The organism is Gordonia sp. LUNF6, from assembly GCF_047041125.1.
Taxonomy (GTDB): Bacteria; Actinomycetota; Actinomycetes; order Mycobacteriales; family Mycobacteriaceae; genus Gordonia; species Gordonia sihwensis.
This window is the reverse complement of the sequence record NZ_CP178181.1, coordinates 1,423,029-1,480,699: the sequence shown is the minus strand read 5'-3', so window position 1 is coordinate 1,480,699 and position 57,671 is coordinate 1,423,029. Positions and strand designations below refer to the sequence as shown.

47 protein-coding genes and 2 tRNA genes (2 of these 49 cut by a window edge) are annotated in these 57,671 nt (G+C 69.0%); 28 read left to right on the top strand and 21 right to left on the bottom strand.

Translation table 11 applies throughout. The features are described 5' to 3' along the window. The 6 genes in view from nuoI to nuoN are tightly spaced (at most 16 nt apart) and all read left to right on the top strand, a layout consistent with a single transcriptional unit that may run on beyond the window. Positions 1-112: the 3' end of an NADH-quinone oxidoreductase subunit NuoI gene (gene nuoI, locus ACK8HH_RS06900; RefSeq protein WP_006896572.1), read on the top strand. The gene continues 407 nt to the left of window position 1, outside the view; 112 of the gene's 519 nt are visible here — the last part of the coding sequence; its start codon lies off the left edge, out of view; its stop codon occupies positions 110-112. Continuing rightward, entirely contained in the window at positions 109-900 is a 792-nt protein-coding gene (locus ACK8HH_RS06895) for an NADH-quinone oxidoreductase subunit J (RefSeq protein ID WP_062367591.1), read from the top strand. The genes nuoI and ACK8HH_RS06895 overlap by 4 nt, the downstream gene beginning before the upstream one ends. A gap of 16 nt (positions 901-916) precedes the next feature. Continuing rightward, complete coding sequence (nuoK, locus tag ACK8HH_RS06890) at positions 917-1,216, top strand: NADH-quinone oxidoreductase subunit NuoK (protein ID WP_006896570.1); 300 nt, start codon at positions 917-919, stop codon at positions 1,214-1,216. 4 nt (positions 1,217-1,220) lie between these two features. Continuing rightward, a complete protein-coding gene (gene nuoL / locus ACK8HH_RS06885) occupies positions 1,221-3,122 on the top strand; it encodes an NADH-quinone oxidoreductase subunit L (RefSeq protein WP_278126996.1) in 1,902 nt (633 codons plus the stop codon). Then, complete coding sequence (locus ACK8HH_RS06880; protein WP_412475644.1) at positions 3,119-4,708, top strand: NADH-quinone oxidoreductase subunit M; 1,590 nt, start codon at positions 3,119-3,121, stop codon at positions 4,706-4,708. The genes nuoL and ACK8HH_RS06880 overlap by 4 nt, the downstream gene beginning before the upstream one ends. After that, a complete protein-coding gene (gene nuoN, locus ACK8HH_RS06875; protein WP_278126992.1) occupies positions 4,705-6,369 on the top strand; it encodes an NADH-quinone oxidoreductase subunit NuoN in 1,665 nt (554 codons plus the stop codon). The genes ACK8HH_RS06880 and nuoN overlap by 4 nt, the downstream gene beginning before the upstream one ends. Here the strand turns inward: nuoN and ACK8HH_RS06870 are convergent. The 5 genes from ACK8HH_RS06870 to ACK8HH_RS06850 all read right to left on the bottom strand — a co-directional run bounded on the left by ACK8HH_RS06870 (position 6,325) and on the right by ACK8HH_RS06850 (position 9,509). Then, positions 6,325-6,855: an NUDIX hydrolase gene (locus ACK8HH_RS06870; protein WP_278126990.1), complete on the bottom strand. Its 531-nt coding sequence runs from the start codon at positions 6,853-6,855 to the stop codon at positions 6,325-6,327. The two genes, nuoN and ACK8HH_RS06870, sit on opposite strands and share 45 nt — an antisense overlap. Before the next feature lie 10 nt (positions 6,856-6,865). Beyond that, a complete protein-coding gene (locus ACK8HH_RS06865) occupies positions 6,866-7,174 on the bottom strand; it encodes a 4a-hydroxytetrahydrobiopterin dehydratase (RefSeq protein ID WP_278126989.1) in 309 nt (102 codons plus the stop codon). 3 nt (positions 7,175-7,177) lie between these two features. Next, positions 7,178-8,122, bottom strand: coding sequence for an esterase/lipase family protein (locus ACK8HH_RS06860; protein ID WP_375002194.1), 945 nt, complete (start codon positions 8,120-8,122; stop codon positions 7,178-7,180). A gap of 4 nt (positions 8,123-8,126) precedes the next feature. Next, positions 8,127-8,675, bottom strand: a complete 549-nt coding sequence (locus ACK8HH_RS06855) for a GNAT family N-acetyltransferase (RefSeq protein ID WP_062367587.1) — start codon at positions 8,673-8,675, stop codon at positions 8,127-8,129. 66 nt (positions 8,676-8,741) lie between these two features. Next, positions 8,742-9,509: a crotonase/enoyl-CoA hydratase family protein gene (locus ACK8HH_RS06850; RefSeq protein ID WP_278126986.1), complete on the bottom strand. Its 768-nt coding sequence runs from the start codon at positions 9,507-9,509 to the stop codon at positions 8,742-8,744. 82 nt (positions 9,510-9,591) lie between these two features. Here ACK8HH_RS06850 and ACK8HH_RS06845 point away from each other — a divergent pair, with 82 nt between their 5' ends. The 3 genes from ACK8HH_RS06845 to ACK8HH_RS06835 all read left to right on the top strand — a co-directional run bounded on the left by ACK8HH_RS06845 (position 9,592) and on the right by ACK8HH_RS06835 (position 12,713). Then, the gene (locus ACK8HH_RS06845) at positions 9,592-10,800 is read left to right on the top strand and encodes an acetyl-CoA C-acetyltransferase (RefSeq protein ID WP_278126985.1); all 1,209 of its coding nucleotides are present in this window, start codon (positions 9,592-9,594) and stop codon (positions 10,798-10,800) included. 122 nt (positions 10,801-10,922) lie between these two features. Continuing rightward, entirely contained in the window at positions 10,923-11,891 is a 969-nt protein-coding gene (locus tag ACK8HH_RS06840) for an acyl-CoA thioesterase (protein WP_278126983.1), read from the top strand. A gap of 54 nt (positions 11,892-11,945) precedes the next feature. After that, complete coding sequence (locus tag ACK8HH_RS06835; RefSeq protein WP_278126982.1) at positions 11,946-12,713, top strand: YggS family pyridoxal phosphate-dependent enzyme; 768 nt, start codon at positions 11,946-11,948, stop codon at positions 12,711-12,713. Positions 12,714-12,732: 19 nt separating this feature from the next. Here ACK8HH_RS06835 and ACK8HH_RS06830 read toward each other — a convergent pair whose 3' ends face one another. After that, complete coding sequence (locus ACK8HH_RS06830) at positions 12,733-13,509, bottom strand: IclR family transcriptional regulator (RefSeq protein WP_278126980.1); 777 nt, start codon at positions 13,507-13,509, stop codon at positions 12,733-12,735. 159 nt (positions 13,510-13,668) lie between these two features. Here ACK8HH_RS06830 and ACK8HH_RS06825 point away from each other — a divergent pair, with 159 nt between their 5' ends. After that, positions 13,669-14,949, top strand: coding sequence for a DUF6986 family protein (locus ACK8HH_RS06825; RefSeq protein ID WP_278126978.1), 1,281 nt, complete (start codon positions 13,669-13,671; stop codon positions 14,947-14,949). A gap of 30 nt (positions 14,950-14,979) precedes the next feature. After that, entirely contained in the window at positions 14,980-15,804 is an 825-nt protein-coding gene (locus ACK8HH_RS06820; RefSeq protein ID WP_278126977.1) for a bifunctional allantoicase/(S)-ureidoglycine aminohydrolase, read from the top strand. An 89-nt stretch (positions 15,805-15,893) separates the two neighbouring features. Here ACK8HH_RS06820 and ACK8HH_RS06815 read toward each other — a convergent pair whose 3' ends face one another. Both ACK8HH_RS06815 and ACK8HH_RS06810 read right to left on the bottom strand, forming a co-directional pair. After that, a complete protein-coding gene (locus ACK8HH_RS06815; RefSeq protein ID WP_006896555.1) occupies positions 15,894-16,616 on the bottom strand; it encodes an aspartate/glutamate racemase family protein in 723 nt (240 codons plus the stop codon). A 47-nt stretch (positions 16,617-16,663) separates the two neighbouring features. Continuing rightward, positions 16,664-18,217: an NCS1 family nucleobase:cation symporter-1 gene (locus ACK8HH_RS06810; RefSeq protein WP_278126974.1), complete on the bottom strand. Its 1,554-nt coding sequence runs from the start codon at positions 18,215-18,217 to the stop codon at positions 16,664-16,666. Positions 18,218-18,462: 245 nt separating this feature from the next. Here ACK8HH_RS06810 and allB point away from each other — a divergent pair, with 245 nt between their 5' ends. Further along, the gene (allB, locus tag ACK8HH_RS06805) at positions 18,463-19,854 is read left to right on the top strand and encodes an allantoinase AllB (protein ID WP_039867516.1); all 1,392 of its coding nucleotides are present in this window, start codon (positions 18,463-18,465) and stop codon (positions 19,852-19,854) included. 213 nt (positions 19,855-20,067) lie between these two features. Then, on the top strand, positions 20,068-20,778 hold the full coding sequence (locus ACK8HH_RS06800; protein WP_278126972.1) for a DUF4352 domain-containing protein: 711 nt from the start codon (positions 20,068-20,070) through the stop codon (positions 20,776-20,778). A 4-nt stretch (positions 20,779-20,782) separates the two neighbouring features. On the opposite strand, the gene ACK8HH_RS06795 is transcribed toward ACK8HH_RS06800, so the two are convergent. Genes ACK8HH_RS06795 through ACK8HH_RS06785 form a run of 3 tightly spaced genes read right to left on the bottom strand, consistent with a single transcriptional unit; the run spans position 20,783 to position 26,002 of the window. Further along, the gene (locus ACK8HH_RS06795; RefSeq protein WP_372452529.1) at positions 20,783-22,234 is read right to left on the bottom strand and encodes a wax ester/triacylglycerol synthase domain-containing protein; all 1,452 of its coding nucleotides are present in this window, start codon (positions 22,232-22,234) and stop codon (positions 20,783-20,785) included. After that, positions 22,224-23,732: an HAD-IB family hydrolase gene (locus ACK8HH_RS06790; RefSeq protein ID WP_006896550.1), complete on the bottom strand. Its 1,509-nt coding sequence runs from the start codon at positions 23,730-23,732 to the stop codon at positions 22,224-22,226. Before ACK8HH_RS06790 ends, ACK8HH_RS06795 begins: the two co-directional genes overlap by 11 nt. Then, positions 23,729-26,002, bottom strand: coding sequence for a glycerol-3-phosphate 1-O-acyltransferase (locus tag ACK8HH_RS06785; protein WP_006896549.1), 2,274 nt, complete (start codon positions 26,000-26,002; stop codon positions 23,729-23,731). Before ACK8HH_RS06785 ends, ACK8HH_RS06790 begins: the two co-directional genes overlap by 4 nt. 170 nt (positions 26,003-26,172) lie before the next feature. On the opposite strand from ACK8HH_RS06785, the gene ACK8HH_RS06780 reads away from it, so the two are divergent. Then, positions 26,173-27,513, top strand: a complete 1,341-nt coding sequence (locus ACK8HH_RS06780; RefSeq protein WP_006896548.1) for an MFS transporter — start codon at positions 26,173-26,175, stop codon at positions 27,511-27,513. Then, complete coding sequence (locus tag ACK8HH_RS06775; protein ID WP_062367577.1) at positions 27,510-29,024, top strand: pyridoxal phosphate-dependent decarboxylase family protein; 1,515 nt, start codon at positions 27,510-27,512, stop codon at positions 29,022-29,024. The genes ACK8HH_RS06780 and ACK8HH_RS06775 overlap by 4 nt, the downstream gene beginning before the upstream one ends. Here the strand turns inward: ACK8HH_RS06775 and ACK8HH_RS06770 are convergent. The 3 genes from ACK8HH_RS06770 to ACK8HH_RS06760 form a co-directional block, all read right to left on the bottom strand. Further along, complete coding sequence (locus ACK8HH_RS06770) at positions 29,005-30,147, bottom strand: acyl-CoA dehydrogenase family protein (protein ID WP_006896546.1); 1,143 nt, start codon at positions 30,145-30,147, stop codon at positions 29,005-29,007. The genes ACK8HH_RS06775 and ACK8HH_RS06770 overlap by 20 nt on opposite strands. A gap of 228 nt (positions 30,148-30,375) precedes the next feature. Next, positions 30,376-31,584: a L,D-transpeptidase gene (locus ACK8HH_RS06765; RefSeq protein ID WP_006896545.1), complete on the bottom strand. Its 1,209-nt coding sequence runs from the start codon at positions 31,582-31,584 to the stop codon at positions 30,376-30,378. 171 nt (positions 31,585-31,755) lie between these two features. Beyond that, complete coding sequence (locus ACK8HH_RS06760) at positions 31,756-33,051, bottom strand: NAD(P)/FAD-dependent oxidoreductase (RefSeq protein ID WP_278126968.1); 1,296 nt, start codon at positions 33,049-33,051, stop codon at positions 31,756-31,758. Between the two features lie 133 nt (positions 33,052-33,184). Here ACK8HH_RS06760 and ACK8HH_RS06755 point away from each other — a divergent pair, with 133 nt between their 5' ends. Next, on the top strand, positions 33,185-34,051 hold the full coding sequence (locus ACK8HH_RS06755) for a LysR family transcriptional regulator (protein ID WP_006896543.1): 867 nt from the start codon (positions 33,185-33,187) through the stop codon (positions 34,049-34,051). 71 nt (positions 34,052-34,122) lie between these two features. Here ACK8HH_RS06755 and ACK8HH_RS06750 read toward each other — a convergent pair. Together ACK8HH_RS06750 and ACK8HH_RS06745 are read right to left on the bottom strand one after the other, a co-directional pair. Further along, positions 34,123-34,195: transfer RNA gene (locus ACK8HH_RS06750), tRNA-Lys, on the bottom strand. Between the two features lie 139 nt (positions 34,196-34,334). After that, a complete protein-coding gene (locus ACK8HH_RS06745; protein ID WP_006896542.1) occupies positions 34,335-34,556 on the bottom strand; it encodes a DUF3618 domain-containing protein in 222 nt (73 codons plus the stop codon). Positions 34,557-34,668: 112 nt separating this feature from the next. On the opposite strand from ACK8HH_RS06745, the gene bcp reads away from it, so the two are divergent. Both bcp and ACK8HH_RS06735 read left to right on the top strand, forming a co-directional pair. Beyond that, entirely contained in the window at positions 34,669-35,142 is a 474-nt protein-coding gene (gene bcp, locus ACK8HH_RS06740; protein WP_045538928.1) for a thioredoxin-dependent thiol peroxidase, read from the top strand. 19 nt (positions 35,143-35,161) lie between these two features. Continuing rightward, positions 35,162-35,812 carry a TetR family transcriptional regulator gene (locus ACK8HH_RS06735; RefSeq protein ID WP_006896540.1) on the top strand — a complete coding sequence of 217 codons (651 nt, stop codon included), beginning with the start codon at positions 35,162-35,164 and terminating at the stop codon, positions 35,810-35,812. Here the strand turns inward: ACK8HH_RS06735 and ACK8HH_RS06730 are convergent. Together ACK8HH_RS06730 and ACK8HH_RS06725 are read right to left on the bottom strand one after the other, a co-directional pair. Beyond that, positions 35,809-36,210, bottom strand: coding sequence for a holo-ACP synthase (locus ACK8HH_RS06730; RefSeq protein WP_062367943.1), 402 nt, complete (start codon positions 36,208-36,210; stop codon positions 35,809-35,811). The genes ACK8HH_RS06735 and ACK8HH_RS06730 overlap by 4 nt on opposite strands. Continuing rightward, positions 36,207-45,458, bottom strand: coding sequence for a type I polyketide synthase (locus tag ACK8HH_RS06725; RefSeq protein WP_062367944.1), 9,252 nt, complete (start codon positions 45,456-45,458; stop codon positions 36,207-36,209). Before ACK8HH_RS06725 ends, ACK8HH_RS06730 begins: the two co-directional genes overlap by 4 nt. A gap of 331 nt (positions 45,459-45,789) precedes the next feature. Between ACK8HH_RS06725 and ACK8HH_RS06720 the strand changes: the two genes are divergently transcribed. The 4 genes from ACK8HH_RS06720 to ACK8HH_RS06705 all read left to right on the top strand — a co-directional run bounded on the left by ACK8HH_RS06720 (position 45,790) and on the right by ACK8HH_RS06705 (position 48,273). Further along, a complete protein-coding gene (locus tag ACK8HH_RS06720; protein WP_045536681.1) occupies positions 45,790-46,587 on the top strand; it encodes an LppX_LprAFG lipoprotein in 798 nt (265 codons plus the stop codon). Between the two features lie 28 nt (positions 46,588-46,615). Next, a complete protein-coding gene (locus ACK8HH_RS06715) occupies positions 46,616-47,020 on the top strand; it encodes a DUF4189 domain-containing protein (protein ID WP_082083846.1) in 405 nt (134 codons plus the stop codon). A gap of 81 nt (positions 47,021-47,101) precedes the next feature. Next, on the top strand, positions 47,102-47,527 hold the full coding sequence (locus tag ACK8HH_RS06710; RefSeq protein WP_006896535.1) for an HIT family protein: 426 nt from the start codon (positions 47,102-47,104) through the stop codon (positions 47,525-47,527). Beyond that, on the top strand, positions 47,524-48,273 hold the full coding sequence (locus ACK8HH_RS06705) for an SIR2 family NAD-dependent protein deacylase (RefSeq protein ID WP_062367945.1): 750 nt from the start codon (positions 47,524-47,526) through the stop codon (positions 48,271-48,273). The genes ACK8HH_RS06710 and ACK8HH_RS06705 overlap by 4 nt, the downstream gene beginning before the upstream one ends. A 305-nt stretch (positions 48,274-48,578) precedes the next feature. Here ACK8HH_RS06705 and ACK8HH_RS06700 read toward each other — a convergent pair whose 3' ends face one another. After that, positions 48,579-50,369, bottom strand: a complete 1,791-nt coding sequence (locus tag ACK8HH_RS06700; RefSeq protein WP_412475643.1) for a DEAD/DEAH box helicase — start codon at positions 50,367-50,369, stop codon at positions 48,579-48,581. A 141-nt stretch (positions 50,370-50,510) separates the two neighbouring features. On the opposite strand from ACK8HH_RS06700, the gene ACK8HH_RS06695 reads away from it, so the two are divergent. Together ACK8HH_RS06695 and ACK8HH_RS06690 are read left to right on the top strand one after the other, a co-directional pair. After that, a complete protein-coding gene (locus tag ACK8HH_RS06695) occupies positions 50,511-52,298 on the top strand; it encodes an AMP-dependent synthetase/ligase (protein ID WP_412475642.1) in 1,788 nt (595 codons plus the stop codon). Between the two features lie 170 nt (positions 52,299-52,468). After that, positions 52,469-53,701 (top strand): trans-sulfuration enzyme family protein, encoded by a 1,233-nt coding sequence (locus ACK8HH_RS06690; RefSeq protein WP_045536760.1) that lies wholly within the window; start codon positions 52,469-52,471, stop codon positions 53,699-53,701. Here ACK8HH_RS06690 and ACK8HH_RS06685 read toward each other — a convergent pair. Further along, positions 53,698-54,219: a TetR/AcrR family transcriptional regulator gene (locus ACK8HH_RS06685; RefSeq protein WP_412475641.1), complete on the bottom strand. Its 522-nt coding sequence runs from the start codon at positions 54,217-54,219 to the stop codon at positions 53,698-53,700. The two genes, ACK8HH_RS06690 and ACK8HH_RS06685, sit on opposite strands and share 4 nt — an antisense overlap. A 63-nt stretch (positions 54,220-54,282) precedes the next feature. Between ACK8HH_RS06685 and ACK8HH_RS06680 the strand changes: the two genes are divergently transcribed. Together ACK8HH_RS06680 and ACK8HH_RS06675 are read left to right on the top strand one after the other, a co-directional pair. Then, positions 54,283-54,933 carry a lysophospholipid acyltransferase family protein gene (locus ACK8HH_RS06680; protein ID WP_006898240.1) on the top strand — a complete coding sequence of 217 codons (651 nt, stop codon included), beginning with the start codon at positions 54,283-54,285 and terminating at the stop codon, positions 54,931-54,933. Positions 54,934-54,936: 3 nt separating this feature from the next. Then, positions 54,937-55,551, top strand: coding sequence for a LysE family translocator (locus ACK8HH_RS06675; protein ID WP_006898239.1), 615 nt, complete (start codon positions 54,937-54,939; stop codon positions 55,549-55,551). 31 nt (positions 55,552-55,582) lie between these two features. On the opposite strand, the gene ACK8HH_RS06670 is transcribed toward ACK8HH_RS06675, so the two are convergent. After that, the gene (locus ACK8HH_RS06670) at positions 55,583-57,085 is read right to left on the bottom strand and encodes a methyltransferase (protein WP_412475640.1); all 1,503 of its coding nucleotides are present in this window, start codon (positions 57,083-57,085) and stop codon (positions 55,583-55,585) included. Positions 57,086-57,117: 32 nt separating this feature from the next. On the opposite strand from ACK8HH_RS06670, the gene ACK8HH_RS06665 reads away from it, so the two are divergent. Both ACK8HH_RS06665 and ACK8HH_RS06660 read left to right on the top strand, forming a co-directional pair. Then, positions 57,118-57,205 (top strand) — tRNA-Leu (locus ACK8HH_RS06665). Between the two features lie 163 nt (positions 57,206-57,368). Further along, on the top strand, positions 57,369-57,671 hold the beginning of the coding sequence (locus ACK8HH_RS06660; protein WP_006898237.1) for a hypothetical protein. 399 nt of this gene lie beyond the right edge of the window; only the first 303 of its 702 coding nucleotides appear in the window; the start codon lies at positions 57,369-57,371; its stop codon lies beyond the right edge, outside the window.

Here is a 57,671-nt window from a genome sequence, read left to right as displayed (position 1 = left end):
GGACCAGCTGCTGGCTCCGATGGAACCGGGGATGAGGCCCACGCCGCACCCGATGGCCGAGGGAACCCGCGCGGAGAACTACTATCGCGGCGACGTGGGGCCCGACGCATGACGTCGATGCTGGCCGAGGAACTCGTCCGTACCTCCGGCACCGAGGCCGTCACCTTCTGGGTGCTCGGCGCGGTGGTGGTGATCGGGGCGCTCGGGGTGGTGCTGAGTCCCAAAGCCGTCTATTCGGCCGTCTTCCTCGCGATGACCATGATCGTGCTGGCGGTCTTCTACGTGATGCAGGGCGCTCTCTTCCTCGGTGTGGTGCAGGTGGTGGTCTACACCGGCGCGGTGATGATGCTGTTCCTGTTCGTGCTGATGCTGATCGGAATCGACTCCTCGGAGTCGCTGGTGGAGACCATCCGGGGCCAGCGATTCGCGGCCGCGGGGCTCGGCCTGGGCTTCGCCGTTCTGCTGATCGCCGCGATCGGCACCGCCTCGCTGGCGACCTTCGCCGGCGCCCCCGATCACAGCCACTCCGCCGCGCCCGGCGGCGGCAACGAGAACATCCGCGCGCTCGCCGAACTGATCTTCGGCCGCTATCTGTGGGCCTTCGAGCTCACCGGCGCACTCCTGATCACCGCCACCCTCGGAGCGATGGTCCTGGCGCACCGCGAGCGCTTCGGTCCGCGCCGCGGGCAGCGCGAGCGGTCGGTGGAGCGCTTCAAGAACGGCGGTCACGTCACACCGCTGCCTCCGCCCGGCGTGTACGCGCGGCACAACGCCGTCGACGTTCCGGCGCGCGAGCCGGACGGATCGCCGTCGAAGCTGTCGGTGAACGCGACGATCACCGCGCGGGAGATCGACGCCGCGCGGGAGGCGGAGTCCGATCCGGCGCTGGAGGACCGATGACGTTGGAGGAACGCCGATGAACCCGGCCAACTACCTGTATCTCTCGGCGCTGCTGTTCGCGATCGGCGCCTCGGGCGTCCTGCTTCGACGCAACGCGATCGTGGTGTTCATGTGCATCGAGTTGATGCTCAATGCGGGCAACCTCTCGTTCGTCACCTTCGCCCGCATGCACGGCAGCCTCGACGGTCAGGTGATCGCCTTCTTCACGATGGTCGTCGCCGCCGCCGAGGTGGTGGTGGGACTGGCGATCATCATGATGATCTTCCGTACCCGCAGGTCGGCCTCGGTCGACGACGCCGACCTGTTGAGGCGGTGAACCGATGAGCCACGATCTCACCAGCGCCCTGCTCTGGCTGATCCCCGGACTGCCCGCCCTCGGCGCGGCCGTCCTGCTGATCGCCGGCCGCCGCACCGACCGCTGGGGCCACCTCGCCGCCACCGCGCTGGTGACGGTGTCGGCGGTGCTCGGAATCGCGATGTGGATCGGCATGATCGGGCGCGACGGCGGGGCCCGCACAGTGACCAGCGGAAGCTACCGGTGGATCACCGCCGGTGATTTCAGCGTCGACGCCGCGCTGCGCCTGGACCAGCTGTCGATGTGCTTCGTGCTGCTGATCACCGTCGTCGGCGCGCTGATCCACGTCTACTCGATCGGCTACATGAGTCACGACCCCGACCGCCGCCGGTTCTTCGCATACCTCAACCTGTTCGTCGCGGCGATGCTGATCCTCGTGCTCGCCGACAGCTACCTCGGGCTGTATCTGGGCTGGGAGGGCGTCGGTCTGGCGTCGTACCTGCTGATCGGCTTCTGGCAGCACAAGCCGAGTGCCGCGACGGCGGCCAAGAAGGCCTTCGTGATGAATCGGGTGGGCGACATCGGCATGGTGATCGCGCTGGCCGTCATGTTCGCGACCTTCGGCTCGGTGAGCTTCGACGGTGTCTTCGGCTCGGCGGCCACCGCGAGTGAGGCGACGCTGACGGCGATCTGCTTCATGCTGCTGCTCGGCGCGTGCGCGAAGTCGGCGCAGGTGCCGCTGCAGGCCTGGCTCGGCGACGCGATGGAGGGCCCCACCCCGGTCTCGGCGCTGATCCACGCGGCGACCATGGTGACCGCGGGCGTCTACCTGATCACCCGGTCGGCGCCGCTGTTCGATCTGGCTCCGCACGCGCAGACCGCCGTCGTGGTCGTCGGCGCGGTGACCCTTCTCTTCGGCGCGATCATCGGCTGCGCCAAGGACGACATCAAGAAGGCGCTCGCCGCCTCCACCATGAGTCAGATCGGCTACATGGTCCTCGCCGCCGGACTCGGGCCCGCCGGGTACGCCTTCGCGATCCTGCATCTGCTCACCCACGGATTCTTCAAGGCCGGACTGTTCCTCGGGTCCGGCTCGGTGATGCACGCGATGAACGACGAGACCGACATGCGGCGCTTCGGAGGGCTCCGGGCCGCCATGCCGATCACGTTCGTCACGTTCGGGTTCGGCTACCTCGCGATCATCGGCGTCCCGCCGTTCGCGGGCTTCTACTCCAAAGACCACATCATCGAGGCCGCTTTCGGTGACGGCGGTGTTCGCGGATGGCTGCTGGGCGGGGTGGCCGTCGTCGGCGCGGGAGTCACCGCCTTCTACATGACGCGCGTGATGGTTCTGACCTTCCTCGGCGAGAAGCGGTGGGCACCCGACGCCAAGCCGCATGAGGCGCCGCGGTCGATGACCGGGCCGATGATCGTGCTGGCGGCCGGCTCCCTGCTCTCGGGCGGTCTGCTCGCGATCGGCGGCTCGCTCGCCGACTTCCTCGCGCCGGTGGTCGGCGCCGTCCCCGAGGAGAGCGGTCCGCTGCCCGCCTGGTCCGTGACCGTGATCGTGCTGGCCGTAGTGGTGGTCGGCGCGGCGATCGCCTGGCGTCAGTACGGGCGGGGTGATGTCCCGGAGACGGCACCGGCCGACGTCTCGGGTCTCACCGTCGCGGCGCGCGCCGACCTGTACGGCGACGCCTTCAACGAACGGGTCTTCGCGATCCCCGGTGCCCGGCTCACCGCCGGGCTGGTACGGGCGGAGGACCGTGGTCTCGGCGCGGTGCCCGCGGGGGTCGGAGCCGGCGTCACCGGACTGTCGGTCCTGGCCAGGCGCGGACAGAACGGCTTCGTCCGGTCGTATGCCCTTTCGATACTCGCGGGCACCGTCGCGGTGGCCGCCCTGACCCTGGTGGTGAGCGCGCTGTGACGAACTCCGGAACCGTTCCGTGGCTCACCGTGCTGTGGCTGCTGCCCGCGGTGGCCTCGCTCGTGGTGATGCTCCTGCCCGCCGGCCGGGCCGCCGACGCCCGCCGGGTCTCGCTCGGGGCGTCGCTGCTCACCCTCGGCTGGGCGGTCGTCGTCGCCACCCGATTCTCGTCCGGCACCGGCGGCTACCAACTCACCGAGGACGTCAGCTGGATCCCGGCGTTCGGCGCCCACTACAGCCTCGCGCTGGACGGGGTCGGGCTGGCGCTGATCCTGTTGACGGCGGTGCTGACACCGATCCTGCTGCTCGCCGGATGGCGCGACGTGAGCGATGCCGGCAATCGCCGGGTGCACATCTACGTGGCGCTGATGCTCGCGGTCGAGTCGATGGTGCTGATGAGCTTCGTCGCGACCGATGTACTGCTGTTCTACATCTTCTTCGAGGCGATGCTGGTGCCGATGTACTTCCTCATCGGCGGTTTCGGCGCCGCTGACGAGGGACGCCGGTCGCGGGCGGCCGTCGAGTTCCTGCTCTACAACCTCTTCGGCGGGTTGATCATGCTGGCGGCGGTGATCGGGCTGTACGTGGTGAGCTCCCGGTCGGGTCTCGGTCCGGACGGGGCCGGGACATTCAGCTTCTCCGACCTCGCCGCGGCCGCGTCCGCCGGTGGCCTCGACGCCTCCCAGGCGACGCTCGACCTGCTCTTCCTCGGATTCTTCTTCGCCTTCGCGGTCAAGGCACCGCTGTGGCCCGTGCACACCTGGTTGCCGGACGCGGCGGTGTCGACCACGCCCGCGGCCGCGGTGATGATGATGGCCGTCATGGACAAGGTCGGCACCTTCGCGATGCTGCGGTTCTGCATCGGTCTCTTCCCCGACGCGTCGGCCCGGTTCGCACCGTGGATCTCCGCGCTCGCCGTCGTCAGCATCGTCTACGGAGCGCTGTGCGCCATCGGGCAGCGCGACGTGATGCGCCTGATCTCGTACACCTCCATCTCACACTTCGGGTTCATCGTCCTCGGCGTCTTCGCCCTCACCGGGCAGGGACAGTCCGGCTCGGCGCTGTACATGGTCAACCACGGTCTCTCGACGGCCGCGCTGTTCCTGGTGGCGGGATTCCTGGTGAGCCAGCGGGGCAGCTCGCTGATCGCCGATTACGGCGGGGTGCAGAAGCTCGCCCCGATGCTGGCAGGCACGTTCCTGGTGGCCGGTCTGGCGACTCTCTCCCTTCCTGGACTGGCGCCGTTCGTGAGTGAGTTCCTGGTCCTCATCGGCACCTTCACGCGGTATCCCGTCGCCGCGATCGTCGCCGCGTCGGCCCTGGTGCTGTCGGCGGTCTACATCCTGTGGACGTATCAGCGCATGATGGGCGGACCCGAACGGCTCAGCGCCACGGTCGACGCCGGAGCGCAGGTGCCGATACGGGATCTCGATCTGCGGCAGAAGGCGGTCGTCGCGCCGTTGATCGTCGGACTGCTGGTGCTCGGTTTCTTCCCGCGGCTGGTGCTGGACTACATCGATCCGGCGGTGTCCCCGGCCCCGATCAGCACCCCGGCCGTCAGTGCCGGTGAAGGAGGTCATCGATGACCCTCGCGAGTGCTCTCGACGCTCACAGCATCGACTACTTCCGGCTCTCCCCCATGCTGATCGTCTTCGGCGCCGGAGTGATCGCGGTCCTGGTGGAGGCCTTCGCTCCGAAGCAGCGGCGCTACCGTGCCCAGCTGTGGATGGCCGGAGGCGCCCTGGTGGCGGCCTTCGTGGCGCTGATGTTCGTCACCGCGTCCTTCATGGCGGACGGCGCCTCGGTGGCGATGTCCGGTGCCGTGGTGATCGACGGTCCGGCGCTGCTGCTGCAAGGTGCGGTGCTGGTGGTCTCGCTGGGCTCGATCGCGGTGATGGGCGAGCGCCGGCTCGACCGGGTGTGGGCGCCGCTGGAGGTGCGCACCGCGGCGGGCGAGCGCATCGCGGTCGGCGGGTCGAGCGGCGACGCCGCCGACGCCGATCTCCCCGCCGACGCCTTCACTCCCTCCGGCGCCACCGTTCCCGGCTCCCCCGACGAACTCGTCGCCGGGCGCGCGGGGGCGATCACCACAGAGGTCTACCCGCTCGCACTGCTCGCCGTCGGCGGAATGATGCTGTTCGGTGCGTGCGGCGATCTGCTCACCATGTTCATCGCGCTCGAGGTGCTGTCGCTCCCGCTGTACCTGCTGTGCGGACTCGCACGGCGACGCCGGCTGCTGTCGCAGGAGGCATCGCTCAAGTACTTCCTGCTGGGTGCGTTCTCGTCGGCGATCTTCCTGTTCGGCGCCTCGTTCGCCTACGGCGCGACGGGATCGCTGTCGCTGTCGGCCATCGGCGACGCCGTCGCGGGCGGTGAGCTCGAACCGGCCGCCGACCGCACGCTCGCGGTGCTCGCGGTGACCCTGCTCGCCGTCGGACTGCTCTTCAAGGTCGGCGCGGTGCCGTTCGGCTCGTGGGTACCCGACGTCTACCAGGGCGCTCCGACTCCGGTCACCGCGCTGATGGCCTCCGCGACCAAAGTGGCGGCGTTCGGCGCACTGCTGCGGGTGCTGCACGTATCGTTCGGCGCGCTGGAGCCGCAGTGGCGGCCCGCCCTGTGGGCGGTCGCGATTCTCACGATGGTGGTCGCGACGCTCATGGCCGTCACCCAGGGCGACCTGAAGCGCATGCTCGCCTACTCCTCGGTGAGCCACGTCGGTTTTGCACTGGTCGGGGCGATCACGATGTCGAAGGACGGCGTGGCCGCCACGCTGTTCTACGTCTGCGCCTACGCGTTGTCTGCATTCGGTGCTTTCGCGCTGCTGTCGGTGGTCCGCGACGGCGCCGGGCGCGAGAGCACCGAGATCGCCGCGTGGGCCGGGCTCGGCCGCAGGCGACCCCTGGTCGGGGCGATGATGTCGCTGTTTCTGCTCTCATTCGCCGGCATCCCGCTCACCAGCGGATTCATCGCCAAGTTCGCGGTCTTCAGCGCGGCCGGCGACGACGGCGCCTGGCCGCTGGTCATCGTCGGCGTCCTCTGCAGCGCCGTCGCCGCGTACTTCTACATCCGGGTCATCGTCGCGATGTTCTTCTCCGATCCCCCGCAGGATGCTCCCGAGGTGGTCACTCCGAGTCTGCTGACCTCGGTGCCGATCGCGCTGTCGGCGGCGCTGACCCTCGTGCTGGGTCTGTTCCCCCAGTGGCTACTCGACCTCGCGACCTCCGCCGCCGCCTTCTACCGAGGCTGACTCAGCGCCGCCGAAGGCCGTCGCACCGGTGCCACTGACTGCGAGCTCGATCCGCTTCCTCAGGTCGTCGGAGCCGAGATCGTCGAGGTCGTCGAGACGTCGCCACATCACCTCGGTCAGTTCGCCGTCGGACGGTACTGGGTCGCCCGACCGCCAGCGGCAGCGGAACGTCAGATCGAGGTAGTCCACCTGGTCGCCGTTCACGTGCGTGCGCCGGGGCAACTGGTGCACCCACGCCAGCCGCTCCACCTCGATGTCGACTCCCGCCTCCTCCAACGCCTCCCGCCGCGCGGCCGTCGCGGGTTCCTCACCGGGATCGACGATCCCGGTGATGGGCGCCAGCGCGCCGTTGTCCGACCGACGTCCCAGCAGAACCCGTACTTCGTTCGCGTCCTCCCGCAGGATCACGGCGGTCACACCGATCAGCACCAGCGGGTCATGACCGATGTGCTCGCGCAGCTTCAGGACGTACTCGGGGGTCGGCATGAGCGTCAGGCTACGCGGGCTCGATTCCCTTCTCCGCGGCGATCGCGTCGATCCGCTGCGCCAGCGCGACGTCGAAGGAGGTCAGCTGACCGACGCTGTGCGTCACCAGCCGGAAGGCCACCGCCGGATACCGCAGGTCGACGTCGGGGTGATGACCGGCCTCCTCGGCCGCCGCCACCACGGCGGTCACCATCTCCAGACCGCGGACCATGTTGCCCGGCCGGTACTCGGCCACGAGCATCCCGTCGTCGACGGTCCAGGCATCGGGGGTCTGGGCGAGCGCCTCCGCCCGGGTCACGGGCTCCGGTTTCTGCGTCATGATTCATCCTCCTGTCACCGGTGACACGTCGACGCAGGGCACCGGACGCGGATGCGCCGGATCCAGGGCGTTGAGTACCAGCGCCGCGCTGCGTCTGTTCGACGTGATCGACATGTGGTCGGAACGGTCGCGGGAGCAACCGTCCTGTACGACGATGTTGCGCACCCGGGTGCCGGGCGGACCGTCGAGCAGCCCGGCGGTGTACGGCGTCACGATCTCATCGTCGCGGGTCACGATGTTGGTGTAGGCGACGCCGGGCAGATACGGCGTCGGCTCGCGGACGGCTCTGTTGAAATCGAGATCCTTCGGCGGCGACGAACACTCCGGGCAGGCCGGCCGGACGGGTTCGGCGATGCCGAGGCTCCGGCGGAACGACGCGATCGCCTCACCGCGCGCATCGTCGTCGTCGGGGCCCTGCCGCCAGTACGGCGCCAGGGAGACGTAGTGCGCCACCTCTCCCCGGCCGCCGAGGTACTTCATCCAGTACGTGGGGATCTCGGTGCCAAGCGAGTGCCCGACCAGATCCACCTGGTCCGCGCCGGTGGCGGCCCGCACGCGGTCGATGAATCGCTTGACGTCCCAAGCACTGTCGAGCTTGGGACCGAGGCCCCCGAGCGCGGAGACCGGCCAGACTCGCGCGAGCGCACCGTAGGTCGGGGCGAAGACGCAGTAGCCGTCGTTCTTGAGTACCGGAGCCAGTGTGGCCCAATTGGTCTGGCGGCCGCCGCCGCTGCCGTGCAGCAGCACCACCGGGTGCGGGTGACGCGGCGTCGGTCGGCACGAGAAGTCGTTGGTGCCCGGCAGCGAGCCGCCGGGGTTCGCCAGCTCGGCGCGGATTCCGGCGAGGAAGTCGTACGGGACCGGCAGCCGGGCCGGAGCCGCGGTCGCGGTTCCGGGGACACAGGCCAGCGCGACGAGGAGAATCACCAGTGAAAGCCGCGCCGCCACCGTCTCAACTCCTCGCGGCGGCCAGGTAGTCGTCTTGGAAGATGCCCATCCGCGTGGCGTCCCGGTAGGCGCCGTCGGCGAAGAACTCTCGGCGCAGCACCCCCTCGACGACGAACCCCGCCTTCTCGTACACGTGGATGGCCGCGGCGTTTTCGGTGTCCACCAGCAGGTACACCTTGTGCAGGTTGAGCGAGCGGAATGCGAAGTCGAGCGCCGCGCGCGTCGCCGCGCCGGCGTATCCGCGTCCCTGCTCGCCGGGCGCGATGATGATCTGGAATTCGCAGTTGCGGTGCACCTGGTCGATGTACACCAACTCGACCAGCCCCACCCGGCGTCCGGCGGCGTCGACGATGAAGCGGCGCTCACGGTCTCCGCACCGCTGCTGCCGGACGAATGTCTCCTCGAGGTCGGTGATGGTCACGTGCGCCGGCTCGAACCAGTAGCGCATCACCTCGGGATCGTTGAAAAGGCCGTGGACGAACTGCAGATCGGCCCGTTCCAGCGCCCGGAGCCTCGGCGCTGCGAAGGTCTCCGGAGTCGTAGCGTCACCCATGTCTGAGACCCTACTGCGACGCGGCCCGGCGCGGGAGTGCCGGATGCCCGACTCAGGGTGTCCGGGTCAGATGTCGTCGAACGACCCGCCGCGTCCCCTGCCCGCCGCGAAACGCTGCGCGCCGCCGACACCGTCCGCACGCAGCGAGGTCATGCCGATCGCGAACTCCCGGCGCAGCGCGGCCTCCTCGGAGTCCGCCCATTGTGCGCGGGCCGAGCGACGGTCGCCGCGCATGCAGGTGGCGGGCATGCGCGCGATGTCGTGGGCGAGCGCAACCGCCGCCTCGCGTGCGGTCCCCGCCGGGACCACGCGGTTCACCAGACCGAACGTCAGCGCCTCCGCGGCGTCGACGGGACGGCCGGTCAGGATGAGGTCCATCGCACGGCTGTGTCCGATCAGGCGCGGCAGGCGGACCGTTCCGCCGTCGATCAGCGGTACGCCCCACCGGCGGCAGAACACGCCGAACGTGGCGTCCTCGTCGGCGACCCGGAGATCGCACCACAGTGCCAGTTCCAGCCCGCCGGCCACCGCGTGCCCGTTGATCGCGGCGACGACCGGCTTGTCGAGGTCCATCCTGGTCGGTCCCATCGGGCCGTCTCCGTCCGGCGTCAGCACATTGGTGCGCTCGGTGCCGACGGCCTTGAGATCGGCACCGGCGCAGAACGACGGACCGTCGCCCGCCAGCACCGCCACCCGGGCCTCGGAGGCCTCGAATTCGCGGAAGGCGGCCGCGAGTTCGCGCGCCATGCCGGCGTCGACCGCGTTGTGCCGTTCCGGCCGGGCCATGATCACCACCGTCACGTCGCCGCCGCGCTCCACCCTGACGTCGTTCATCACTGCACTCCTTCGCCGGAAACCCCGATCTTTTGGGGAGTTCGGCGTTCTGTCAAGGCGACCGCGTGACAGGCTGGCCGATATGCGTGATGTCGTCATCTGTGAACCCCTCCGCACTCCGATCGGCAGGTACGGCGGTGCGCTGAGATCGCTGTCGGCGGCCCAGCTGGGCGAGATCGCGCTCCGCGGACTGATCGAGCGCACGGGTCTGGACCCGGAAGCCGTCGACGACGTGGTGCTCGGCAACGTGTACCCCACCAGCGAGGCACCCGCCATCGGACGCGTGGTCGCACTCGACGCCGGACTGCCCGTGACGGTGCCCGGCGCGCAGGTGGACCGCCGCTGCGGTTCCGGTCTGTACTCGGTGATCATGGCCGCCATGCAGGTGGCCACCGGCGCGTGCGGCCTGGCCGTCGCCGGCGGAACCGAGTCGATGAGCAACGTCCCCTTCTACAGCACCGACATGCGCTGGGGCGTGCGCGGGCCTGGTGTGATGCTGCACGACGGCTTGGCGCGCGGGCGTGTGACCGCGGGCGGGCGCCATCACCCGGTCCCCGGCGGCATGCTCGAGACCGCTGAGAATCTCCGCGAGCGGTACGGGATCTCCCGCACCGACCAGGACGCCCTCGCCGTCGAATCGCATCGGCGAGCGGTGGAGGCACAGCGGTCCGGCGTGTTCGCCGAGGAGATCGTGCCCGTCACGGTTCCCTCGAAGGAGGGCGACATCGTCGTCGACTCCGACGAACATCCCCGTGCCGATACGACGATGGAGACCCTCGGGCGGCTCCGGCCCATCCTGGCCGCCTCCGACCCCGACGCGACGGTCACCGCGGGCAATGCCAGCGGGCAGAACGACGCGGCGGCGGTCTGTCTGGTGACGCACCCCGAGCGGGCGCAGGAGCTGGGTCTCGAGCCGATCGCACGCCTGGTCTCGTGGTCCGTCGCCGGAGTGGACCCGGCCTACATGGGCATCGGACCGGTTCCCGCGACCGGCGCCGCCCTCGCCCGCGCGGGTCTGTCCCTCGCCGATATGGATCTGATCGAACTGAACGAGGCCTTCGCCGCCCAGGCTCTCGCCTGCACTCGCGAGCTGGGTCTGGGAGCCGACGATGCCGCTCGGATCAACGTCCACGGTTCGGGCATCTCGCTGGGGCATCCCGTCGGCGCCACCGGGACCCGGATGCTCGGCACGCTCGCCCGCGAGCTGCGCCGCCGCGACGCCCTGTACGGTCTGGCCACCATGTGCATCGGCGGAGGTCAGGGGCTCGCAGCGATCATCCAGCGCGTCTGAGGGCTACCGGCCGATGTCGCCCGCGTTACCCGCGGATCACGGAGTTCTCGCATCCGCACCCCGCTCGCCGGTGCGTTCGGCACGTGGTCCAGCATTGCCGAATCCCCGAACAGGAGAAGGCGATGCACCTCAGCGACCGGCAGATCACCCTGCGTTTCATGGCGGCCCCGACCGATGTCGCGACCCTCGGCGGCGGTGTCCGCGGCGGTCGGATCCTCGAATGGGTCGACAAGGCGGCCTACGCGTGCGCGGCGGCCTGGTCCGGCGGCTACAGCGTGACCGCCTACGTCGGGAACATCAGCTTCGGGCGGGACATCGATTCCGGCGACATCGTCGAGGTGACGGCCACTCTCATCCTCACCGGCCGATCGAGCATGCACATCGAATGCCGGGTGGCCTCAGCCGATCCGCGGCTCGGCGAGTTCACCGAGGCGAGTCGCTGCATCCTGGTGTTCGTCGCCGTCGGCGACGACGGCACGCCGACACCGGTCCGTCAATGGCGGCCCGTCCTGCCCGACGACCTCGACCGCGCCGCGTACGCCGCCGAACGCATCGAGGTCCGCAATCGGATCACCGCGGCGATGGCCGGGGCCGACTACGGCGCGCCGTCGACCGCACCCGAGGCCTCCACCCGATTCCTCGCCGCCCCCACCGACGTCAACTGGGGCGGCAACACCCACGGCGGCCGGGTGATGGGCTGGATCGACGACGCCGCGTACCTCTGCGGGGTGCGGTGGTGCGGCGGCGAAGCGGTGACCGTCTACATGGGCGGCGTCCGCTTCTACGAGCCGATCCGCATCGGACAGGTGGTCGAGGTCAGCGCGCGTCTGATCCACACCGGCCGCCAGACCATGCATGTCTCGGTGCACGTCCACGCCCACTGGCCGCGCGACGGGCGGCAGACGCGCCGCCTCGCGGCCCACGGTCTGACGGTGCTGGCAGCGCTCGACGCGGACGGTGACGCCGCGCCGGCACCGACGTGGACGCCGAGGCTTCCCGGCGACGTCGCCCTCGACCGACACGCCCGCGAACTGATCGCGATCCGCGGCCAGCGGCGCCCGGCTCGCGAGCACCGGATGGTGGAGATCTGACACCTGGCGCAGGCCCGGCGCGCCGTGGCATGCCGGCCCGGGATAATCGGTGCCATGACCGAATCCGCCGAGCAGAGCCGTCAGTACACCACCGCCGTCGCCGTCGAGGACTTCCGGCGCAACATCGCCGCCGTGCAGGCACGGATCGACGCCGCCGCGCGTCGGGCCGGACGTGATCCGGCTCAGGTGCAGCTCCTTCCGGTGTCGAAGACGGTGCCCGAGGAGCGGATCGTCAACGCCGTCGCCGCCGGCTGTCGTCGCCTCGGCGAGAACAAGGTGCAGGAGGCCAAGCGAAAGCACGGCGCCCTCGCCGACCTCGACGTCTCCTGGTCGGTGATCGGGCACCTGCAGACCAACAAGGCCAAGGACGTGGCCGCTTTCGCCGACGAATTCCAGGCGCTCGACAGCCTCCGCGTGGCCGAGGCGCTCGACCGCAGGCTGCAGGCCGCGGGCCGCGGCCTCGACGTGTACGTGCAGGTGAACACCTCGGGCGAGGACAGCAAGTACGGGCTCGCGCCCGACGAGCTGCCTGCGCTGCTCAGGCAGCTGCCGAACTACTCCGCCCTGCGCGTTCGAGGGCTGATGACGCTCGCGGTCTTCTCCGACGACACCGCTCGCGTGCGCTCGTGCTTCCGGCTGCTGCGCGACCTCCGCGACCGGACCCGCGACGCCGACCCGGATCTCCTCGGCGACGGCGGACTCTCGATGGGCATGTCGGGCGATTACGAGCTCGCCGTCGAAGAGGGCTCCACCTGTGTCCGGGTGGGCCAGGCGATCTTCGGCGCACGGGCGACTCCGGACAGTATGTACTGGCCGGGCTGACCGCGGCCGGTCGCGTCGCTCAGGCCTCCCTGGCGCCGATCAACGCCTCCGAGATCACGCCGGTGGCCCGCCGGAGCGCGAGGATCGCCCGCTCCTGCAGTTCATCGTCCATCCGCGACGTCGGACCGGAGATCCCGACGGCCATCGGGGTCGGCGCCCCGGGAACCGCCATCGCGACGCAGCGGACGCCGAGTTCCTGCTCCTGTTCGTCCACCGAGTAGCCGTTCGAGCGCACCCGTTCCACCTCCGCGAAGACGCCGGAGAGGGAGGTGACGCTGTATTTCGTGGTCGCGGGCATGCCCGCCTGCGACACGAGCTTGAGGATCCGGGCGTCGTCGAGCTCTGCCAGAATCGCCTTGCCGACCCCGGAATTGTGCAAGTTGACCCGTCGTCCGACCTCGTTGTTGGTGCGCATGGTGTGCGGCGACGGCACCTGGGCGGTGTAGATGACCATGTCTCCGTCGAGGACCGCGAGGCTCGCGGTCTCCGACAGCTCGGCCACCAGCGCCTCCAGTACCGGATCCGCGACCGCGCCGAGCTGCCGGTTGGCGACCTCGCCCAAGCGGATCAGTCGAGGTCCGAGCGCGTACCGCTTGTTCGGCAGCTGCCGGACGTATCCGATGCCGACGAGCGTGCGAAGCAGCCGGTGGATGGTCGGCGGAGGCAGCGGCGACTCGCCGGAGAGGTGGCTGAGCGAGCACTCGCCGCCGGCTCGGCCGATCAACTCCATCAATTCGAATGCGCGCTCGACGGACTGCACGCCGCCCGTCTTGCTCTCGCTTGCCGCTGCGGCCACCGTCTCGCTCCTCAGGTCTGGGACACCAGAACTCTATCTTCCACCATGCGGAACACAAAGCGTCTCCACAATCCGTGTCCGCTTGTGTGAAGTGCACAATTCGCACTAGACTCCACAATGCGGAATTGCAATTCCGTATTCGACTGAAAGGGAGGGTGAATGAGCAGCGGCTATCTCAGCGATTCCTTTCTGGCCGACGTCGACAGCCGATTGTCGGAGGCGGACGAGGACCTGGCACGCCGCTACCCCGGCGACGACGGTCGACGCCAGCCGGTCCACACCGTGTACGTTCCCGCCGACCGCTACACACCCGAACTCCCGCGACAGTGGGGCGCCGCCGCACTGGACGCCGCGCGCGCGGCCGGCGGCCTCGACGCGGTCGCGGCGATGATCGGACTCGGCGCCGCGCCCGAGTCCACGCCGGAACGGCTCGCCGATCTCGTCGCGGCCAAACTGAGGTCCGAACCCATCGAGGACCTCCGTCTCGACTTCGAGGACGGATACGGCGACCGCGGTGACGCCGCCGAGGACGCCGACGTCGCATCCGCCGCCGCAGCGGTGCGCTCCGCGATCGACTCCGACGCGCTCCCGCCGTTCATCGGCATCCGCTTCAAATGCTTCGAGGCTCCCGTCCGGCGCCGCGGGCTGCGCACGCTCGACGCCTTCATCGGCGCCTTGGCGGCCGGAGGGCCGCTGCCCGACGGCCTCACCCTCACGCTTCCGAAGGTCACCTCGGTGGACCAGGTGGAGGCGATGGTCCAGGTCGCGGCAGCGCTGGAACAGGCGCACGGCCTCCCGTCCCGGCGCATCCGGTTCGAGGTCCAGGTGGAGACGCCGCAGGCCGTCCTGGGCCCCGACGGCACGGCTCCGGTGGCGAGGCTGATCCATGCGGGCGACGGACGGGTCAGCTCACTGCACTACGGCACCTACGACTACTCGGCGTCGCTCGGCATCGCGGCGGCGTACCAATCGATGGAGCACCCGGCGGCCGACCACGCCAAGAACGTCATGCAGCTGGCCGTCGCCGGCACCGGCGTTCACCTGTCCGACGGTTCCACCAACGTCCTGCCCGTCGGCGACGACCGGGAGCGGGCGGCGGCCTGGCGGCTGCACGCCCGACTCGTCCGCCGCCACCTGGAGCGCGGCATCTACCAGGGGTGGGATCTGCACCCGAACCAGCTCGTGACCCGTTTCCTGGCCACCTACGCCTTCTACCGCGACGGCTTCGCTCCCGCCGCCGCGCGTCTGCGGAACTACATGCACCGCATCGACTCCGGGATTCTCGACGAGCCGGCCACGGCCCGCGCACTCGCCGGTTTCATCGACCGCGGCGCCGTCTGCGGCGCACTCCCCGCCGACGATGTGGAAGCCGCCACCGACCTCCCGATGGAGACGGTCCGGGCCGTCGCCCTCGGTCGCATCACCACTCCGCTCGCCTGAACCGAACTCACACCCCACAGAGGAGACGTCGTGACCCCACCGCAGAAAGCGTCGTACTACACTCCCCGCGGCGGCCTGCCGCCGCAGACCGCGCTGCTCACGGATCGGGCCGTGGTCACCGAGGCGTACACGGTGATCCCCCGCGGTGTCCTCTCCGACATCGTCACGTCGGTCTTCCCCGAGTGGACCCGCACGCGCGGCTGGATCCTGAATCGGCCGGTCGCCGGCGGTTCCACCACGTTCTTCCAGGCCATCATGGAGGTCCAGCCCGGTGGAGGCGCCGACCGGCCCGAGCCGCAGCCCGAGGTGGAGGGTTTCCTGTTCGTCACCTCCGGCGCGCTGTCGGTGGTCGCCGGCGGACATGCGCAGACGCTCACCGAGGGCGGGTTCGCCTACCTCCCCGCGGGCACGGCGTGGTCGGCACGCAACGACGCCGACGCCGACGCGACCTTCGTCTGGATCCGCAAGCGTTATCAGCCCGTCGACGGCCATGCGCCGTCGGTCCGCTTCGGGAACGAGCGGGACATCGAACCGTCCGCGATGCCCGGCACCGACGGCAAATGGCGCACCACCCGCATGCTCGATCCGCAGGACCTCGCCTACGACATGCATGTCAACGTCGTGACCTTCGAGCCCGGCGCCACGATCCCCTTCGCCGAGACGCACGTCATGGAGCACGGACTCCTGATGCTGGAAGGCAAGGCGGTCTACCACCTCAACGGCGACTGGGTGGAGGTGCAGGAGGGCGACTACCTCTCCCTGCGCGCGTTCTGCCCGCAGGCCTGCTACGCCGGTGGGCCGTCGAACTTCCGGTATCTGCTCTACAAGGACGTCAACCGCCAGATCCTGCTCTGACTTCAGGCAGATCGTCTCCCCGCACTCCGCCCGGTACGCGTGCTCCCCCACCGCGTGCCGGGCGGTTCCATGCTTCGGTGGTCGGCGGATCAGATCTGGAACGGCCAGCCCACGACCTTCTTCTCACGCGGCGGTGCGTACGTGCGCACCTTGGAGGTCGACAGCCCCATGCGAACGAGCCCCTCGGCGACGGTGACCGCCGAACGCACGCCGTCGACGATGGGAACGCCGGTCGCGGCCCTGACCTTCTCCTCGAGCTCGGCCATTCCGCCGCAGCCGAGGCAGATCACCTCGGCGTGATCGCGCTCGACCGCTTCGCGCGCCTGCGCGACGATCGCCTCCACGGCACGCTCCGGGTCGGACTCCAATTCGAGGACGCCGAGGCCGGACGCCCGCACCGACGCGCAGCGCGTCGCGAGACCGGCGAGGCGCAGTCGGTCCTCGATCAGCGGAACGGTGCGGTCGAGCGTCGTGACGACCGAGTACTTGTGACCGAGGTACATGGCCGTCGAGGCGGCCGCCTCGGTGATGTCGACGACGGGCACGTCGAGCAATTCCTGGAGTCCCTCTCGGCCGTGTTCGCCGTAGCCGGCCTGGACGACGGCGTCGAAGGGCTCGGGATAGGACGTGATCGCATCCATGACGGCGATAGCGGCGAGGTACGACTCGAAGTTGCCCTCGCAGGAGTCCGCGCCGAAGCGCGGAGTGACGCCGACGATCTCGGTCCCGGGCGCGGCGACGGCCCGGGCCGACTCCGCGATCGCGTCGGTCATGGACTGCGTGGTGTTGACGTTGGCGACGAGGATCCGCACGGATTCGCTCCTTCGGGGGAATGGACGGGAATGGGGCGTGCCGGACGTCAGTGCGTGCTGGCGACGGCGATGGCCTCGCCGGAGACGTCGGCGAACGGTCCCTTGCGATCGGCGACGAGCAGATAGAGGATCGCACCGACGGCGGCCCCGATGAACCACGAGTACTCCGAGACCACTTCGAAGGCCGGCACGAAAGCCAGGACGAGAGCGAACGCCGCCGTCGGGATCAGTGCGATCACCGCGCGGGGGTTGACGCCGCCCCGGTAGTGGTAGGCGCCGTCGGGGTCCTCCGTGAACAACTCGGGAACATTGACCCGCGATCGCCGGACCAGCCAGTAGTCGGCCATCACGATGCCGAACAGCGGGCCGAGCAGGGCACCGAGTCCGCCGAGGAAGTAATTGATGACCGCGGGCGAGTTGTAGAGGTTCCACGGCAGGATCACCAGACCGATGACCGCGGAGACCAGCGCCGCGCGCTGAAAGTTCAGCGTCTTGGGGAACAGATTGCTCAGCGCGTAGATCGGTGCGACGAAGTTCGCCATCATGTTGACCGCGACCGTCAGGATCAGCAGCGCGAGGCAGGCGAGCACCAGCAGGAACGTGTTCGGCACGGCCTGGACGATGTCGGCCGGCGATTCGATGACCCGGCCGTCGATCCGGAACTGCGCGCCGGCGAGGGTGATGACGATGCCGCCGAAGAGCAGCATGTTCAGCGGAATGCCGAAGAAGTTGCCCCGCACGATGGAGCCCTTCGACTTCGCGTTGCGGGTGAAGTCGCAGAAGTTGAGGACGAACGTGCCGTAGATCGCCACCCAGAGGCTGGCGCCGCCGACGATCTTGGCCCACATCTCACCGCCGGTGAGCGAGTCCGGCGTCGTCCACGCGATGGCCCAGTCGGCCTGGCCGAGCATCCAGACGGCCAGCGCGATCATGGTGATGAGAATGACGGGTCCGGCGAAGGCCTCGTACCGGCGAATCATCTCCATGCCGTAGCTGACGATCACCAGCTGGATCACCCACAGCGAGACGAACGAGATCCAGCCGAGGGTGGAGAGTCCGAGGAACCTGTTCGCATCGAGGTTCTGGGCCGACGGGATCAGCGCGACGATCAGGATGCGCAGCACCACCGACGCGAGGAAGGTCTGGATGCCGAACCAGGCGATGGCGACGGCGCCGCGGATGAGGGCGGGGATCTGCGCACCACGGATGCCGAACGAGATCCGGCTCATCACCGGGAACGGGACGCCGGTCTTCTCGCCCATGAATCCCGAGAGATTCAGGAGCAGGAACAGGAACAGTCCGCCGAGGCCGAGGGCCAGCAGGATCTGCCATCCGCCCAGGCCGAGCGCGAACAGGCCGATCGCGAACGCGTAGTTGCCGAGGCTGTGCACGTCGTTGGCCCACAGCGTGAAGATGTTGTACGCGCTCCATCGTCGTCCGGCCCGCTTGGTCGGAGCCAGATCGGCGTTGTAGAGGGCGGGACTCACGCATTCCGGCAGTCCCTGCTCGGTCCGCACGGCGACGTCGTCGAACGACACCGCGGACTCAGTGCGGCAGGCGGGGCCGGCGTCCTCGATCACTCCGGATGATTCGGTGCTCATGGCAGGACTTTCACTCGTCGCGGAGGACCTTGCCGCCAACCGCTGATTCCACTGTGTGGAATTAAGATTCCGTGGTTTTGAATATTTACGCCTACCGCTCGGTCAGATGTCAACCCCCGAGCACGTCGCACGCCCGCTGGGCACCGTTCCAAAAAACGACGATGTGATTCCACCATGAGGAATTACTCTGCGGTATTCTCTCCTCGACAGATCTGTCCGGCGACCACGTGGAGGAGCAGCCGCACATGAGTACCAGCCCGGAGAGCAACGAGACGGCGCAGTCCGTGTCCGCCGAGCCCGCGACCGCGTTCGATCTGGTCCTGCGCGGCGAGCAGATGTTGACGACGGCGGGGATCGTGGCCCGCGAGATCGGCATCCGCGACGGCCGCGTCACCGCGATCGAGCCGCTCGGCAGCGGCCTGCAGGGTGCCGAGGTCATCGAACTCGCGTCGAATCAAGTGATGATTCCGGGGCTGGTCGACACCCACGTGCACGTGAACGAGCCGGGTCGCACCGAATGGGAGGGCTTCGAGTCCGCCACCAAGGCGGCGGCCGCAGGCGGCGTCACCACGCTGATCGACATGCCGCTGAACTCGATTCCGTCCACCGTCACGGTCGAGGCGCTCAACATCAAGCGGCGGGCAGCCGCGGGCAAGACCTACATCGACGTCGGCTTCTGGGGCGGCGCCATTCCCGGCAACGAGGGCGACCTCCGCGGGCTGCACGACGAGGGCGTCTTCGGCTTCAAGTGCTTCCTGCTGCACTCCGGCGTCGACGAGTTCCCGCATCTCACCGCCGACGAGATGGAAGCGGATATGGCGGAGCTGGCGAAGTACGACTCCCTGATGATCGTTCACGCCGAGGACTCGCGGGCGATCGACCACGCGCCCACCGCGGAGGGCAACCAGTATGCGAACTTCCTGGCCTCCCGCCCGCGCGGCGCAGAGAACGTGGCGGTCGCCGAGGTGATCGAGCGCGCCCGCTGGACCGGCGCCCGCGCGCACATCCTGCACCTGTCGTCCTCGGACGCACTGCCGATGATCGCCTCGGCGCGCCGCGACGGCGTCAAGCTCACCGTCGAGACGTGTCCGCACTACCTGACGCTGCTCGCCGAGGAGATCCCCAACGGCGCCACCGCGTACAAATGCTGTCCGCCGATCCGCGAGGCGTCGAACCGAGAACTGCTCTGGCAGGGGCTGCTCGACGGCACCATCGACTGCATCGTGTCCGACCACTCGCCGTCGACGGTCGACCTCAAAGACGTCGAGGGCGGCGACTTCGGCGTCGCCTGGGGCGGCGTCGCATCACTGCAACTGGGACTGTCGCTGATCTGGACCGAGGCCAAGCGCCGCGGCATCGGCCTGCCGCAGGTGATGGAATGGATGTCGGCCAAGCCCGCGGCTCTGGCCGGGCTGACCAACAAGGGCCGCATCGCCCTCGGCTGCGACGCCGACTTCGCGATCTTCGAGCCCGATTCGGCGCAGGTGGTCGACGTCCGCAACCTGCATCACAAGAACCCGATCAGTCCGTACGACGGCCGCGCCCTGGCCGGCGTCGTCACGGGCACCTGGCTTCGCGGTCAGAAAGTCGACTTCGAGAACCCCCGCGGCCGGATGCTGCGCCGCGGAGACGTCTGATCCCATCACCTGGTCAGACAACGGAAAACGACTTCGCCGGCGAGGCACCACCTCGCCGGCGAAGTGCGTTGTGGCACAGCGAACTTCCAAACGCTTGTCGGCTGATCGGTCTAATCGTCCACCGGGCTCGCTGATATCCCCGAACAAGACATTGCCGACTCCTAAGATTCGTACGGTTTCCGCGCATTGCGCACACGCACATTCAGGAGCACGATGACCAATCAGCCACCCCTTCCACCGAATGGCCCCTACCCGCAGTATGGCCATCCACAGTATGGCCATCCACCCGTCGGCCAAGGGATGCAACCGCCCGTGCCGCCGGCCAAGCAGCGCAAGAAGTGGCCATGGATCGTCGGCATCGTCGTCGTAGTGGTGATCATCGCGGCGGCGATGAGCGGCGGCGACGACGACAAGTCCACTGACAAGACTGCGAAGAGCGCGGCGACCGTTTCCCAGCGAGCCGACACAGCGACCGCTGTCCCAGACGATGAAACGTACGAGAAGTCTGACAAGAAGCCGAAGGACGCGGGGCTCAACACTCCCGTCCGGGATGGCAAGTTCGAGTTCACTGTCACCGGTGTCGAGAAGGGCGTGCCCTCTGTGGGTGACAATCCCTACCTCACCGAGCAGGCTCAAGGGCAGTTCGTCATCCTGTCGGTCACAGTGAAGAACATCGGGAAGAAGCCCCAGTCCTTCTCTCCGACCGCCCAGAAGCTGACCGACTCCGAAGACCGGACATTCGAGCCCGACACGACAGCGCAGATCGCGCTCGGCGGGTCGGACATCACCGTCTGGGACAACATCAACCCGGGCAACGCAGTCGACGTCAAGCTCGTATTCGATATGCCGAAGGGCGCTGTTCCCGCAGCCGTGGAACTGCACGATTCGATGTTCTCGAATGGAGCCTCGGTGGATCTGGCCTAACCGCCTACACCACACGCTTCAGGCGGTCACCCGGGTCATCGCCCAGGTCCAGCACCTCGTTGAAGCCGTCGACGAGGCACTCGGCGAACAATTCCGGCTCGGTGACGGCGGCGGCGTCGAAGTTCAGGCCGAGGCACGCCGTGCCGTTGTGCGTGATCATCGTGGCCATCACCGCGCAGCCGGGCAGCGGGCCGAAGGGGAACATCCGCTCCACACGGGCGCCGGCGACGAACGTCTCCCACGGAATCCCCGGCACATTGCTGGCCTGCAGATCGTTCTGCGACGTGGTGCCGCTGAACTGCGCCAGCAGCGGGCCGGGCAGCCAAGCCGCCACCGGCCCGATGGTGTTGAGGATGTCGACCGCGGGCTCGGCGCGCGCCGCGCGGACCTGCTCCCGGATGGTCAGCACACGCTCGAACGGGTCGTCGATCCCGATCGGTCCCGCGAGCCGCCCGACAGCGATCCGGTTTCCGCCATCGGGATCGCCGGGTTCACGGACCGAGATGGGGATCGCGACGGGAATCGTGTCGACCACTGTCCCCATCCTCTCGTGGTACCGCCGGAAGCCGCCGATCAGGCCGCCGAGGTAGACGTCGTTGATCGACGCGCCGGTCGCCGAACTCACGGCGCGCAGCGCGGCGAAGTCCACCTCGAACGCACTGAACCGCCACGAGAGGCTGCGAGCCGCCAGCAGCGGTGATCCGGGCGGACTGATCATTCCGGCGACTCGCGGAACCGATCGGCCGTACCGAAGCACGCGGCGCAGGGTCCGCTTGGGATCACCGATCGCCCGGACTCCGGCGACGGCGAGTCCGGCCAGTTTCGGCAGCCGGCGGATCTCCTCCCCGATCTGGCGGCTCAGCACGTCGAGAGACGACAGATCCCCGGGTGCGGGGGCGGGCGGCTGCGGCTTGCCCGGTATCGGCTCGCGGCTGGTGGAATGCAGTTGCGCGAGAACGAGAATCGCACCGAGTCCGTCGGTGAGAGCATGATGCGCCTTGAAGAAGTACGCGGTCTTGCCGTCGGCCAGCCCGTCGATGAGGTAGCCCTCCCACGGCGGTCGAGCCGAGTCGAGCGGTGTCATCGCGAGCTGTTCGCAGAGGGTGAGGACCTCGCGCATCGATCCGTCGCCGGCCACCCGGACGCGCCGCAGGTGGTAGTGCAAGTCGAAGTCGGGGTCCACCTCCCAACTCGGGGTGCCGGTGCGCAGCGGCGATTCGATCACTCGCTGACGGAACCGCGGCGCCATCCGGCTTCCCCAGTCGTGCGCCGCCACGAGCCGATCCCAATCCGGTTCACAGTCGTAGACCTCGAGCATCGAGATCGTCGACCGCAACCGGCGGTCGGCGTCGCCGCGCCACATGACCGTGTCGACCGCACTCATCTCCGGTTCGGTGCCCCATGCAAGAGGCCGGTCCACCACCGGCTCGCGCGGTGCGCCGGAATCACTCGTCACCTTCGGACTCCTGCCACTCGAAGACTCCCATCGTCCTGGTCATCCGGCCGTCGTCGAACGCGGTGACCGGCCAGTCGGCCAGCGCGTCCAGGAACTGCTGTCGCACCTGGCTCGCGTACTCGCCGACCTTCTCGGGCACCCACGAGGAGGTGTCCACCGGCGGCAGCACTCGGACCTCGACCGTGCCGGGTTTGATCAACTGCGCTCCGCGCCACATCAGCTCGCCCGCGTTGCGCAAGACCACCGGCACCACCGGCACGCCGGCCTGCATGGCGATGTGGAACGGTCCCTTCTTGAACTCACCGATCCGCGGCGTCGCCGACCTCGTCCCCTCCGGGGCCACGACGAGCGAGAACCCCTCGTCGACCACCTTCCGGACCACCGGTTCCAACTGTTCGATCGCCCGGCCGGCGTCGGCGCGGTCGATGAACGCCACACCCCCGACCTCCAGGATTCTGCCGAACAGCGGCAGGTCGCGGATCTCCTTCTTCGCCACCCCCGTGGCCTGGCCGCGGATGAGATGGATCATCACCGGGAGATCGAGCTTGGACTGGTGGTTGAACACGAAGACGCACGGTCGAGCCGACTGCAGATAGCCGCCTCCGTCGAGGACGTCCACCCGGACCCCGGCGAGTGCGAAACCGGTGTCGATCCCCGACGAGACAGCCTTCTGCATCACCTGCGTGCCGTCGTCGCTGAGCACTCCCCTGGCGAATCCGACGGCGGCGCCTCCGAGAAACGAGCCGTAGAAGGCACTGGTGCGGGCGAGCATGCCGAGCCTGTTGTGCGACGGATTCCGCAGTTCCAGGATCGGCCAGCCACGCGATTCGGCGACCGCCCGCAGCCCCCGCTGGGGCGACACCGCCGCCGGATGTCCTACCGCCTCCAGATAGGGCACATCCTCGTTTCCGTCGCTGTAGGCGAACGACGACGCCAGGTCCAGATCGTGCTCGGCGGCCAGACGCCGCACCGCGGCGGCCTTGCCGGGGCCCCACAGCGGTCTGCCGAGGATCTTGCCGGTCGCGATCCCATCGATCACCTCGACGTCGGTCGCGAGCGCGTCGTCGGCATCGATCTGCCGGGCGATGGGCTCGATCTGAAAGCGCGTGGCCGAGGACGCGATCACGATGCGGTGTCCCTTGGACCGGTGCGCGCGAATGATCTGCCACATCTGCGGCCGCAGCTTGGAGGCCGTGTCCTCTTTGAACAGCCGCTCGCCCATCGCCAGCAACTCGGCGTAGGTCTTGCCTGCGAACGCCGGCCGCGTGGCTTCGAGCACCTCGGCGAAGTCCTGCTCCGACGAGCAGCCGCGCAGGGCGATCATCAGTCCGTCGAGGAGTTCGCCGGGCGTGAACTCGAGGCTGCGCAGACGCGCCCGCAGGATCGCCGTGGCCGAGAACCCCTCGATCAGCGTTCCGTCGTAGTCGAAGAAGGCACAGACCCGCCCGCCCTCGGGCGCGGACCGGATCGCCCGCAGCCGCTCCGCCAGCGCACTCATGCGTCCGCCTCCCGCGCTGCGGCCTGCGCCGCTTCGATCTCGGCGATCCGGGCGAGCCTGCACCGCATCTCCTCCACCTCGTCGAGCCAGGCTCTGCGGCGGGAGGCCACCTCGCTCGCCGAATCACCGTGCACCGCGCCGCGGTTGTCGGCCAGCCGGTACGCGCCGTCGTACAGTTCCCGGGACACCGAGTCCTTGCTGTGCACCACGCCCTGCAACGACAACTGGCGGCCCAGGCCGAGACACTCGGTCAACACCTCCTCCTTGTCGAGTTCCTCGGATCCGAGGGCGACCAGCCGGGTCGCCACCACCAGCTGCGCGTCGAAGAAGGTCTGCAGCGTGCGGCGGGCGAACAGTTGCCCCGCGCTCGCCAGCAGCGCCGCATGCACCCATTCCTTGGTCCGCCGGTCGGTCCGCCAACCGGGAGCGAGCAGATCCATCTCGGCTCCGAGCCGATGGAGGAACTCCTGCTTGGCGGGGAAGAAGAACTCGAACTTGAGCAGATCGCGGATGCGGAGCACCTCCTGCTGCGCGGGAGCGAGCAGCCCCTCGTCGGCGCCGGCCTGCGCGTCGGGCGCCGGGCCTCCCTCCACCACGTCGCCCGCCGACACGGCGAGCATCCCCAGTTCGACGATCGCCCGGCCGACGAAGTGGTGCAGCGCGCCGTTGCGGTAGTAGGCGGCGACCGCATGATTGTCGGGGGCGATGGACCACACCTGCTCCGGGCCGCCGTCGAAGGTCTCGAGGACACCGGCGTCGGTGAGTTCGCGGAGCGTGGTGAGCAGCCCGAGCCCGCGGCACAGCGACGGGTCGGGGCCGGGCAGGCCGCGGGTGTCGATGTAGGTCAGCAACGGCGCCAGAATCACCTCGATCTCCCGCGCCGTGTACGCCCGGTCCGCGGCGCCGAGCAATGCGAACCCGGCCAGAGACGTCGCCGAGATCGGAGTCGCGGCGTTGATCTCGTCCATGACCTTGAACGCGACCTTCTCCAGGCGTGCCCGCCCGGTCCCCGCCTCGGCCAGCGCTTCGCGGAGCGAGAACGGTTCACCGAACCGGACGCGGGCCTCGCCGCGATACGTCCGCTGGGCGCGAGCGTACTTGAGCAGCCACTTGAGGTCCTCGGGACTCTTGGTGCCCCCGGCCGACTCCTTCGCCATGGCGGCGATCTCCGGAAGCTGGTCGTAGACGATCGAGGTCGGCACCACCACCACGTCCGCGGCGTCGAGCGCCTCCACAGCGTCCGCGACGTAGGCGAGCAGACCGAGCATCGGCGGCCGCAGCTTGCCGGTCCGGCTTCGGCCGCCCTCGATGTACCACTCCAGATTGAAGCGCTTCTCGACGATGAAGGAGAGGTACGAGCGCATCGCCAGCTTGTAGACCGGGTCGGCGCCGAACTTGCGCCGGATGAACACGGTGCCCGCGCGGCGGGCGATCGGTCCCATCGGCCAGAACGCCAGGTTCTCACCCCCGAGCACGAGGTTCGGCGGAAAGTCGTGCTGATGCAGCACACTGGCCAGGATCAGCGAGTCGACGTACGACCGGTGCGAGGGCAGGAACACCAGCGAACTCGACTTGTTGACCGAGCGCAGACGTCCGAGGGTGTCCAGATCCGCCGACACCGACCATGCGCGCTCGTAAAGTCCGCTGAAAGTGGAGGTGAAGACGTCGCGGACCAGTCTGCTCTGGGTTGCGACGAAGGCGCTCATCTTGTCGGTGGCCTCCTGCGCCACGGATGCGGCGGACCGCCCGAGTTCGGCCGCGAGTTCGGCGGCCGCGGCCTGGAATCTGGCCGACGAGCTGATCTGCTCGGCCACCAGTCGCGGCACCTTGTACCGGGTTCCGACGAGTTCGAGTTCCGCGCGCTCGGCCGAGATCGCGGCCTGCATGCCGACGAAGCCTGCGAACGACGTCCCCTCGGCCTGCCGCTCGTCGTAGCGAGCGCCGAGTTCGGCCACTGTGGCGGGGACGCCCTGCACCACGCGGACCCGATCCGGTCCGTGCCTGCGGATGGCCGCCTGCCGGAAGGCCGGTGGGCGCCGCGGATTCGAGAGCACGATCGCGTCGGCCAACGCGACCTTGCGTTCACCGCGACGCACCGGCGGCAACCACACCACGCGCGCCGGAATCAGGGTGGTGTCCGGATCGAGAGCGGCCACGTCGACGTCCTCGAGCCTGACCACGCCGACACCCGGATGATGCTTCGCCGCCCACTCGTCGAGGATCTCCTGCTCCACTCCGGTCCGCACCTGCGCCAGTACGATCGCGCTCACCGAATCTCCTCGTCCGACGATCTGCCCCCGGACACGGCTGAGTTCCGGCGGGAACTGAATTGTCGCCGATCGCGGATCGGTCCGGGGCGGTATTCGATGCCGTTCGGTATTCCGGTCGAGCCGGCACCAAACACTCCCGCCGGTCTTGATCGTCTGATCTACTCGATCGTGTGAGTGTTTCGACCTCCGCGCCGCCGGTGTCACGCCGGGTCACCGCGGGCTTCGCGGCCGGCAGTCTGGGAACCGGTGGCTTCGGCGTGCTGCCCGGACTGGTGCTGGCGTACTACCTCACGGACACTCTCGCGGTCGGCGCCCTGCTCGCCTCGGCGATCGTGGTGATCCCCAAGATCGTCGACGTCCTGGTGAACCCGCTGATCGGCGCTCGCAACGACACCGCGTTCGCCGCCACCGGATCCCGCACGCGGTTGATGTGGATCGGCACCCTCGCGATCGTGCCGACGTTCATCCTCACCTTCGCCGCACCGACGGCCGCGCCGCCCGCGGTGGCCGCACTGTGGGTGCTCGTCTTCTTCACCACCGCTGCCGTGGCCTACGCCTGCTTTCAGGTCCCGTACATCGCGCTGCCCACCGATCTGACGCCCGACTATCACGCGCGCACACGTCTGATCTCGGCGCGGATCGCGGTTCTCGCGCTGGCGATCCTGTTGATCGGCGCGGGCGCTCCCGCGGTCCGCGATGCGCTCGGGGGCGGCGCCGCCGGTTACGCGGTGATGGCTGCGGTGTCCGTGGCCGTGATCGCGGGAGGCATGGCCGTCTCGACAGCGGTCGCCGGCGCCGCGGGCCGTCGGGCGCCGATCCGGGCGCGGACCGCGACGCACGCGGTGGGCGGAGCCGCGGCGTTCCGGGCCGTCCGCGATCATCACCACTATCGGGTCCTGTTGTCGGTCTTCGTGATTCAGGCGCTCGCGAGCGCGGTGATGCTCGCCGGAGCGCAGTATCTGGCGACCTACGTCCTCGACAGCTCCGCCGCGCTGACCCCGCTGTTCGTCGCGCTCGTGGCACCGGCGCTGCTGGTGATGCCGCTGTGGGTCCGTGTGGGACGACGTTTCGGGAAGCTGCGCGGTCTGTACGCGGCGTCGGCGTTGTTCCTGCTCGCGGACGTGATCCTCGCTTTCGCGATCGCGGCGCCGGGGGCGTGGGTCTTCGGAGTCCTGGCGATCACCGGCGTCGGCTACGCCGGCATGCAGACCTTTCCGCTCGCGATGCTTCCCGACGTGATCGACGAATACTCCGCGCGCACCGGCCGCGAGCAGGGCGGCGCCCTGTCCGGCCTCTGGACCGCGGGCGAAACGCTGGGCATGGCCGTGGGACCGGGTCTGTACCTGCTGGTGCTCGCGGCCACCGGGTTCGTCTCGTCGACGGCCGACACGGTCGCCGATCAGCCGCGCAGCGCGATCATCGGCATCACCGCGGGATTCTCGGTGCTGCCCGCAGTCCTGGTGACGCTGAGTCTGGTGCTGCTGACCCGCTACGAGAGGAGACACCCGTGACGAGCCGCGACCCGGACGAGGTACTGGCCAGACTGCGCCGACTGCGCGAATCCGACGCGCCGACCCACGGCGGCCGGATCCTCTCCTACGTGTACGACAGCGGGCTGGGCGTCCTCGACCGGCTGGCCGCGGACGCAGCCGAGCTCGTCCGTCCGGTGAACGGACTCGATCCCACGGTCTTCGGATCGGTCGCCGCGATGGAACGCGATCTGATCGAGTTCTCCCGGAGCGCGTTCGGCTCCCCCGACGCCGTCGGGACGGTCACCTCCGGCGGCACCGAGAGCTGCCTCCTCGCCGTCGCCGCGGCCCGCCGGACCTCCGGGCTCCCGCGCGGGCACGGAAATGTGGTCGCACCGTCGACGGCGCACGCCGCCTTCGACAAGGCCGCCGAACTGCTCGGCGTCGATCTACGACGAGTTCCGGTGGATCCCGACTCCACTCGACCGTCCGCCGCCGACGTCGCCGCGCACGTCGACGACGAGACCTTCCTGCTGGTCGCGTCCGCTCCGAACTATCCGACCGGAACGATGGACCCGATCGCCGAGTTCGGCGCGCTGGCGCTCGAACGCGGGCTGCCGCTGCACGTGGATGCCTGTCTCGGCGGCTTCGCACTCGCCTGGTGGCCCGAACCGTCCGATCCGTGGGACCTGTCCGTGCCCGGTGTCACCAGCCTGTCCGCCGACTTCCACAAATACGGCTACGCCCCGAAGGGCGCGTCCATCCTGCTGCACACCGATCGGGATCGGCACCGCGCCGGCTACTTCGCCACCGCGGACTGGCCGGGCTATCCGGTGGTCAACCCGACGCTGCTCGGGTCGCGATCGGCCACCGGCACCGCCGCAGCGTGGGCGATCACCCAGTTCCTCGGCCCCGAGGGGTTCGCCGGACTCGTCGGCGACGTCGCCGCCGCGCGCACGGCGCTCCTCGAACAGATCTGCGCCATCGACGGGCTCCGGGTGGTCGGCGACCCCTTCGGTCCGGTCTTCGCGGTGGCCGCCGACCACGCGTCGGCGCGGCCGATCGACCCCCACCGGTGGGCCGACGAGGTCCACGCGCGTGGATTCACCCTGCAGGCGCAGCCCCGCTACCGGCAGTCCGACGGCTCCGAACTCGCCGCGAGCACCCACCTGACGATCACTCCGGTGACCCGGACGGTGGCCGCCGAGCTGTCGGCCGCAATGGTCGACGCCGCGACCGCGGCTCGTGCACTTCCGCCGATCGACGCACCGGGCCCGCTCCGCGAGCTGGCCGCGGCGTTCGAGTCGGGAGCCGTCACGGTCGAGGACGCCGTCGGGCTGGACTCGGCGGCCACCGAGGCCGTGCTGATCGGAGCGGGGATCGACCCGCACTCCGACCCGGCGCGGTCGGAGGAGGCGCTCGACATCGGCGCCGTGATCGCCGCCATCGACCTCCTCCCCCGACCGGTGACGGCGAAGATGCTCATCGAGTTCCTCGCCGCCTTCACCAATCCGCCGCCGGCCGGGACGGGCACTACAGTGCGCGCGAGATGATCTCCTTCATGATCTCGTTGGTGCCGCCGTAGATCATCTGGACGCGGTTGTCGGCCCACATGCGGGCGATCGGGTACTCGTTCATGTAGCCGTAGCCGCCGAAGAGCTGCAGGCAGGTGTCGGCGACCTGCATGGCCTTCTCGGTGGTCCACCACTTCGACATCGCCACGGTCGGGATGTCGAGTTCTCCGCGCAGGTGCTGCTCGATGCAGTCGTCGATGAACACCCGGGCGACGTGTGCTTCGGTCGCGACCTCGGCGAGCTTGAACTTGGTGTTCTGGAAGCCGTAGATCGGACGGCCGAAGGCGGTGCGCTCCTTGGTGTACTCGAGCGTCTTCTCCAGGGCGACCTCCATGCCTGCGACGGACGCGACACCGATGATCAGGCGCTCCTGCGGAAGCTGCGTCATCAGCTGGATGAAGCCCAGCCCCTCCTGGTCGCCGAGCAGATTCGACTGCGGCACACGCACACCCGAGAAGTTCAGCTCGGCCGTGTCCTGGCCGCGCATGCCGACCTTGTCGAGGATCCGGCCGCGGCTGAAGCCCTCGCGGTCGGTCTCGACCAGGATTAGCGAGATGCCCTTGGCGCCCTCGTTGGTGTCGGTCTTGGCGACGACGATCACCAGATCGGCCTGGCCGCCGTTGGTGATGAAGGTCTTGGAACCGTCGATGACGTAATCGTCACCGTCCTTGATCGCCTTGGTCTTGACGTTCTGCAGGTCCGATCCCGTTCCCGGCTCGGTCATGGCGATCGCACCGACCACCTCTCCCGAGGCCATCTTCGGCAACCAGTGCTGCTTCTGCTCCTCGGAGCCGTACGCGAGCAGGTAGTGCGCGACGATCCCGTTGTGCAGGCTCTGGCCCCATGACGAGTCGACGGCCCGCGCCTGCTCCTCGATCAGGACCGCCTCGTGGGCGAACGTGCCGCCGCCGCCCCCGTACTCCTCCGGGATCGACATGCAGAGCAGGCCCACCTCGCCCGCTTTGAGCCACAGATCGCGGTCGACGTGGTGCTGCTCGATGAAGCGTTCGGTGTTCGGAGCGAGCTCCTTCTCGCAGAACGCGCGCGCCATGTCGCGCAGCGCGGTGAGTTCCTCGGTCTCCCACGAAGGACGTCGTGCCATGAGTTGAGCTACCTATCTCGAGTGCGGTGTTCGACGCTGAGCGTGCCGCCCAGCCCTACCGGCGACTATACAGTCGTACCGTATTTTGAGTGCCTCGCGAGCTTAACATCGCTCGATGTCAACGTCGCGTCCGGGGCGGCGCCGACCGCCGCTCCGGCCACCCCGCGCACAACCGTAAACGCCCGGAACCAGGCGGTTCCGGGCGTTTACGGGGACGAGAGATGCAGGTCAGGCGTTGCCCTTAGACCACGTCGACCAGGGGATGTTCCAGTCGCCGAGACCGTCGGTGCCGGGCAGTTCGGGCCCGATCGTGTTCTTCACCGTCACCGGGTCGCCGCGCAACGTGTTCCGGACCACCCAGAGGGCGTCGTCCGGGCTGAGGTTCAGGCACCCGTGGCTGGTGTTCGTGTTGCCCTGCGCCCACACCGACCACGGAGCCGAGTGCAGGTAGATACCGCTGTACGACATCTGGGTCGCGTAGTCCACGGGGGTGCGGTAGCCGTCGGCGGAGTTCGTCGGGACGCCGTAGGTCGAGGAGTCCATGATGATGTGATCGAGACGGTCACCGATGATGTAGATGCCGTTGTCGGTGGGGGCGCTCTCCTTGCCCATCGAAGTCGGCATGGTCCGGATGACCTTGCCGTCGCGCTTGACGGTGACCATCTTGGTGTTGTCGTCCGCGAACAACTCCATCTGGCGGCCGACCTTGAACGACGACGAGACGTTCTCCTGGCCGAAGAGCCCGTCGCCCAGATCGATTCCGAAGGTGTTGACCTTCACGCTCACCTTGGTGCCCGGCTTCCAGAAGTGCTCGGGACGCCAGCGGACCTCCTGGTCGCTGATCCAGTAGAAGGCGCCCTCCACCTTCGGGGTCGAGGTGATCTTGATGGCGGCCTGGGCCGCCTTGCGGTCCGGGATCGCCTCGTCGAAACGCACACCGATGGTCTGCGCGATACCGACGGTCTCACCGTCGGGCGGGCTGATGTACGCCTGCGTCACGTTGTTCGGAGCGCGGGTGGTGAAGGTGCTCTTGCTGGTCGTGGTGCCGCCGACCCCGATCGCGTCCGCGGTGACCGTGTACGACCTGTCGTATCCGAACGGCTCGGCACTGGTCCACTTGGTGCCGTCCTCGCTCAGCACGCCCTTGATCGGCGTGCCGTCCGACTTCGGGATGTTGACATTGCGGATGGTGCCCTCGGTCGCGGTCACGACGATCGGCGCACCCGGCTGGACGCCCACCTCACCCTTCTGCAGAGGCTTGCCCGACTCGTCGGTGAACGCGAGTGCAGGCTTGATCATGTCCCCGAACTCACCGTTCGCGTGGACCTGACCGTCATAGCTGCTACAGGACGAGATCAGCGCGATGGCGGCAAGCATGGCAAAAACGGCAGTGACCTTGGCCCCGAACCGACGGCCGCGCATCCGACGAAAACGCATTGTGCTCCCAAGAAGAATTCAGCGGGCTCCGCAGAGACGGAGCCTGTTCCGGCTGCCCATTGTACGAGAGGCGCCAGACCGCCTGCACCTCGGACGCGTGTGGAGCGCCACACATCATTCACGCGAACGACCTGCGCACGTTCCCGGCGTCGAGCGGTCGTCCCGGACGGCTCAGGCCGCCGACTCCGCGAGCGGGCGGCGGTCGCCGGTCCCGTCGGGGCCGCCGGCGTCGGCGCCGCGCCCGGCCGAGCGGTCCACCTGCGCGAATCCCGGCCGAGCCGAGCCCGCGAAGGAGCGGAACCAGGACAGCACGGCGCCGACCCTGTTCCGGAATCCCACCAGGTAGAACAGGTGCACCCCGAGCCACGTGAGCCAGCCGAGGAAGCCGGTGAGCTTGATGCCGAACGGCGCGTCGACGACGGCGTTATGGCGGTTGATCACCGCCATGCTGCCCTTGTCGAGGTAACGGAACCGGGTGCCGCGGACCGTGGCACCGCGGATCATGTCGGCGGCGTGACGGCCCTGCTGCATCGCGACCGGACTCTGGCCGGGCAGCCTGTCGAGGCTCGTCATGTCGCCGATCGCGAAGACGTCGGCGCGGCCGCCGACCGTGAGGTCGGGGTTGATGAGCAGTCGCCCGGCGCGGTCGGTCTCGCATCCGGTCGCCTCGGCCACCACCTGCGCGAGTGGCGTGGCCTTCACTCCAGCCGACCACACCACCGTCCGCGCCCGCAGAACCCGCTCGGTTCCGTCGGCGGCCCGGACGGTCACCGCGTCGCCGTCGATATCGGTCACGACGGTCTCGGTCATCACGTCGATTCCCGACTTCTCCAGCGTCTTGCGCGCGAAGTCCGACAACTTGCCCCCGTACACGGGAAGGACGTCGCCCGCCCCCTCCACGAGGTGGACGGTGGCCGGCGCGTCGGTGAAATAGCGCAGGCCCAGCTCTTGAATCTGGCCCGCGATCTCGACACCCGTGGCGCCGGCGCCGACGACGACGAAGGTGTGCGCGGTCTCGTCGGCGAGCGGAGCCTCGAAGCAGTCCAGCAGGTGCGCCCGCAGATCGATCGCGTCGTCGCGCGTCTTGAGCGAGAAGGTGCTCTCAGCCCACTCGTCGTGGCCGAAGTATCCCTGGCTCGCGCCGGCTGCGACGATCAGGAACTCGTAGGCGATCTGCTCGCTGCCGTCGTCGGTGCTGTAGGTGATCACCTTGCGCTCGGCGTCGAGCGCGGTGACGTAGCCTTCCACGACGTCGAGCGACTTCTTGTCCGCGAGAACGTCGGCGATCGACGGCGCGATCTCCTGCGCCGGGAGGACGCCGGTGGCGACCTGGTACAGCAGCGGCTGGAACAGATGCTCCGGCGTCGCGGAGATCAGCACCGTCTCGACCTTCGACTTCGCCAGCTGCTTGGCTGCCGCCAATCCGCCGAATCCCGAGCCGATGATCACGACCTCGGTGCTGCGCATGTGCCTCATCTCCTGTGCGTTGTCCGCCAATTGCTTTCACTGATCACAGTGCCGGATAGCTGCGTTGCCCCTCAACCCGATTGACCACTCGTTTACCGATGACATTTATCTGTTCTACTCATACAGTGAGGGAATGGAGTTCCGGCAGCTCGAGTACCTGACCGCGGTCGCCGACACCGGCGGCTTCTCCAAGGCCGCCGAACGGTGTTTCGTCTCGCAGTCGGCGATCAGTCACCAGATCGCCGCGCTCGAGCGCGAGCTCGGAACCGAGCTCTTCGACCGCTCCACCCGCCGGGTCCGACTGACCGAGGCCGGCGAGACCCTGCTGCCACGCGCGCGGGAACTGCTGGGCTTGCGCGATGCCGCGATCGCCGCCGTGAGCCCACAGCCCAACCGGATCCGGATCGCGGCGAACATGTCGTTCGCCGGTTCGGCGCTGGCGGCCGTGTCGGCGATCCGCGACCGCCATCCGGACGCAGAGATCGACTTCCTCATCAAACCCTTCGCCCAACGGATCGAGGCCGTCGCCGCCGGCGACGCCGACATCGCACTGATCCGCGGCAGCCTCGACCACGAGGGTCTCTACCTCGATCCGCTGTGGATCGAGCAACCCGTCGTCGCATTCAGTCCGCGTCACCGTCTCGCCAAGCTCGGGAGGCCGCCCCGGCCCGAAGAACTCGCCGAGTACCCCCTGCTGCTACCGCCGATCGAGAAGCAGGTTCTCCTGCACCGTCTCGTCGAGCGAGTCTTCGCCAAGGCCGGAGTCGCCGCCCTGCTCGGTCCCGAGATCCGCGACGGACACCCGGTGACCTTCGATCTCATCAACCGGCCGGAGTCGTGGACTCTGCTGTACGAGGATCTCAAACAGCCCGGCATCATCTGCAGGCACAATCCGGCGTTCACGCTGACGGTCTCGGCGGCACTGCGCACCGACGCCGCCCCGAATCCACTGGTCGCCGATCTGCTCACCGAACTCTCGGGAGGGTATCGGCGCGGCTGACCGGGGGAGCAGGCCCTGGGAACGAGAAGAGCCCCCGTCGAACCGAGTGGTTCAAACGAGGGCTTCTGCTGTGCGCCATCAGGGACTCGAACCCCGAACCCGCTGATTAAGAGTCAGCTGCTCTGCCAATTGAGCTAATGGCGCTTGGCCTTGCTGCATCGCCGTGGCGGTCTGCGCCGCTGCGGCCTTGCGGAGAAAACATTAACACCATGGTTGCCGAGATTAAAAATCGGCTGGTCAGATGCAGTTTCGCGTCATCTTCCGCGGTTGCAGCACGTGCGGCTCAGCGGAGGATCTTGCGCACCACCACGACCGCGACGAGCGCTCCGACGGCGATGAGTCCATACTTGACCGGCGGACGGCTCACGATGGCGACGGCCTTGGTCTTGGCGTCGTCCGCCAGCCGCTGCGGATTAGCTCGCTCCACGAGCTGGTCGAGCGTGCCGGCGAGTTCCTCGCGGGCCTTCGTGATCTCCTGCTCGATGCGTGCGGTTTCGTCGGCCACTGCGATCCTCCGTGATCTGTTGGGACGTATAGACGGCTGTACGCTGCGCGAGTACACAACGGTTCTGAGCCTACAGAGTCAGACGTCGATTCGAATCCGATAGCCTGGCCGTATGTCTGCCAATGGACGACTTTCGGTCGGAGACAAGGCCCCTGCGTTCACTCTTCCCGACTCGACGGGCAAGCCGGTCTCGCTCTCGGACTACGCCGGCCGCAAGGTGATCGTGTACTTCTACCCGGCCGCGATGACGCCCGGATGCACCAAACAGGCCTGCGACTTCCGCGACAACCTGGCCGAACTGAACGACGAGGGCATCGACGTCATCGGTGTCTCGCCCGACAAGCCGGAGAAGCTGGCCGAGTTCGTCGAGCGGGATCAGCTCACGTTCCCGCTGCTGTCGGACCCGGAGAAGGAGGTCCTCGCCGCGTGGGGCGCCTTCGGTGAGAAGAAGCTGTACGGGAAGATCGTCAACGGCGTCATCCGCTCCACCTTCCTGGTGAACGAGGACGGAACCATCGGTGCCGCGCAGTACAACGTGCGCGCGACCGGCCATGTCGCGAAGCTGCGCCGCGACCTGTCGATCTGATCGACCCCGGCATCACTTCATGTCCGAGCATTCGACGTCCGACATCAGTTCCCCGGAACCGCTCGTCCCCCGCAAGCGGCCCACCCAGGAACGGAGCAGGCGCACCTTCGAGTCGATCCTCACCGCGGCCCGCGAGGTGCTCATCGACGTCGGCTTCGAATCGCTGACATGCGAGCAGATCGCCGCACGCGCCGAACTGCCGATCGGCACCATCTACCAGTATTTCGCGAACAAGTACGTGGTGGTCTGCGAACTGGACCGCAACGATTCGAGCGCGGTGCGCGACGAACTCACCTCGTTCGCCTCGGAGATCCCGTCACTCAAGTGGCCGGAGCTGCTGGAGAAGTTCCTCGACCACCTCGCCGAACTGTGGCGCACCGATCCCTCGCGCCGCGCGGTGTGGCTGGCCGTGCAGTCGACCCCCGCGACGCGCGCGACGGCCTCGATCAACGAAGGGATCCTCGCCGACCAGGTCGCGCGGATCCTGGCGCCGTTGACGCCGGATCAGCGCGACCGTCGGGCGATGATGGCCCAGGTGCTGGTCCACACCGCGTACTCGCTGCTGAGCTTCTCGGTCCAGGACGGTCACGATCATGAGATGACCGTGTACGAACTCAAGCGGATGCTCGGCGGCTATCTCATGCTCGAAGAGGTCTCCGGCCGGAGCTAGCTCTCGCCTCGATCCTCGAGGATCGCCACGGCGGCGGCCATGTCGCCGTCGTGGGTGAGCGATACGTGGATCGACAGTCCCGCGAGTGCCTGGGCGATGTCGCCGTGCAGCCGGATCCGCGGGCGTCCGTGAGCGTCCGACTGCACCTCGACGTCGTTGACCGCGGACTCCGGAAGGAGCGGCGCCAAGCCGAACCGGCTCGACGACCACGCCTTCACGACCGCCTCCCTCGCAGCCCAGCGGGCCGCGAGGTGACGCGCCTCGTCGCCGGTGCGCTCGGCCGCATCACGCCGCTCCCCCACGCTGAAGTGAGCGCCGAACGAGGAGCCCGGAGTGCGGAGTTGCTCGGCGAACTCCGGCACCGACACCATGTCGATGCCGACCCCGACGATGCTCACCGGGCGAGACCGTCCACGGCGTAAGCGCCCTCGTCACCGAGGCGGACCTCCGGATCGAGCAGGAGCCCGGCTTCGGTCTCGTGCTCGTCACCGTCGCCGAGGCGGCGGTCGGCGGGACGCTGGTACATCGCATCGCCGCCGCACATCGCCTGCAGCAGACGCTGACGGCCGTCGCGCAGACGCCGGGCGCTCTGCTCGCGGTACGTCGCCCGCTCGGACTCGTCGAGAGTGGCGACGAACGCCTCCGGATGCACCACCGCGATGAGACCCGAGACGTGACCGAAGCCCAGCGAGGTCAGCAGTCCGGCCTTGAGCGGGAAGCGTCCGCCCATGCGCAGGGTCTCGCGCGGCCACACCAGGTGCGGGTACTCTCGCATCTTCTCGTCGACGCAGTCCAGGCTGCGGTTCGGCGGGATGACGCCGTCGCGGAGCACCTGGCACAGGCCGATCAGCTGGAAGGCGGCCGCACCGCCCTTCGCGTGACCGGTCAGCGACTTCTGCGAGACGACGAACAGCGGCGCGCCGGTGTTGCGGCCGATCGCCTCGGCCAGACGCTCATGGAGTTCGGACTCGTTCGGATCGTTGGCGCGGGTGGAGGTGTCGTGCTTGGACACCACTGCCACGTCGTCCGGGCTCACCCCCAGGGCTGACAGCGCGGACGCCAACGGCGAGGCCTTCTCGCCGCGGGCCGCGCCGAGCGCCCCCAGTCCCGGCGCCGGGATGGAGGTGTGGACGCCGTCGCCGAAGCTCTGAGCCCAGGCCACCACGCCGAGGACCGGCAGTCCCAGCTGAGCTGCCACATCGCCGCGCGCCAGCAGCACCGTGCCGCCGCCGGCCGACTCGACGAAGCCGCCGCGCCTGCGGTCATTGGCTCGGGAGAACCGTCGGTCGTCGATGCCCTTGGCAGTCATCTTGGCCGAGTCGGCGGTCGCCGACATGTCACCGAATCCGACGATGCCCTCGATGCCGAGGTCGTCGAATCCGCCGGCGACCGAGAAGAGTGCCTTCCCGAGGCGGATCTTGTCGACGCCCTCCTCCACCGAGACGGCGGCGGTGGCGCACGCGGCGACCGGGTGGATCATCGCGCCGTAGCTGCCGATGTACGACTGCACGACGTGCGCGGCGACCACGTTGGGCAACGCCTCCTGCAGGATGTCGTTGGCCTTCGACTCCCCGAGCAGGGTGTCGACGTACAGCGACCGCATCGACGTCATGCCGCCCATGCCCGTGCCCTGAGTGTTGGCGACCAGACCCGGGTGCACCCAGCGCATCAGCTCCGACGGCGAGAAGCCGGCGGTGACGAAGGCGTCGACGGTCGCGACCAGGTTCCACAGGGCGACGCGGTCGACCGACTCGGCCATGTCCGGAGAGACGCCCCAGCGGACCGGATCGAAACCGGTCGGGATCTGGCCGCCGACGGTGCGCGACAGGCTCGCACGGCGCGGGACGCGGATCTCGGTGCCCGCCAGGCGGGTGACCGTCCAGTCGCCGGTCTCGGCGTTGGGTGCGATCCGGGTGCGTTCGGGGTCGGCCGAGACGAACTCGCGGGCCGCGGCCTCGTTCGGGACGGTGAAGGTCAGATCCTGGTCGAGGAACACCGACTCCAGCAGCGGCGAGGTGTTGTCGACCATCGCCCCCTCGTCGGCGTAGCGGCGGATGCCGCACCGTTCGACGACGGCGTCGTGATAGCGCTCGGCGATCTCCGACTCGGCGACCGGCTCACCGGACTCGACGTCGTACCAGCCGGCCTTCGGGGTCTCCTCCCACGTCACCAGACCCGTGGTCCACGCCAGTTCGAGGACGCCTGCGGCCGAGAGCTTCTCGTCCACCTCCATCTCGAATCGGGTGCGTGCCGAGCCGTAGGGGCCGACCTCGCCTGCGCCGACGATGACCACCAGATCCTCGGGGCGCGAATCGAGTTCGGGCCACGCGTGCTCGATCGGGACGTCGGCGCGGGCCGGCGCGGGAAGCGCCGCCACCGTGACGCCCGCGGTGCTCGCAGCGCCGTTGTCCTCACCGCCGTTATCCTCAGGGCCGTCCTCGGTCTGTGCCTCGGCGGCAGCAGCCGCCAGGGCCCGCAGATCGATCTTCTCCGGGTCGAGCCCGGCCGTCAGATCGGCGATCAGCGGCTCGGCGACCGCCTTCTCACGCGCCTGCTCCGAGCACAGTTCGACGAGGGCCGCGGCCATCTCGGGCGTGCTCCAGGTCTTGACGCCCGCGGCTTCGACGGCCTCGACGAGTCCGTCGTTGTGGCCCATCAGTCCGGTGCCGCGCACCCAGCCGATGAGGGCGTGCGCGAGGGTGGTCCGCTTGTTCCAGGACTCCTCGGCGCCCCACCGGGTGACGAGCGCGTCGAGCGCGGCCTTGGCCTCGCCGTAGGCACCGTCACCGCCGAACATGCCGCGGTTCGGCGATCCCGGCAGCACCACGTGCAGACGGGCGTCGATGTCGTGGTCGGCTCCGATGGCCGTCAGACCGGCGATCAGCCGTTCCACCGACCACAGCAGCACCTTCATCTCCAGTTCGGCGCGCGAACCGGCGTCGGTGAGATCGCCCGCCACCCGCGGCGCGGCGAACGGGAACAGCAGCGTCGGGCGCATCACCGGCTTGACGACGGCAGTGCTGGCACCGAGGTTCTCGGTCTGTTCGGAGCCGAGCCACTCGATCAGTCCGTCCACATCGCCGTACGACGCGAGGTTGGCCGGCACCACCCACAGCGCGGCGTCGTGCCGTGCGTGAGTGCGGTAGAGCTCCTTGTAGAAGTCCATCCGGTCGCTGTTGAGGCGCGAGGTGGTCGCGACCACCGTCGCGCCGCCGGCGAGCAGCTCGCCGACCACGGCCGCGGCGATCGATCCCTTCGACGCACCGGTGACGACGGCGATGTCGTCGGCGAACCGGCCGGGCTCGGGCAGCTGGGCCGCGTGGGCGATGGCACCGTACACATCGGCGTGCTCGCTGTATCCGAGGGCCAGGGCCTTGCCCTGCCACCAGGTGGCGTGCTCGGCGACCTGGTCGCCCGCACCGGTCATCGCCTCGGCCAGCTCGTGATGACGTCCGTGGACGTCCTCCTCGGAGTCCAGCCACAGGCGGGCGAGATCCTCGCGGGCGGTGGCCCAGCGGTCGTCGAGCAGCACCGCGCGCTCGGCGTCGAACGCCGGGGCGACGGTCCGCTGCCAGTCGGAGCCGAGCTCGCTGCTGACCAGGTCGGCCAGCTCAGCGGTGGGGTCGGTCTCGGCCTGCGAGGCGTCGACCACATCGGTCAGCCCCAGCTGATCGAGGATCGTGTGCGCAGTGCGTGCCAGGACGCCGCTCGGGCCGGTGATCTGCTCGGTGAATTCGCCGAGCGCCGCCGCGTCGACCGTCCCGCCGGACGCCGAGGCCGCGGCGGGCAGTTCCACGGCGATGCCGCGGGCCTGGCCGACGCTGCGGACCGCGCGGTCGATCAGCGCGTCGAAGTCGGCGGCCGAGCCGACCGCGCCGTCGAGCAGATCACCCAAGTCGCCGCCCCGGACGCTGACGCCCTCGCGGGAGCCGAGGGCCACGGCCACCAGCGTGTGCCGACCCCAGCCCTCCCCCAGCTGCCAGGCGTTGGTCACGCGATCGGTGATGTACGAGGCGCGCTTGCCGATGGGACCGGCGATCTTGCGGATCTGGTCGCCGACGGCGTCGGTGAGCACGTCGCCGAGCGGCTTGTAACCGCGGGCCAGGGTGCTGACCGTGGACGCGAGCGCCCCCATGTCGGCCTCGGCCGCACCGTCGATGGCTCCGAGTCCGAGCTCGGTGCCGATGTCGAGCAGCAGCTGGTTGCGCCGGGACGACACGCCGTCGCACAGCGATTCGATGGTGTCGGCCGGGCCGATCTGCGCCGGCGTCATCTTGGTCCACAGGGCGATCACCGCGCGCACCGCGTCGGCCGGGCCGAACGCGATGTCGTCCGGTCGGGGCCCGGCGGCAGCCGCCGGAGCCGGAGCGGGAGCCGACGGTGCCGGAGCCGCGGCGGCAGCAGTCTCCGCCGGCGCCTCCTGCACCACGTCGTCCTCGACCGGCTCGGGTGCGGAGTCCTCCGCGCGCAGCACCGCTGCGTCGGACTCGGCGTTGAGCACCTCGGCGGCGGCTGCCGCGTAGTCGGGCAGCTTCAGGGTGTTGCGGGCCAGGCCGGAGAGCGTCGGGGCGTTCTTGACGCCCACCTCGACGAACCGGTCGATGCCCAGGCCGCCGTCGGCAGCCGGTGTGAACAGCAGATCCTGCGTCTCGATCCAGCGGACCGGGCTGGCGAACTGCCAAGCCAACAGCTCGATCAGGATGACGCGCGTCAGCTCGAAGGGCCGTGCGGCCCACGAGTCCCACTCGGCGAGCACCGCGTCGAGCGGATCGGACGGCACCAGTCCGGCGATCTCGGTGACGAACTCGCGGCTCAGGTTGAACAGCCGAGGCACCAGGTTCGGAATGTAGCGGCCGACGAGGATGTCGGGATCGATGTCGGCGGGCAGGAGTTCCTCGAGCTTGCCGCGGAACTCGGGCACGCCGGCGCGGAGCACCGTGGAGTGGAACGGCACGTCGATGCCGGGCACCAGGATGAAGGCGCGCTTGCCTCCGAACTCCTCGACGCGGCGGACGATCTCGGCCTCCAGCCGCTCCAGTCCGCGGACGGTACCGGCGATCGCGTACTGCGAACCGAGCAGGTTGAGGTTCACCACCTCGAGGTACTCGTCCACCTCGCGGCCGACGGACGCGACGAACTCCTCGACGTCGGCGTCCTTGAGACCGAACTGGCTGGGCCGGATGGCGGCCATGCGGTAGTCGGAACGGCCCTGCTCGTCGCGCGGAACCAGGTGGTGCATCGCGGAACCGCGCTGGAACACCACCTCGAGCACCGCCTCGAGCGGAAGCACGCCGGCGCAGGCGGCGAGCGCGTTGTACTCGCCCACCGAGTGACCGCAGGTGATGGATCCCTCGACGAAGGCCCCGGCTTCACGGAGCTCGGCGATCTGCGCGACACCGAGCGTCGCCATCGCGACCTGGGTGAACTGCGTCAGGAAGAGCACGCCGTCGGGGTGGTGGTACGTGGTGCCCTTCGCCACCAGAGTGGTCGGATTGTCGCGCACCACTGCGAGGATCGAGAAGCCGAGCGCCTCGCGGGTGTGCTTGTCCGCGCGGTCCCAGACCTCGCGGGCGGCCGCCGAGCGCGAGCGCGCCTCCAGGCCCATGCCCTTGTGCTGAATGCCCTGACCCGGGAAGGCGTACACCGTGCGCGGGGCGTCCAGCAGCGCGGTCGCCGCCATCACCAGTTCGCCGTCGACCTTGGCGGTCAGTTCGACGGTCTCCCGACCGGCATCCATGCCGACGCGGTCGATGCGGATGTCGACGGTGTCGCCGAGCCGGACCATGCCGAGGTAGCGGGCGGTCCAGCCGCGGATGGCGCGCGGAGCGGGAACCGGGTTCTCCCGGTCGCCCGCCGCCAGCACCTGCTGGGCCGCGGCCGAGAGCCACATGCCGTGGACGATCGGATCGCCCAAGCCGGCCAGGCGGGCCGCCAGCGCGTCGGTGTGGATGGGGTTGCGGTCTCCGGAGACCACGGCGAATCCGTTCATGCGGGCCGGTGCGGTCAGCGAGGCCGAGCGCAGGAATTTCCGCGTTCCCGGCTGCTCACCGGCGGCCGCGCCGCCCGCGCGGACCGGGTCGGGCAACGCGGCCGAACCGATCCGGCCGCGGATGGCGAAGCGCTCACGCAGCACCGCGATCGGAGAGTCGTCGGCGGCGGCGACCTCGACATGCACCTCGACCACTCGGCCGACGCCGGTGTCGGAGACGCCGATGAGGCGGGCGGTCACCGTCAGCTCGGTGTCGACCGCGGGGATCTCACCGGTGAGCTCGACCGCGTGGTCGAGGTGGACCAAGTCCAGCAGACCCTCGACCACGGGATGGCCCGCGTCGGTCCGGGCGGCGCCGATGACGCTGAAGACGCTGGGCCAGCAGGCGACGACGAGGGTGTCGGGCACGGCGAAACCGTTCGGGGCCACCGGCGTGGTCGGGGTCAGCGGGCCGGGCAGGCTCGACGCGGTCGCTCCGCTGTGGTCGGCGACCGAGTCGGCCTTCCAGGCGACCGTCGACGTGACGACGCCGTCGACCGAGTCGAGCAGCGAGCCGCCGGCCGCGACGGTCAGGAGTTCGGTCATCGCGTCCGCCGCGCCGGCCGTGGTGATCCGAGGGCTGCCGCCGTCGGTCGCCCGGAGGTCGCCGGTGAACGGGATGCGCAGAATCGAGCCCGACACCGGGACCACCAGGTCGAGCCGGATCTCATCGTCGGCCGTCTCGGCATCGGGGACGAAGGCGACCATCGCACCGCTGGGGTGTTCGGCGTACTCGCCGTCGTAGAGCTTCCAGGCGTCGCGGTCGCCGAGCAGAGCGATCGGGTTGCGGACCTGTCGGCCGGCCCACAGCACGTCCTCCGCTTCGATGAGAACGCTGAGCGGTCCCGACTCCGGGACGATGTCGCGGTGACGGCGGGCCGCGACCACCCGTGCCTGCTCACCGGCGGCCCGCAGGTCGGCGGTGACCTGCGCCTCGAAGCGGTTCAGCAGTTCGCCGACCGGCTCGTCGACGCGGGTGATGCCCGCGACGGCGACGGTGCCCGGGATGATGCAGACCTGGTCGGCCGAGTAGCGGGCGTCGTGCGCCTGCCACAGCGAGTCGCTGCGGTACCAGCGACGGACGTCCTTGTCGATCACCGGAACGAAGTTCACGGGCTTGCCGGGCGTACGGCACAGCTCGAGGAAGAACGCGACGTCGGCCGGGTGGAGGATGTCGGAGTCGATGGCCGGGTACAGTTCGGCCAGCTCGGCGATCGCCTCGTGCGGGTTCGGGACATCGCCGGCGAAGGCGGAGACGAACTCACCCGAATCGAGCTCGTTCATGCGCGCCTCGGTGCGCCGCAGCATGTCGGAGAAACGCTGCTCCCAGGTGATGTCGGCCCACTCGAGGGGCGCCTGCGCGCTGCCCACGGCGAGTTCGGCGTAGCGGTCGAGCCACTCGCGGTACGTCATCGTCGCGACGTCGCCGAAGTACGGCTTCGCGGTCGCGGCGAGGGCCTCGATGATCTCGTCGCGGCGTTCCGCGACGGCGGCGGCGTCGCCGGCCACCTCGTCGAGCAGGCGGCCGGTGCGCGAGGCGGAGTTGTCGATCTCGTGGATGTCGGCACCCAGCTGGCTGCGGCCAGAGGCCATGCCCGCCTCCGCGTGACCGGCACCGATCCAGGTGTCGCAGCCCTGGGTCTCGACGAGGAGCTGCTTCACCTCGGGCGCGGTGGTGGCCTCGAGGGTCGCCATCGCCGCGGTGCCGACCAGAATGCCGTCGAGCGGCATCGCCGGGTAGCCGTGCGCTGTGGCCCACGCGCCGGTCAGGTACTCGCTGGCACGCTCGGGCGTGCCGATGCCACCGCCGACGCAGAGCACGATGTTGGGACGGTCGCGCAGTTCGGCGTAGGTCGCCAGCAGCAGGTCGTCGAGGTCCTCCCAGGAGTGGTGACCGCCGGCGCGTCCGCCTTCCACCTGGACGATCACCGGGAAGTGCGGCACCTGCAAGGCGATGCGGACCACCTGACGGATCTGGTCGACGGTGCCGGGCTTGAACGCGACGTAGTGCAGGCCGGCCTCGGTGAACTCGTGGACCAGGTCGACGGCCTCATCCAGTTCGGGGATGCCCGCGGTGACGATCACGCCGTCGAAGGGCGCTCCCTTGGCACGTGCCTTCTGGACCAGCTTGTTGCCGCCCAGCTGCAGCTTCCACAGGTACGGATCGAGGAACAACGAGTTGAACTGGACCTGGCGGCCGGGTTCGAGCAATTCCTGCAGACGCGCGAGGTTGCCCTCGAAGATCTCCTCGGTCACCTGACCGCCGCCCGCGAGCTCGGCCCAGTGGCCGGCGTTGGCGGCCGCGGCCACGATGGCGGGGTCGACGGTGGTCGGGGTCATGCCCGCGAGCAGCATCGGCGAGCGGCCGGTGAGACGGGTGAACGCGGTGTCGACCACGGTGCGACCGTCGGGCAGGTTCACCAGGCGCGGCGCGAACACCGACCACGGCCGCGAGACCTCCGGAGCCGAGCCGGGGACGAAGAGGTTGCGCTGACCGCCGCGGGTGGCCGCGGCGATCACGCCGACGCCCTGCCCGCGCAGGTTCGGCGCCGACAGCCGCGACGCGAGATCGGCGGGTCCGAAGTCGATCACCCAGCGAGCGCCGGAGTCGACGGTGTCGCCCACCAGCTCCACCCAGTTCACCGGGTCGACGAGCACGGCCGCGGCGTGCCTGCGGACCAGCTCGGTGTCCAGACCGCAACGCTGAGCCCAGTCGACGGCCAGTTCCACCGCCGGTGCGAGATCGGGGTGATGGAAGGGGACGGTGACGTTGAGGTCCTCGATGACCGGCGAGAAGGGCGTGCCGCCGGTGACCTTGCGCTTGCGTTCGTCGGCCTCGGCGGCCGCGCGGAGCTCGGCGAGCGCACTGAACGCCGCGAGATGGCGCGGCGAGCCCGTCAGCACCACGGTGCGCCGGGAGTTCACGATCGCGACGGTCGGCAGCCCCGTGGCGTCGGCGGGCTGTCCCGCGACGTACTCGGCGAGCAGTTCGTCGATCTGCGCGGGGCTCACGCCGGCGACGGAGATCATGGGGGCGGCCTCGTGGGTGCCGAGCAGACCCGTCCGGCGGGACACGACGGTGGCCGCCGCGCCGATCAGCTGAGCGATCGCCAGCAGGTCGGACTCCGCGACTGCCGGCAGCTGGCCGTCGGCGGCCACGGCCTCGGTGGCGAGGATCCCCTGCGAGTGGCCGATGACGGCGCTGGGCGGAAGAACCGTGGTGTCCAGCCCCTGCTTGCCGAGGTTCGACACGGCCGCGAGCTGGGTGAGCAGGATCCCGGGCAGCGAGACGAGCGCGTCGGCCAGTTCGGTCTCACTGGGAACCGGCAGTTCCTCGTCGTGCGCGCGGATCCAGGTGAGGGGCTCGAAGCGGTCGGCGCCGGCGGCGGCGAGCTCGTCGGCGACCGGCTCGAGGACCTCGCGCGCGTCGTCGGCGATTCCGGCGATCGTCTCGCCGAGATCGGCGTCGTTCACCAGTTCGGTGAGCGTCGGCAGCCACGCGCCGCCCTGTCCTCCGAAGCAGATCGCATAGCTCTCGCCTGCGGCGAGACGGTCGAGCAGACTTCCGGAATCGATTCTGTCGGTGTGCTGGCCGGTGCGGTGCTGGTCGAGGGTCACAAGCTCTCCTGTCGATGCGTCACGTCGGACATGGTCCGTCGCTGGAACGTGGCCAATCGTCGCACAGAAACATGAGGCATCCCTCATGTTTGTCGGCGACCGACAGGTATACCCGCTGGTAGACCGGCGGGTAACCGCCTCGGCCAGCGCCGAAGGAATTTTCGTGACCGTTATCACATTCGGGTCCGGGCTCCGCGTGTCATCCCGATGATCGACTCATTCTTCGCGCAGGTCACTCATCGCTGTAAGTTCCGTTGCAGGGACTCGCGACAGCCGTCCAGATCCGCTGGAGGGGCCTGCTGCGGGGAGAAAATCAGGAGGATCCCACTTCATGAAACGTTCGAAGCGATTCGCGCTTGCCTCGGCGGCAGCCGTCGTCACCGCCGCCGTCGCGCTGACGGGATGCTCCAGCAGCGACAGCGGCGACACCGACTCGACGACCACGTCCGACTCGGCCGCCACCACCTCACTCGATGCGGCCGCCGACACCGCCGCCGCCCTGACCGGTGCGAAGGTCGACATCGAGGTGGAGGGCTCGCTGCAGGGCCTCAACGCCTCCGAGGTCGAGGCGTCCATCGGAACCAAGCCGAAGATGGTCGGCGAAGGCACCGCGACACTCGACATGGGCGGCAAGTCCGTCGAGGCGCCGTTCGTATACGTCGACGACCACATGTACGCAGACGTCGACGACAAGGGGTACATCGACTACGGCAGCGGCCGGTCGATCTACGACGTCTCCAAGATCCTCGACGTCAACGAGGGCGTGCCGCACGTCCTGCGCAGCATTCAGGGAGCGAAGGAGGAGGGCAGCGAGACCGTCGACGGTGTCGAGGCCACCAAGATCACCGGAACCCTCCCGGCCAAGGATCTCGCGGGCCTGACGGGAACCTCACCTCAGGCCAAGGGCCTCGACGGCGACATCCCGGTGACAGTCTGGGTCACCAAGGACGGCAAGAACAACGTCGTGCGCGTCGCCTCCGAACCCGCCAAGGGTGCCTCGATGACCGTCACCCTGAGCGACTGGGGCAAGACCGTCACCGTCACGAAGCCGGCCGACGTCAAGTCTCCGAGTGCCAAGCCGTCTCACGCACCGAAGTCCGGTGAACCGACCCGCAGCCCGGTCGGCTGATCGCCGCCGATCCAGAGAAGAGAAGACCATGAAGACTCGTCCGATCAGCCTGCGCAAGCGCCTGGCCACCGCGGCACTCGTGACCGCCGGTGTCGGTGCGGCGCTTACCGTTCCCGCCACGATCACGCCGGCCCCGGCCCACGCGGCCAACTACTACGGCGCCATCGCGCTCTCACCCAGCACCGGAGCCACCGGTCGCGCCATCGACTATCCCGACTGGTCGAGCGCGTCCAACGCGGCCCTGTCGTGGTGCGGCTACAGCGACTGCCAGGTGGTGGTGCAGATGCGCAATGCCTGCGGCGCGATCGCCAAGAGCAGTTCGTACTGGGGTTACGCGTGGGGCGCTGACCTCTACACCGCGGAGTCGAATGCCCTGTACTACTCGGGCGGCGGATACATCCACGACTGGGCCTGCACCTCGGGACACCAGTAGCCGAAGCAAGCGCGAGCGCCGGGACACCCTCATCGGAGGTCCCGGCGCTCGTGTCGTTGCGGGCGGTTACGCTCGGGTGCCATGACCGACTGCGTCTTCTGCGGCATCGTCTCCGGCGTCTCCCCCGCCCACGTCGTGTACTCCGACGACGACGTGATCGCCTTCCTCGACCTCTCACCGATCACGCGGGGACACACCCTGGTGGTCCCGCGAAAGCACTCGTCCGGTCTCGCCGATCTCGATCCGGAGATCGGCGGAAAGATGTTCGGCGCGGGTCAGCGGATCGCCGGTGCCATGCGGTCGAGCGCGATCGGCGCCGACGGAGTGAATCTCGCGATGAACGACGGCCGTGCCGCGTCCCAGACCGTCTTCCACTCGCACCTGCACGTGGTGCCCAGGCATGCAGGCGACAAGCTGACCTTCGCTAAGGGGTTCCTGACGCGTCGTGCCGGCGACTTGGAGTCGACCGCCGCCGTGTTGCGATCGGCGCTGGAGTCACAGTCGTGACCAGGACTGTCACTCCCGAATCGCTGTCGCAGGCAGCCGCACTGATCGCCGCCGCAGACCATGTCTGTGTCTTCTCCGGCGCGGGGATGTCGGCCGAGAGCGGGATTCCGACCTTCCGCGACGCCCTGACCGGACTGTGGGAGAACTACGATCCCGCCGATCTCGCCACGCCCGAGGCGTGGCGGCGCGACTCCGACCTCGTGTGGGGCTGGTATCGGGACCGCGCGGCGCGTCTTGGCGAGGTGGAGCCGAACGCCGGGCACCACGCGGTGGCCGAGCTCGGCCGGAAGAAGGAGTCCGCGGGCGGTCGTGTCAGCGTCATCACGCAGAATGTCGACGATCTCCACGAGCGAGCTGGGTCGACGGTCGACGCTCATCTGCACGGCAGTCTCAAGGCTCCGCGCTGCGAGGCCTGCCCGCATCGCGCGGATCCGGACGTCGCACTCGAGTCGGTGCGCCCCCGATGCCCCGAGTGCGGCGCGAGTCTGCGCCCCGGCGTCGTGTGGTTCGGCGAATCGCTTCCGAACCTCGACTGGCTGACAGCGTCGCAGACGGTCGGGGCCTGCGATCTGCTGATCATCGTCGGCACCAGCGGGGTGGTCCACCCCGCCGCGGGACTGCCGATGCTCGCCGCGGAGGCGGGCACGCCGATCATCGAGGTGAATCCCGAACCGTCCGCGCTCACCCCTCTGGCGACCCTGTACCTTCCGACGACCGCCGCCGCGACGCTGCCGCTGATCATCTGACGGCGGCGGGTGTCGCCTCGTTGAGCGACACCCCCGACCCCGCTGATTGAGCGAGCGGAGCGAGTCGAAATCATCCCGCCCCCAACCCGAGAACCTCAGCCGACGATCATCAGCAGCGGCGCGACCAGACCCATTCCCGCGAACCAGCCGGGCTGCTTCTGCTCGAGCGTCTGAGGGGGAAGGCTACTCGCAAAGCCCCATGGGACAGAGCAGCCGCACAAGATTGACCGCTCACGGCCCACACCTGCGAGAACAGGCATCCTGGGCTGTGAGCGGTCAATCTCATGCGGCAGTGCGCCGTGAGCCTAGCGACTGTCGCGACCGCGGCCGGCCACGCGGGCCGGTCGCTTGCCGAACTTGTCGCCGCCCTTGCGGTAACCGCCCTTGCGGCCGCGGTCTTCGTATCCGCGCGCCGATCCGCGGGCGCCTCCCCGACCGCGCGGCGGACCCATGTCCGGGCGCAGGTCGATCGGATGCTTGCCGATCTTGGTGTGCTTGAGCATCCCGAGCGTCTCGGCGTCGAGATCGTTGGGGAGTTCCACGAGGCTGAAGTCGTCGCGGATGCTGATGTTGCCGAAGTCACCGCGAGTGAGGCCGCCCTCGTTGGCGATCGCGCCGACGATCGCGCCCGGCGACACCTTGTGCTTGCGGCCGACGGCGATGCGGTACGTGGCGAAATGACCGCCGCCGCGCGGTGCACGGTCACGCCGGTCCCCGCGATCGCCCCGCTCGCCCTTGGGCGGATCGGGAGCCATCAGGAAGCCGCCGTCGCGGGTCTCCAGGGCCAGCGCCGCGGCGATGTCGGCCATCGCGACGTCGTTCTCGCGGGCGTAGTTCTCCACCAGCCCGCGGAACAGATCCAGATTGTCGGAGGCGAGGTTCTCGGTGATCGAATCGGCGAACTTGGCGACGCGCTGGGCGTTCACGTCGTCGACGCTCGGCAGATCGATCTCTTCGAGATCCTGCCGCGTGTGGCGCTCGATCGACCGCAGCAGATGACGTTCGCGAGGCGAGACGAAGAGCAGCGCGGTGCCCGACCGCCCGGCCCGGCCGGTACGCCCGATGCGGTGCACGTACGACTCGACGTCGTGCGGGATGTCGTAGTTCACCACATGCGAGATGCGGTCGACGTCCAGTCCTCGAGCGGCCACGTCGGTGGCCACGAGGATGTCGAGCGAACCGTCCTTGAGCTGATTGATGGTGCGCTCACGCTGGGCCTGGACCATGTCGCCGTTGATCGCCATCGCGCTCAGGCCGCGGGCGCGCAGCTTCTCAGCGAGCTCCTCGGTGGCCGACTTGGTCCGGACGAAGACGATCATGCCGTCGAACGGCTCCACTTCGAGCACCCGCGTGAGGGCGTCGAGCTTGCGCTGGTGCGATACCTGCAGGTACTTCTGCGTGATGTTCTGCGCGGTCGCCGTCTTGTTCTTGACGGTGACTTCCTGCGGGTTGTTCAGGTACTTGCGCGCCAGGCGGCCGATGGCGGCCGGCATGGTCGCGGAGAACAGCGCGACCTGCTTCTGATCCGGGGTGTCGGCGAGGATTCGCTCGACGTCCTCGGCGAAGCCCATCGTCAGCATCTCGTCGGCCTCGTCGAGCACGAGGAACTCGAGCTGCGACAGGTCGAGGGTGCCCTTGTCGAGATGATCGATCACGCGGCCCGGCGTGCCGACGATCACCTGGGCTCCGCGGCGCAGGCCGGCCAGCTGGATCCCGTAGCTCTGGCCGCCATAGATCGGCAGCACCTTGACCTCGGGAAGGTACGTCGAATAGCTGCCGAAGGCCTCGGCCACCTGCAGCGCCAGTTCGCGCGTGGGCGCGAGCACGAGGGCCTGCGGCTTGCGGGCCGAGGTGTCGAGTCGGGTGAGGATCGGCAGTGCGAAGGCAGCGGTCTTGCCGGTGCCGGTCTGCGCCAGTCCGACGACGTCGCGTCCCTCCATCAACGGAGGGATGGTCGCCGCCTGGATCGGCGACGGCGTCTCGTAGCCGACGTCGTCGAGCGCCTTGAGCACGCCGGGGTCGATGCCGAGGTCACCGAAGGCGGTGGACTTCTCGGCCGCGGGCGCGGTAGAGCTGGTGTTCTCGGATTCGCTCATCGGCGAACATTCGTAGTCATCGGGTGTAGATAATACCCCGCCGACACCCTGTGACGCCCCTCACTGAGATGTGCGGTACGGTTCCATCACTTGGATCGCGTTAGACAGATCAAGCAATTCGTATCACAAGGGGACGTCACCATGCAGGAGTTCACTGCTCCATCCATCACGACAGTTGATGAGAACGCCACCACGATCACTGCTCTGCAGCGCTACCGGAAGGACCGCCCGACTCTGCCGCTGTTCCGCAGGCGCGCGGACTCCGGGCAGTGGATCACCGTCACCGCCGGCGCTTTCGCCGACGACGTCGACGCCGTCGCGAAGGGCCTGATCGCCGCCGGCGTGAGCCGTGGCGACCGCGTCGCGCTACTGTCTTCCACCCGGTTCGAGTGGAGCCTGATCGACTACGCGATCTGGCGCGCGGGTGCCACCACCGTCGCGATCTACGAGACCTCGTCCCCCGACCAGGTGGAGTGGATCCTCACCGATTCGGGCGCATCGATATTGATCGTGGAGACCGCGGCCAACCGGTCGACCCACCAGGAGGTGATCGCGAAGGCGCCCGAGCTTCGCGAGACCTTCGTCATCGACGACGGCGCGATCAACGCGCTCCGCAAGCGCGGCGCCGACCTCCCCGACTCGGTGCTCGACGAGCGGGAATCGCAGGCCCGGGCCTCCGACGCCGCCACGTTGATCTACACCTCCGGGACCACGGGCCGGCCGAAGGGCGTCGTCTTGACGCACGAGAACTTCCTCGCCGAGTGCGCGGCGACCGCCGAGGCCGTCGGCACCGGCCTCGAGGAGGGGAAGTCGACGCTGCTGTTCCTGCCCCTCGCACACGTCTTCGCACGGGTCGTCGCCGTGGGCTGCGTGGAGAACGCCGTGGTACTGGGCCACACCAACGACATTCCGAATCTGATCGCCGACCTGGCCGTATTCAAGCCGAACTACGTGCTGTCGGTCCCGCGCGTCTTCGAGAAGGTGTACAACACCGCCGAGCAGAAGGCGATCGACGGAGGCAAGGGCAAGATCTTCGCGAAGGCCGTCGACACGGCGATCGAGTACAGCCGGGCGGTCGAATCCGGCGACGCGGGCGTCCTCCTCAAGGTGAAGCACGCGGTCTTCGACAAACTGGTGTACGGAAAGCTGCGCGCCGCGCTCGGCGGCCACTGCGAGGGCGCCATCTCCGGCGGCGCCCCGCTCGGTGAGCGGCTGGGCCATTTCTTCCGCGGCGCCGGGGTGCCCGTGTACGAGGGCTACGGCCTCTCCGAGACCACCGCCGCGGTCACCGCCAACAACGAGGAGCACAGCCGCATCGGTTCGGTGGGGCGTCCGGTGCCCGGCGTCACGGTGAAGATCGCCGACGACGGCGAGATCCTGCTCAAGGGGCCGATGGTCTTCTCCGGCTACTGGCGCAACGAGCAGGCGACGGCCGACGCGATCCGCGACGGTTGGTTCCACACCGGCGACATCGGCCGCCTCGAGGACGGCTACCTGTTCATCACCGGGCGCAAGAAGGAACTGATCGTCACGGCAGGCGGCAAGAACGTCTCGCCCGCCCAGCTGGAGGACACCATCCGGGCGCACCCGCTGGTGAGCCAGTGCCTCGTCGTGGGCGATCAGAAGCCGTTCATCGCCGCACTCGTGACCCTCGATCCCGAAGCGGTCCCCGGATGGCTCGAGCGCAAGGGGCTGCCCGCGTCGACGCCGTTGTCGGAGCTGATCCGGAATCCGGAGCTGCGCGCCGAGATCGACGCGGCGATCGCCGGCGCGAACAAGACCGTGTCCAAGGCCGAGGCCATCAAGAAGTACGAGATCCTCGAGACCGACTTCACGATCGAGACCGGTGAGCTGACGCCCACGCTCAAGCTGAAGCGGAACGTGATCCACCAGTCGTACCAGGAGGCGATCGCCGACCTGTACAGCTGAGCGGCACGTCTCGACGTCGACTCCCGCGGCGGCGCACCGGCATCGATGCCGGTGCGCCGCCGTTCGTCGCGGGGACCTGCGCGGACTGCGCGCTTCGCCCGGTCTTACGCTGGCGGTGCCGCAGCGCTGCGGCCGCGAGTGGGCAGGTGCCCGGAACGGAGTACGACGAGATGAACAGGCCCGATAAGTGCGTCCCCGGGTCACTCGGTGAACAGACGCTGAGCGTTCACGGCGGCAATCACGCCTCCGGCACGGGCACCGACGGCGACGGCGCGGCGATTCGCGTGCCGATCATCATGGCGAACTCCTACAACCTGCCGCCCGATCCGTCGACCATGGACTGGTCGAACCCCGAGCACCTCACCTACACCCGCAACACCGGGATCAATCAGATCGCGCTGCAGGACAAGCTCTGCGCGCTCGAGCACGGTGAGGACGCCGTCGTCCTCGCCTCCGGCGTCGCCGGACTGCACGCGGTGTTCTTCGGGCATGTCAACGCGGGCGATCACGTCGTCGTCTCCGACACCACCTACGAGGCGACCTACAAGCTCTGGACGTCGCTGCTGCCTCGCAAGTACGGGATCGAGGCCACATTCGTCGACATCACCGACCACGACGCCGTGATCGCAGCGATCCGTCCCGAGACCAAACTTATCGCCACGGAGGTGATCGCGAACCCCACCACCAAGGTCGCCGACATCGCCGCGCTGGCGGAGATCGCGGACGCCCGCGGCATCATCCTGATGGTCGACTCCACGTTCACTCCCCCGCCGCTGTACCGCCCGCTCGACGACGGCGCCGGCCTGGTGGTGCATTCGCTCACCAAGTACATCAACGGCCACGGCGACGCGATGGGCGGCGCGGTGATCGGGCGTGCCGATCTCGTGGAACCGATCCGGTCGGAGGCGATGGTGGACGTCGGCGGCGTGATCTCGCCCTTCAACGCCTGGCTCATCATGCGCGGCTCGGTGACACTGCCGCTGCGCCTGCGGCAGCATCAGGAGTCGGCGCTGGAGCTCGCCCGGTTCCTGGAGGCCGACGAGCGCATCGCCTACGTGGCCTATCCCGGTCTGGAGAGCCACCCGCAGCACGAGCTGGCCAAGCGTCAGTTCGGCGCGGGCGATCGCGGCATCGGCGGTTTCGGCGGCATCATGTCGTTCGCACTGAAAGGCGATCCGGACCTGCAGAACCGCTTCGTGAACGACCTGAAGGTCGTGACGTCGGCGGTCTCCGTCGGCCACGACGAGTCGCTGATCGTGCACGTGGGCACCAGCGGACCGCGCGTCGCCGCCTACCCGGAGGGCTTCCGCGAGTACGGGCACCTGCGATTCTCGGTCGGCCTCGAGGACGTTGACGATCTGAAGGCCGACCTCGCGGCCGCCCTCGACTCGGCCGCGGGCTAACCGCCCGCCCGGTCCTCGGCCACTCGCCGCACCACGCTCTCGTCGATCTGGAACCCGAAGGCCTCTGGTGCGCGGGTCGCGGCCAGCACGCACAGACCGTGCACGGCGGCCCAGCACGACACGGCGCGCAGTTCGTCGCCGGTCGCCTCGACCAGGGCCGAGAACCAGCCGCCCGTGGTCTCGCGGAGGCGGCCGCCGGCCGAGTCGAGCAGGTCGTGCCGGAAGATCAGCGTGAACATGCCCGGCCGGGCGCGCGCGAACCGCCAATAGGCGACGGCGCCGTCGCCGATGCCGTTCGCGATGGCGGGTGCGAGAGCGGCGTTGAGATCGGCCACGCCTTCGGCGGCGATCGCCGCCAGCAGACTCTCGAGCGTCGGGAAGTACCGGCGCGGAGCGCCGTGCGAGACGCCTGCCCGGGCGGCCACCGAACGCACGCCCACCGCACCGAATCCCGCGGTGTCGACGAGGTCGACCCCCGCGGCGACCAGCCGTGCGCGCGTACTCGGATCGTCAACCACGTTGACAGTGTCTACGGCCGCCCCCCACACTGTCCAGTAGACACTGTCTACGAAAGGCCTCCCGTGCTGTATCCGCTCTGCAAACACGTTCTGATCGGCCCCGCACTCCGGCTCTGGGTGCCGATCACCGTCGACGGCGCCGACCGCGTTCCCACCAGTGGCCCGGTCATCGTGGCGGCCAACCACCTGGCGGAGATCGACTCCCTGGTCCTCCCGCTGGCCATACCCCGCCGACTCTCGTTCTTCGCCAAGGCGGAGTACTTCCGGGGTTCCGGAGTCCGCGGCGCGGTCAGTCGTGCGTTCTTCCGCGGAACCGGTCAGATCCCGGTCGACCGGTCGGGCGACGACGCCGCGCTCGAGGCTGCGGCGCAGTTGCTCGCCCGGGGCGGAGCGTGGGGCATCTACCCGGAGGGCACGCGCTCGCCCGACGGGCGTTTGCACCGCGGACACACCGGGATGATGCGAGTCGCGGCGCGAGTCCCGGGCACCGTCATCGTCCCCGTTCTGCTCTCGGGAACACGCGAGGTGAATCCGCCCGGCACCCGGCGAATCGGTCGCGGACCGGTGCGAATCCGCATCGGCGACCCGATGCCGGCCGATGAGTTGCTCGGCGCCTCACACGACGTCCGCGGCGCCACCGACGCCGTCATGGCCGCGATCGCCGCACTCGGCTCCGTCGCCTGCGTCGACGAGTACGCGCGGCCCTACCATTGACGGATGCTGTCGTCTCTCGCGTCGTTCACTCTCGCGTCGACGCTCCTGGTACTGCTGCCCGGCCCCGACTCCCTCGTGGTGATGCGCGGATTGGCCCGCGGCGGCAGGGCCGGCGGGGTCCGGACGTCGCTGGGCGTGATGACCGGACTGCTGGTCTGGATCCTCGCCGCCGTCCTCGGTCTCTCGGCGATTCTGCAGATGAGTGAGATCGGTTACGAGGTGCTCAAGATCGTCGGCGGCTGCTACCTGGTGCTGCTCGGCGTCCAGACACTGCGCTCGATCCGGTCCCTGCGCGGCGGGCCGTCAGTCGATGAGGCGCCGTCGTCGCGCCGGGCGGGCTTCCTCACCGGATTCACGACCGACATCCTCAATCCGAAGATCGGCATCATGTTCATCACGCTGCTGCCGGGCTTCGTTCCGGACGGTGCGCCCGTCGCATGGACGACGCTCGGCTTCGGTCTGGTCTATCTGGCGCTCACCGGCGTCTACTTCGCCGTGCTCATCGTCGCCGCCGACCGGATCGGCGCCTGGATGCGTGCGCCCCGCATTCGGCGCCGCATCGATCTGGTGGCCGGTCTCGCGCTCGTCGGTTTCGGGCTGAGGCTGGCGACGGAGTAGCCGGGGCGTCGTTCCGCTACCGGCCCGACGTTCAGTCGGCCCGGTAGAGGATCCCGCGCCCGATGGCTTCGCGGATCGCCGGCATCGCCGCCGCGGCGAGCGCGTCGGCGTCCACGCCGTGGAAGTCGGCCAGCAGTGAGATCAGCGCGGCCAGCGGCACTTGGCCGCGACAGCCGGCGAGAAGCGACGTCAGCACCTCGTCCACCGGAAGCACCGCTCCCGGACCGCCGGGGCGGGTCACCGAGGCGCTCACCTGCTGCCAGCCGTCGTCGCCGGGGAGCGCCTGGGTCTCCAGAAACACCGGTGAGGTGCTGAGCCGGGAGGCCAGCAGGTCGGCGTCGGAGTTCTCACGCAGGAAGTCGCGCCTCCCCCAGAAGGCCTGCGCTTCGAAGCCGGTGACCTCCTGGCCGGCGGCGGTGATCTCTTCGATCACCACATCGGCCGGACGATCCTCGACGGGTCGGCGGAAGGTGATCGAACCCATGCCGACGGCGACGATCCCCTCGGACTCGAACCAGTCGAGCCACCGCGCACCCCGCTCGGCCGCGTCGACCACCGACTCCCCCGCATCCGAGACCCAGAGCGAGACATAGCTGATGGGATCGGCCAGTTCCCGCTGGACCACCCAGGCGTCCAGACCGCTCGCCTGCACCCACTCCCGGACCCGGTCGTCCCATGCGTCGAGGTCGCGCACCTCCCAGTTCGCCAGGATCTGCGCGATGCCGCCCGGATTCAGATGTTCGCCGATCCGCTCGATGAGGCTTCGGCTGATGCCGTCTCCGGCCATCCCGGAGTCGCGGTAGATGTAGTCCTGCGCACCGCTGCCGACGACGAACGGCGGATTGGACACGATCAGGTCGAATCTCTCGCCCGCCACCGGCTCGAACAGGCTGCCCTCCCGCAGGTCCCAGTCCAGTCCGTTCAGCCGCGCCGTCGCCGCCGCAAGTGCCAGCGCCCGCGCGTTGGTGTCGGTGGCGACGATCGTCTCGCAGTGCGACGACATGTGCAGCGCCTGTACGCCGCATCCGGTTCCGAGATCGAGAGCCCGCGCGAACGGCGTGCGGATCACCGCCTGCGCCAATGACATCGACGCCCCGCCGATGCCGAGCACGTGGTCGTGGGCCACGGCGCCGGGACGCATCGAGGCGTCCTGATCGGCGACCACGAGCCGGTCGGCGTCGTCGCTGCCGTGCGGCCGGATGTCGAGGACGGCGCGCACACCGCCGTCCGCGGGCTCGATCACCTGCTGGTCGACGAGGGCGACAAGTCCGACGCCGGGCAGTGCGGCGGCGACGTCGTCGGCCGGTTCCGTGGAGCCGAGCAGGAACAGCCGGATCAGAGTCGCGAGCGGCGCGCGGTCGGGGGCCGCGCGCCGCGTCTGACGCAGAGCGGGCCACCACACACCGCTCACCAGCGCTCGGCCGGCCTCCTCGCCGAGGAGGTCGGCGATTCCGTCGGAGGTGTAACCGGCGGCGCGCAGGTCCGCCCCGAGGGCGTCGACGATGTCCGGAGCGTCCAGAGGGTAGCGAATCACCGCACGAGCGTACCGGTACAGTTGCACTGCACGCGCGAGTGGCGGAATTGGCAGACGCGCTGGATTTAGGTTCCAGTACCCACTAGTGGTGTGAGGGTTCAAGTCCCTTCTCGCGCACCAGCAGTCGCCCCTGTACCCGGCAGGCCGACCTCAAAGGTGTGCGCGAGCTCGGGCACCACACTCGGGGTCGCGCGCTTGAAGTCGCTGCGTTCAAATAGTGCCAACTTCAGACAAATCGGTCGATTCTCCCGGTAGTGACTCCATTGACCGCAATGATCGACCGGTGAGCGACAACCTCGAATGTGCGGACCAGAGCGTCACCGACGAATGTGTCGGAACGGTGCGGATGCTCAACGGCACCCCACGATGCACTCGGCATTCGCTACGCAAGGTCATGGACACAGAGCCCGGATCTATACCACCCAAGGGCCGACGCAATGTAGCACTGTGGGTCCTCAGCGGTATAGCGCTGGCGGTGGTCGTCGCACTGACCATAGGGGTCACGCTGCTGTTGGTCCGGTATCAATATCTGCCCGCGGTCGCTTCGCCGCCGACGTCATCGACGTCACTGCGACCAGTACAGCTT

Coding starts and splice junctions, on each gene's coding strand:
- ACK8HH_RS06800 (WP_278126972.1), top strand. CDS start 20,068: ATGACCAATCAGCCACCCCTTCCACCGAATGGCCCCTACCCGCAGTAT.
- ACK8HH_RS06700 (WP_412475643.1), bottom strand. CDS start 50,369: ATGAGCGAATCCGAGAACACCAGCTCTACCGCGCCCGCGGCCGAGAAG.
- bcp (WP_045538928.1), top strand. CDS start 34,669: ATGTCTGCCAATGGACGACTTTCGGTCGGAGACAAGGCCCCTGCGTTC.
- ACK8HH_RS06835 (WP_278126982.1), top strand. CDS start 11,946: ATGACCGAATCCGCCGAGCAGAGCCGTCAGTACACCACCGCCGTCGCC.
- ACK8HH_RS06720 (WP_045536681.1), top strand. CDS start 45,790: ATGAAACGTTCGAAGCGATTCGCGCTTGCCTCGGCGGCAGCCGTCGTC.
- ACK8HH_RS06715 (WP_082083846.1), top strand. CDS start 46,616: ATGAAGACTCGTCCGATCAGCCTGCGCAAGCGCCTGGCCACCGCGGCA.
- ACK8HH_RS06840 (WP_278126983.1), top strand. CDS start 10,923: ATGCACCTCAGCGACCGGCAGATCACCCTGCGTTTCATGGCGGCCCCG.
- ACK8HH_RS06675 (WP_006898239.1), top strand. CDS start 54,937: ATGCTGTCGTCTCTCGCGTCGTTCACTCTCGCGTCGACGCTCCTGGTA.
- ACK8HH_RS06855 (WP_062367587.1), bottom strand. CDS start 8,675: ATGGGTGACGCTACGACTCCGGAGACCTTCGCAGCGCCGAGGCTCCGG.
- ACK8HH_RS06895 (WP_062367591.1), top strand. CDS start 109: ATGACGTCGATGCTGGCCGAGGAACTCGTCCGTACCTCCGGCACCGAG.
- nuoL (WP_278126996.1), top strand. CDS start 1,221: ATGAGCCACGATCTCACCAGCGCCCTGCTCTGGCTGATCCCCGGACTG.
- ACK8HH_RS06845 (WP_278126985.1), top strand. CDS start 9,592: ATGCGTGATGTCGTCATCTGTGAACCCCTCCGCACTCCGATCGGCAGG.
- ACK8HH_RS06825 (WP_278126978.1), top strand. CDS start 13,669: ATGAGCAGCGGCTATCTCAGCGATTCCTTTCTGGCCGACGTCGACAGC.
- ACK8HH_RS06690 (WP_045536760.1), top strand. CDS start 52,469: ATGAACAGGCCCGATAAGTGCGTCCCCGGGTCACTCGGTGAACAGACG.
- nuoK (WP_006896570.1), top strand. CDS start 917: ATGAACCCGGCCAACTACCTGTATCTCTCGGCGCTGCTGTTCGCGATC.
- ACK8HH_RS06790 (WP_006896550.1), bottom strand. CDS start 23,732: ATGAGTGCGCTGGCGGAGCGGCTGCGGGCGATCCGGTCCGCGCCCGAG.
- ACK8HH_RS06865 (WP_278126989.1), bottom strand. CDS start 7,174: ATGACGCAGAAACCGGAGCCCGTGACCCGGGCGGAGGCGCTCGCCCAG.
- ACK8HH_RS06710 (WP_006896535.1), top strand. CDS start 47,102: ATGACCGACTGCGTCTTCTGCGGCATCGTCTCCGGCGTCTCCCCCGCC.
- ACK8HH_RS06765 (WP_006896545.1), bottom strand. CDS start 31,584: ATGCGTTTTCGTCGGATGCGCGGCCGTCGGTTCGGGGCCAAGGTCACT.
- ACK8HH_RS06770 (WP_006896546.1), bottom strand. CDS start 30,147: ATGGCACGACGTCCTTCGTGGGAGACCGAGGAACTCACCGCGCTGCGC.
- ACK8HH_RS06760 (WP_278126968.1), bottom strand. CDS start 33,051: ATGCGCAGCACCGAGGTCGTGATCATCGGCTCGGGATTCGGCGGATTG.
- ACK8HH_RS06735 (WP_006896540.1), top strand. CDS start 35,162: ATGTCCGAGCATTCGACGTCCGACATCAGTTCCCCGGAACCGCTCGTC.
- ACK8HH_RS06810 (WP_278126974.1), bottom strand. CDS start 18,217: ATGAGCACCGAATCATCCGGAGTGATCGAGGACGCCGGCCCCGCCTGC.
- nuoN (WP_278126992.1), top strand. CDS start 4,705: ATGACCCTCGCGAGTGCTCTCGACGCTCACAGCATCGACTACTTCCGG.
- ACK8HH_RS06850 (WP_278126986.1), bottom strand. CDS start 9,509: ATGAACGACGTCAGGGTGGAGCGCGGCGGCGACGTGACGGTGGTGATC.
- allB (WP_039867516.1), top strand. CDS start 18,463: ATGAGTACCAGCCCGGAGAGCAACGAGACGGCGCAGTCCGTGTCCGCC.
- ACK8HH_RS06870 (WP_278126990.1), bottom strand. CDS start 6,855: ATGCCGACCCCCGAGTACGTCCTGAAGCTGCGCGAGCACATCGGTCAT.
- ACK8HH_RS06755 (WP_006896543.1), top strand. CDS start 33,185: ATGGAGTTCCGGCAGCTCGAGTACCTGACCGCGGTCGCCGACACCGGC.
- ACK8HH_RS06695 (WP_412475642.1), top strand. CDS start 50,511: ATGCAGGAGTTCACTGCTCCATCCATCACGACAGTTGATGAGAACGCC.